General features: G+C 41.1%; 39 protein-coding genes and 3 pseudogenes (1 of these 42 running past the window's edge). 37 read left to right on the forward strand and 5 right to left on the reverse strand.

The genetic code is table 11. The features are described 5' to 3' along the window. Positions 1-424: 424 nt before the first annotated feature. The 23 genes and pseudogenes from MUB35_RS24770 to MUB35_RS24885 all read left to right on the forward strand — a co-directional run bounded on the left by MUB35_RS24770 (position 425) and on the right by MUB35_RS24885 (position 38,946). Positions 425-6,421 carry a SpaA isopeptide-forming pilin-related protein gene (locus MUB35_RS24770; protein ID WP_244806997.1) on the forward strand — a complete coding sequence of 1,999 codons (5,997 nt, stop codon included), beginning with the start codon at positions 425-427 and terminating at the stop codon, positions 6,419-6,421. 105 nt (positions 6,422-6,526) lie between these two features. Next, positions 6,527-6,685: a hypothetical protein gene (locus MUB35_RS24775; protein ID WP_167338125.1), complete on the forward strand. Its 159-nt coding sequence runs from the start codon at positions 6,527-6,529 to the stop codon at positions 6,683-6,685. Positions 6,686-6,963: 278 nt separating this feature from the next. After that, positions 6,964-7,164 (forward strand): annotated as a pseudogene (locus MUB35_RS30925) (replication initiator protein A); the annotation flags it as partial. A gap of 282 nt (positions 7,165-7,446) precedes the next feature. Next, the gene (locus MUB35_RS24785) at positions 7,447-7,824 is read left to right on the forward strand and encodes a DUF6017 domain-containing protein (protein WP_244807027.1); all 378 of its coding nucleotides are present in this window, start codon (positions 7,447-7,449) and stop codon (positions 7,822-7,824) included. Between the two features lie 20 nt (positions 7,825-7,844). Further along, positions 7,845-8,363, forward strand: coding sequence for a PcfB family protein (locus MUB35_RS24790; RefSeq protein ID WP_187002769.1), 519 nt, complete (start codon positions 7,845-7,847; stop codon positions 8,361-8,363). Then, entirely contained in the window at positions 8,360-10,255 is a 1,896-nt protein-coding gene (locus tag MUB35_RS24795; RefSeq protein WP_209293313.1) for a VirD4-like conjugal transfer protein, CD1115 family, read from the forward strand. The genes MUB35_RS24790 and MUB35_RS24795 overlap by 4 nt, the downstream gene beginning before the upstream one ends. Before the next feature lie 140 nt (positions 10,256-10,395). Then, positions 10,396-10,524, forward strand: a pseudogene (locus MUB35_RS24800) (Maff2 family mobile element protein); the annotation flags it as partial. A gap of 722 nt (positions 10,525-11,246) precedes the next feature. Beyond that, positions 11,247-13,133: a group II intron reverse transcriptase/maturase gene (gene ltrA / locus MUB35_RS24805; protein WP_244806998.1), complete on the forward strand. Its 1,887-nt coding sequence runs from the start codon at positions 11,247-11,249 to the stop codon at positions 13,131-13,133. A 149-nt stretch (positions 13,134-13,282) separates the two neighbouring features. Next, positions 13,283-13,381, forward strand: a pseudogene (locus MUB35_RS24810) (Maff2 family mobile element protein); the annotation flags it as partial. 23 nt (positions 13,382-13,404) lie between these two features. Continuing rightward, the gene (locus tag MUB35_RS24815) at positions 13,405-14,274 is read left to right on the forward strand and encodes a VirB6/TrbL-like conjugal transfer protein, CD1112 family (protein WP_244806999.1); all 870 of its coding nucleotides are present in this window, start codon (positions 13,405-13,407) and stop codon (positions 14,272-14,274) included. Between the two features lie 17 nt (positions 14,275-14,291). Then, positions 14,292-14,666: a PrgI family protein gene (locus tag MUB35_RS24820; RefSeq protein WP_244807001.1), complete on the forward strand. Its 375-nt coding sequence runs from the start codon at positions 14,292-14,294 to the stop codon at positions 14,664-14,666. Continuing rightward, complete coding sequence (locus MUB35_RS24825) at positions 14,644-17,466, forward strand: VirB4-like conjugal transfer ATPase, CD1110 family (protein WP_055056583.1); 2,823 nt, start codon at positions 14,644-14,646, stop codon at positions 17,464-17,466. Before MUB35_RS24820 ends, MUB35_RS24825 begins: the two co-directional genes overlap by 23 nt. Positions 17,467-17,561: 95 nt before the next feature. Continuing rightward, entirely contained in the window at positions 17,562-17,873 is a 312-nt protein-coding gene (locus MUB35_RS24830) for a hypothetical protein (protein WP_055056584.1), read from the forward strand. 29 nt (positions 17,874-17,902) lie between these two features. After that, positions 17,903-20,371 carry a C40 family peptidase gene (locus MUB35_RS24835; RefSeq protein WP_244807002.1) on the forward strand — a complete coding sequence of 823 codons (2,469 nt, stop codon included), beginning with the start codon at positions 17,903-17,905 and terminating at the stop codon, positions 20,369-20,371. A gap of 16 nt (positions 20,372-20,387) precedes the next feature. Further along, on the forward strand, positions 20,388-20,717 hold the full coding sequence (locus MUB35_RS24840; protein WP_117456759.1) for a DUF4315 family protein: 330 nt from the start codon (positions 20,388-20,390) through the stop codon (positions 20,715-20,717). Next, a complete protein-coding gene (locus MUB35_RS24845; protein WP_244807003.1) occupies positions 20,707-21,390 on the forward strand; it encodes a CD1107 family mobile element protein in 684 nt (227 codons plus the stop codon). Before MUB35_RS24840 ends, MUB35_RS24845 begins: the two co-directional genes overlap by 11 nt. A gap of 83 nt (positions 21,391-21,473) precedes the next feature. Continuing rightward, on the forward strand, positions 21,474-23,570 hold the full coding sequence (locus tag MUB35_RS24850; RefSeq protein ID WP_117456761.1) for a DNA topoisomerase 3: 2,097 nt from the start codon (positions 21,474-21,476) through the stop codon (positions 23,568-23,570). 19 nt (positions 23,571-23,589) lie between these two features. Then, positions 23,590-31,758, forward strand: a complete 8,169-nt coding sequence (locus tag MUB35_RS31085; protein WP_331477636.1) for a DEAD/DEAH box helicase family protein — start codon at positions 23,590-23,592, stop codon at positions 31,756-31,758. Between the two features lie 54 nt (positions 31,759-31,812). After that, a complete protein-coding gene (locus tag MUB35_RS24865) occupies positions 31,813-37,152 on the forward strand; it encodes a DUF3849 domain-containing protein (RefSeq protein WP_244807004.1) in 5,340 nt (1,779 codons plus the stop codon). Next, entirely contained in the window at positions 37,149-37,400 is a 252-nt protein-coding gene (locus MUB35_RS24870; RefSeq protein ID WP_055056601.1) for a transposon-transfer assisting family protein, read from the forward strand. Before MUB35_RS24865 ends, MUB35_RS24870 begins: the two co-directional genes overlap by 4 nt. Further along, positions 37,397-38,308 (forward strand): YodL domain-containing protein, encoded by a 912-nt coding sequence (locus tag MUB35_RS24875; RefSeq protein ID WP_187002775.1) that lies wholly within the window; start codon positions 37,397-37,399, stop codon positions 38,306-38,308. The genes MUB35_RS24870 and MUB35_RS24875 overlap by 4 nt, the downstream gene beginning before the upstream one ends. A 136-nt stretch (positions 38,309-38,444) precedes the next feature. Further along, positions 38,445-38,651, forward strand: a complete 207-nt coding sequence (locus MUB35_RS24880) for a hypothetical protein (RefSeq protein WP_244807005.1) — start codon at positions 38,445-38,447, stop codon at positions 38,649-38,651. Next, the gene (locus MUB35_RS24885) at positions 38,641-38,946 is read left to right on the forward strand and encodes a hypothetical protein (RefSeq protein ID WP_244807006.1); all 306 of its coding nucleotides are present in this window, start codon (positions 38,641-38,643) and stop codon (positions 38,944-38,946) included. Before MUB35_RS24880 ends, MUB35_RS24885 begins: the two co-directional genes overlap by 11 nt. 82 nt (positions 38,947-39,028) lie before the next feature. On the opposite strand, the gene MUB35_RS24890 is transcribed toward MUB35_RS24885, so the two are convergent. Both MUB35_RS24890 and MUB35_RS24895 read right to left on the reverse strand, forming a co-directional pair. Continuing rightward, positions 39,029-40,678 carry a relaxase/mobilization nuclease domain-containing protein gene (locus tag MUB35_RS24890; protein ID WP_244807007.1) on the reverse strand — a complete coding sequence of 550 codons (1,650 nt, stop codon included), beginning with the start codon at positions 40,676-40,678 and terminating at the stop codon, positions 39,029-39,031. After that, positions 40,665-41,042, reverse strand: a complete 378-nt coding sequence (locus MUB35_RS24895) for a DUF6290 family protein (RefSeq protein WP_055214074.1) — start codon at positions 41,040-41,042, stop codon at positions 40,665-40,667. The genes MUB35_RS24890 and MUB35_RS24895 overlap by 14 nt, the downstream gene beginning before the upstream one ends. Positions 41,043-41,416: 374 nt before the next feature. Between MUB35_RS24895 and MUB35_RS24900 the strand changes: the two genes are divergently transcribed. The 7 genes from MUB35_RS24900 (at position 41,417) to MUB35_RS24930 (ending at position 49,025) form a co-directional block, all read left to right on the forward strand. After that, the gene (locus MUB35_RS24900; protein ID WP_118486049.1) at positions 41,417-41,689 is read left to right on the forward strand and encodes a DUF6870 family protein; all 273 of its coding nucleotides are present in this window, start codon (positions 41,417-41,419) and stop codon (positions 41,687-41,689) included. A 138-nt stretch (positions 41,690-41,827) separates the two neighbouring features. Continuing rightward, positions 41,828-43,474 (forward strand): recombinase family protein, encoded by a 1,647-nt coding sequence (locus MUB35_RS24905; RefSeq protein ID WP_244807008.1) that lies wholly within the window; start codon positions 41,828-41,830, stop codon positions 43,472-43,474. Positions 43,475-43,506: 32 nt separating this feature from the next. After that, positions 43,507-44,988, forward strand: coding sequence for a recombinase family protein (locus MUB35_RS24910; RefSeq protein ID WP_244807009.1), 1,482 nt, complete (start codon positions 43,507-43,509; stop codon positions 44,986-44,988). After that, entirely contained in the window at positions 44,972-46,657 is a 1,686-nt protein-coding gene (locus MUB35_RS24915) for a recombinase family protein (RefSeq protein WP_244807010.1), read from the forward strand. Before MUB35_RS24910 ends, MUB35_RS24915 begins: the two co-directional genes overlap by 17 nt. Positions 46,658-46,663: 6 nt before the next feature. Beyond that, the gene (locus MUB35_RS24920) at positions 46,664-48,268 is read left to right on the forward strand and encodes a recombinase family protein (protein WP_118486053.1); all 1,605 of its coding nucleotides are present in this window, start codon (positions 46,664-46,666) and stop codon (positions 48,266-48,268) included. Beyond that, complete coding sequence (locus tag MUB35_RS24925) at positions 48,268-48,597, forward strand: DUF6050 family protein (RefSeq protein ID WP_118486054.1); 330 nt, start codon at positions 48,268-48,270, stop codon at positions 48,595-48,597. The genes MUB35_RS24920 and MUB35_RS24925 overlap by 1 nt, the downstream gene beginning before the upstream one ends. Further along, positions 48,594-49,025, forward strand: coding sequence for a helix-turn-helix domain-containing protein (locus MUB35_RS24930; RefSeq protein ID WP_119201017.1), 432 nt, complete (start codon positions 48,594-48,596; stop codon positions 49,023-49,025). Before MUB35_RS24925 ends, MUB35_RS24930 begins: the two co-directional genes overlap by 4 nt. Positions 49,026-49,120: 95 nt before the next feature. On the opposite strand, the gene MUB35_RS24935 is transcribed toward MUB35_RS24930, so the two are convergent. Next, positions 49,121-49,357, reverse strand: a complete 237-nt coding sequence (locus MUB35_RS24935) for a helix-turn-helix domain-containing protein (protein WP_154252986.1) — start codon at positions 49,355-49,357, stop codon at positions 49,121-49,123. Between the two features lie 164 nt (positions 49,358-49,521). On the opposite strand from MUB35_RS24935, the gene MUB35_RS24940 reads away from it, so the two are divergent. Next, the gene (locus MUB35_RS24940) at positions 49,522-50,016 is read left to right on the forward strand and encodes a hypothetical protein (protein ID WP_118486057.1); all 495 of its coding nucleotides are present in this window, start codon (positions 49,522-49,524) and stop codon (positions 50,014-50,016) included. A gap of 83 nt (positions 50,017-50,099) precedes the next feature. Continuing rightward, positions 50,100-50,477, forward strand: a complete 378-nt coding sequence (gene gloA2 / locus MUB35_RS24945) for an SMU1112c/YaeR family gloxylase I-like metalloprotein (RefSeq protein ID WP_118486058.1) — start codon at positions 50,100-50,102, stop codon at positions 50,475-50,477. Between the two features lie 68 nt (positions 50,478-50,545). Here the strand turns inward: gloA2 and MUB35_RS24950 are convergent, their stop codons facing one another. Beyond that, positions 50,546-51,166, reverse strand: coding sequence for a helix-turn-helix domain-containing protein (locus MUB35_RS24950; protein ID WP_244807011.1), 621 nt, complete (start codon positions 51,164-51,166; stop codon positions 50,546-50,548). 267 nt (positions 51,167-51,433) lie between these two features. Here MUB35_RS24950 and MUB35_RS24955 point away from each other — a divergent pair, with 267 nt between their 5' ends. The 3 genes from MUB35_RS24955 to MUB35_RS24965 all read left to right on the forward strand — a co-directional run bounded on the left by MUB35_RS24955 (position 51,434) and on the right by MUB35_RS24965 (position 54,712). Beyond that, on the forward strand, positions 51,434-52,369 hold the full coding sequence (locus MUB35_RS24955; protein WP_154252989.1) for a ParM/StbA family protein: 936 nt from the start codon (positions 51,434-51,436) through the stop codon (positions 52,367-52,369). A 17-nt stretch (positions 52,370-52,386) separates the two neighbouring features. Then, on the forward strand, positions 52,387-52,740 hold the full coding sequence (locus MUB35_RS24960; RefSeq protein WP_244807012.1) for a hypothetical protein: 354 nt from the start codon (positions 52,387-52,389) through the stop codon (positions 52,738-52,740). A 148-nt stretch (positions 52,741-52,888) separates the two neighbouring features. Beyond that, positions 52,889-54,712, forward strand: coding sequence for a PIN domain-containing protein (locus tag MUB35_RS24965; RefSeq protein WP_187002784.1), 1,824 nt, complete (start codon positions 52,889-52,891; stop codon positions 54,710-54,712). Positions 54,713-54,807: 95 nt separating this feature from the next. Here MUB35_RS24965 and MUB35_RS24970 read toward each other — a convergent pair whose 3' ends face one another. Beyond that, entirely contained in the window at positions 54,808-55,161 is a 354-nt protein-coding gene (locus tag MUB35_RS24970) for a helix-turn-helix domain-containing protein (RefSeq protein ID WP_118486063.1), read from the reverse strand. Positions 55,162-55,328: 167 nt separating this feature from the next. Here MUB35_RS24970 and MUB35_RS24975 point away from each other — a divergent pair, with 167 nt between their 5' ends. Together MUB35_RS24975 and MUB35_RS24980 are read left to right on the forward strand one after the other, a co-directional pair. Continuing rightward, positions 55,329-56,369, forward strand: coding sequence for an AAA family ATPase (locus MUB35_RS24975; RefSeq protein WP_187002785.1), 1,041 nt, complete (start codon positions 55,329-55,331; stop codon positions 56,367-56,369). Beyond that, on the forward strand, positions 56,302-57,671 hold the 5' portion of the coding sequence (locus MUB35_RS24980) for a recombinase family protein (protein ID WP_187002786.1). It continues 508 nt past the right edge of the window; only the first 1,370 of its 1,878 coding nucleotides appear in the window; the start codon lies at positions 56,302-56,304; its stop codon lies off the right edge, out of view. Before MUB35_RS24975 ends, MUB35_RS24980 begins: the two co-directional genes overlap by 68 nt.

The following is a 57,671-nucleotide window of genomic DNA, read 5'->3' on the forward strand; positions in this document are numbered from 1 at the left end:
GTGCAATCAAACTTAATCCTGCCTAAGACTATTGTAAGGCAAAAAGAGAAGTGAAAAAAGTAGTGGAGTCAGTATCCTATTTTCATTATAGGCTGAGATAAGCTTTCATGATTCGTTGATAACTGAATAAAAGGTCAGGAGAGGATGAAAGCTCAGCTACGCATTTTGCGGCCAGTGGAAGTTCTCTTCTGATCGGAAATGCTCAATCCTTATTTTTGTTATGCCCGGTTCGCCGGGCGATGACAGTAGACCATGCGTCGGAGCTTTTGCTTTTGCAGGTTCCGGCGTATGACTGTGCTGTCATCAGTAATGATTTTGGCACAAATAATTTAAAATGGGGTGATGCCTATGATTTGATTGTATCAGACAGGTGAAAGCCTGTAAACCGGTAACAGAAAAAATAAAGCAAAGTGAGGTATTGAGAATGAAAGGGACATTGAAAAGAGTAATGTCTGGCGTATTATCTGTTATTACGATTGCAAGTGCTGTGGCACAGCCAATAACTGCTTATGCAGCAGAACCGGAAAAGGCAGCATCGTCTTTTGAAGCACAGTATCCGGAGCTGGAAACAGTGAAAGATAAACTGGCTGAGGATGAGATTTTAATTGCCAATGATTACAGCATTGATTATGGTTCTGATTTTGACATTAAGGTGGATTTTTCCGGTATTGAAGGAATCAATGATGCCAAAGTGAAAGTAGAGCTGTATGAAGCGAAGAATGAAGCAGGAGATGATTTTGACACATACCAGGCAGATACCTATAAAGCAGTTTATAAGGTAGAACCGGTCAGTGGAAATCCTTCTTATCGTATCAGCCGAAATGTAACCGTAAAAGAGCCGGAAACGGAACAGCTGACAGAACCAAATACTTCTGAAAATACCGTCGGTGAAGGAAATGCTGGCGAGACAGAAGATTCTGGTAATGCGGAAGAAGATGCCGATGCAGAAGGGCAGACGGAAATAGTAACAGATCTGGCAGAAGAGGAGGAAGTCACAACAGATGAAGAGTCTGGATTAACTGTTTCTGAAGTAATGGATCAGGCAGAGGATAGTGGTATTGACCTTTATTCAATGGAAGAAGGGGAAGTGGTTACTTTTATGGCAAGGGAAGCATCAAGCCGAAGCACCAAGAAAGTAACAGTAACCAGAGGAAACTGCTATCATTATTCTGATTATGGGTATGGAAGTTATCTGACGTATCAGTACACCGTGAAGTTCGGAAATGTTTCCGCAACCGCTTATTGTATCCAGCCGGAGAAATCCAGTCCTGGAACCGGAACATACGATATTACAAAGCTGAGTGACGGTAAGAAACTGGCTAAGGTTTGCTATTATGGAACGAAGGCGGCAGGTGATGAAGGATTCTTTACAGAAGAGAACGGTTATGGCAATTTAAGTGCAGGTGCCAGATTTATTCTGGTTCATCTTGCTGCATCTTATGCAAATGGTGGAGATTCCGCTTTTTCCGGAGCAAGCAGCAAAGCAAAAACACTTGCTATGAAACTGTATAACTACTGTATTTCACAGCCGGAGATCCCGGATGTCGATATGAGTTTTTCGGATGCAAATGTAACTGCTTATGTAGATGGCAGCAGCCAGAGAACAAAGGAGATTACATTTAAGGCAGACAAACTACAGAGTATCACGATGAAACTTCCAAGTGGCGTGAAGCTTCATAATGTAACAACCGGAAAGACAAGTAAAGCCGGGGAAGCCGTAGAGATCAGTGGTGGAACGAAGTTTTATTTATCAGCACCATTGACACAGGTGCAGGATGTTGCAGGAAGCTGGTCAGCTACGATGAAAGGAAGCGTAACCAAAGACTATTCTGCTTATAAGATCAGCACAGGGTCAGGTTCACAGGACTTAGCACTGGTATTTGGTGAAGGTGTGGATGATGAGAAATATGTGGACTTTAAAGTAACCTGGGTACAGTATGCAAGCGTTAAGGTGATTAAGAAAGATGCCAAAGCGAATGCGAAGCTGTCCGGGGCGGTGTTTGGCTTATACAGCGATGCAAACTGTACGAAGCTGATCACAAAGTTACCGGCAACAGATGCAAATGGTGAAGCGTCTGTGCAGATCGTTAAGACACAGGATACCATATATCTAAAAGAGATTACAGCTCCAAGCGGATACCGTATCAATGCAACTGCTTACAATGTGAAACTGGAAGTCAGCAAGACTACAACCGTTACAGTTTCAGATGAAGAACAGCTGGGACAGCTTACCGTTTATAAAGAAGGTGAGGTACTGGTTGGTGCAGATGTGACAGAGAACGGTACAACATTTAAGTATGAGAAACGCAGACAGAAAGGTGCGGTTTACGATGTGTATGCCGGAGCAGATATTAAAACTGCCTACGGTACAAAAGTTTACAGTAAGGGAGATCTGGTAAAAGAGAATCTGACAACAGATACAAATGGTGCCATCGTTCTTAAAAATCTGCATCTTGGTACATATGTTGTAAAGGAAAAGCAGGCTCCGACAGGATTTTATAATGCCGGAGAGGAGAAGAAGGTAACTCTTTCTTATGCCGGACAAAATGTGGATGTTGTTTTTTCTGAGACAACTTTTACGAACGACAGACAGAAAGCAGAAGTGATTGTTACAAAACAGGATAAAGATACAGAAAATCCTCTGGATGGAGGAATCTTTGGACTTTATTCTGCAAGTGATATTACCAATGCAGATGGTGCAGTTGTTGTGAAGAAAGGTACGCTGATCCAGAAAGCGACAACAGGAGCAGACGGTACAGCAAAGTTTACAGCAGACCTGCCACTTGGATTTTCTTATGATGTGAAGGAAGTGCAGGCTCCGGAAGGTTATGTGAGAAATACAGAAGATGTTTATACGTTTGCTTTCTCATATACAAATGATAAAGAGGCAAAACAGACATTTAAGCATACATTCAAAAATGAACGTGTGACAGCTAAGATTTCTCTGCAGAAGCAGGATAAGGAAACCAAAAAGGCAGTTCCACAGGGCGATGCCACTTTGGAAAAAGCAGTGTACGGACTTTATGCCCGTGCGGATATTGTGCATCCGGACGGTGCGACTGGTGTGGTCTATAAAGCAGGAGAACAGGTTGCCACTCTTACGACAGATAAGAATGGACAGGCTTCTGTGGATGGATTATATCTTGGCAATTACTATGTAAAAGAGATCACTCCTCCAACCGGTTATCTGGCAGATGAGGAAGAACATGATCTGGTCTGCAATTACGAGGGTGACCTTGTAGCAGAAGTAAAACGTGATTGTCTGTCTCTGGAGCAGGTGATGAAACAGCCATTCCAGATCATTAAAGCAGCGAACAACGGAAAGACCGATGCAGACTTACTGAAAGGGGCAGGATTTACCGCTTATCTGGTATCTTCCCTGAAAGTAAATGAAGATGGCAGCTATGATTTTGATTCTGCCAAACCAGTAGTAATCGGAGAAAACAGTGCAACGGAAATTTTTACAGACGAGAAAGGTTATGCCTGCAGTATTGCAATTCCTTATGGAACATATATTGTCCGTGAGACAACAACTCCGCATAACTATACTCCGGTAGATGATTTCATTGTACAGATTACAGAGAACCATCCAAGCACTCCGCAGGTGTGGAGAGTGATGCTGGATAAAGAATTTGAAGCGAAGCTGAAAATCATCAAACAGGATGACGAGACAAAGAAAGCAGTGCTTCAGAAGAATACAGAGTTCAAGATTTTCAACATGGACACTGAGAAATATGTGGAGCAGGTAACGACTTATCCGACTACAGTAAAACATAAATCCTATTTTACAGATGAGCAGGGATATTTGATCCTTCCGCAGAATCTTAAAATCGGGCATTACCGCATTGAGGAAGTAAACGCACCTTATGGATATACTCTGAATGAGAATTACTATGAGGTGAATGTAGATTCCAACACTGCATATCAGATGGACGGAACTTCTGGCGATGTCATTATTGAGATCGCTTATGAAAACCATCCGGTCAAAGGGGAACTGAACATTGTAAAGCAGGGTGAAGTTCTGAATGGATTTAAGGATGATTTCACTTACCAGAAAGAAAATCTGGAAGGTGCAGTTTTTGAAGTATATGCAGCTGAGGACATTTACACAGCAGATTTCCAGAAAGATGACCAGGGCAGCCGTATTCTGGAATATGCTTCTGGAGCATTAGTGGGAACGGTTACGACCGATAAAGACGGAAAGGCTCAGATTGCTGACCTTCCGCTTGGAACGTATAAGGTTGTCGAAAAGACAGCACCAGAGGGATTTGTGTTAAACGAAGAGGCACAGACTGTTACTTTCTCTTACAAAGACCAGAAAACACCAGTGATCGAGCAGACAGCAGCTTTTGAGAATGACCGTCAGAAAGTAGAGGTATCCGTGGTAAAACAGGATGCTGAGAATGAGACGGTTGTAGCAGGTGCAGAATTTGGACTTTATGCAAAGGAAGATATTCTTGCTCATGGAGAAGTAGCTGTGAAAGCAGACACTCTGCTTGGAAAAGCAGTCAGCAATGAAGATGGAAAGGCAGTATTTGAACTGGATCTTCCATTCGGAAGCTACTATATCAAAGAGCTTGCGGCTCCTGCCGGTTATGTATCTTCATTTGAGACATTGGAAGTAACTGCGAAATATCAGGGACAGGATGTGAAAGGGGTAAAACTGGAATCTATATTTAAGAACCAGCCAACAAAAGTAACATTCAAGAAGTCAGATATTACTACAGGAGTAGAACTTTCTGGTGCCACTCTTACAGTGCTTGATAAAGATGGAAATGTGGTAGATACATGGAAATCTGTAAAAGGGGAAGAACATCTGATTGAACGACTGACTGCAGGGGAGACTTATACACTTCGTGAAGAAATGGCTCCTTATGGTTATCTGATGGCAGAAGAAATCACATTTACTGTGGAGGATACTGCAGAAATTCAGAAGGTGGAAATGAAAGATGACGTACCGACTGGAACACTGATCATCAATAAAAAAGGTGAGTTCCTGGACAAAGTATCTGTACTGGATTCCGTTGGTGGCTGGATTAAGCACCTGTTTGAATATTTCTCTGGTTCCTTGAAAGAGGTTATTTTTGAAGTTTATGCCTTAGAGGATATTAAAGCGGCTGATGGTGAGAGTGAGGATTATTATAAAAAGGATGCACTGGTAGCAACCATTACAACGGATGAGACTGGTGTGGCAAAACTGACTGATCTTCCTCTTGGCAAATACTATGTCAAAGAGAAAGAGACAGCAAACGGTTATGTTCTTGATGGAGAAACCCGTGAGGTTGACCTGACTTACCGTGATCAGAATACTGCGGAAGTTACTTACTCTGCGGACTGGCAGAACAAACGTCAGAAGGCAGAAGTGAAAGTGCTGAAAAAAGCGAAAGATTCTGACCGTGTACTGGAAGGAGCCGTATTTGCTCTGTGCAATAAGGATGATATTGTCAATGCAAAAGGTGATGTAATCCTGAAAGCGGATACGGTGATTGAGGAACAGGCTACAGATAAAGATGGAAAACTGACTTTTACTGCGGATCTTCCTCTTGGTCATACCTACTATGTGAAGGAAACTTCACCAGCACAGGGATTTGCGACCACAGATCAGGTACAGGAGTTTACTTTTGAGTATGGTGGGGCTGAAAAAGAGACTCTTTCCTATGAGTTTACTTTTGAAGATGAGGCAACAACCGTAGAATTTACCAAGACATCTCTGACGGATGGAAAAGAGATTGAGGGAGCAAAACTGAAAGTGACCGATGAAAGTGGAAATACCGTGGATGAATGGACTTCCGGAAAAGAGCCACATATCATTAAAGAACTGACAGTTGGTAAGAAGTATACCATGACAGAGACACTTCCAGCGGATGGCTATGTTACAGCAGAGAGCATTACCTTTACGGTTGAAGATACCAGTGAGGTACAGAAGGTGGAAATGAAGGATGATGTGACAAAAGTGCAGATTTCCAAGACTGATATTTCTGGTAAGGAACTGCCAGGAGCAAAACTGACAATCCTTGATAAAGATGGAAAGACAGTAGAGAGCTGGACATCTGAGGAAAAACCACACTATATTGAAATGCTTCCGATTGGAGAATATACACTTCGGGAAGAGACTGCACCGGATGGATACCTGGTAGCAGAAGATGTGAAGTTTACAGTAAAAGATACAGGAGAGATTCAGAAAGTAGTGATGAAGGACGAAGTGAAGCCGACGGAAACACCAACAGAGACTCCAGAGGAAACACCAGAAACACCAGAAACAACATCAACACCAGAAACAAAAGATACTGAGACAACAAAGACATCTACTTCACCGAAGACAGGAGATAACACACCGATCCTTTTCTGGATCCTGCTTGCAGGAGTTGGAATGGCAGGAGTCGGAGGTACTGTGATTCTCCGCAAAAAGAAGAAAAAATAAGAGATCCTAAGATTTCTTAAAGAGGAAGAGGGCATTTATGGACAAGTGTTTCATAGATGCCCTTTTTGCCAATACTGATAAAAAAGTGAAGGGAGAAGAAATGGGATGAAAACAGTATTGATCGTTGCAGGGATTATCGTATTCCTGGTATATGGGTTTGTTTTATACTGCTGCATAAGAGTTGGAAAGGAATCCGATGAACAGTATAACAAGCTGAGAGAAGGAAAGGAGCAGGAAGATGACAGAAGTAGGGTATGCAAGTGATAAGCCTTCGGACTGTGCGTATTGTTACTTCTTTAGTGCAGGGAGAAAGAAATGCAAAAGGAAAGAATGTTTTTATCGTATTTCTTCTCCGCCACTTCGCAGGAAGGTAACTCACTGGGAGCCATGTGAAGGCTGTCCTTATGGAAAACATACTCCCTGTCTGGGTTACTGCATTGTGAAGGCTATGAAAGAAGTGAAGGAACATCGGAACACAGGATAATACATATGAATTTCCGTATCATTACGGTGAAGAAGCGGAGTCCTATTCTTTTTACCGTGTGCCTAAAGTCCTTTTTACCAATACGCAGTTTAAGAGCCTTTCCTGTGAAGCGAAATTGCTTTATGGACTTTTGCTTGACCGTATGCAGCTATCTATAAAGAACCGGTGGCTGGATGAAGAGGGAAAGGTATATATCTATTTTTCCCAGGAGCAGATCTCCGGCATGATGGGATGTGGCTTGAAAAAGGTAGGGAATCTGTTAGCAGAGCTTGACAGTCGGAAAGGAATTGGATTGATTACGAGGATACGGCAGGGGTTAGGAAGACCGGATAGGATTTATGTACGCAAATGTACGCAACAGGATATGTATAAAAGGAATATCCAGACACGTCAAAATGACATTTCTGGAAATGCCAAAATGACAGGTACGGATATGTCAGAAATGCCGGGTAATGATACTGAGGATAATAAGACTGAAATAAGTGACACTGATAGGAGTGATACTGAGTATCTTTCTTTCTATTCTGAAGAGAGTGAAGAAATGCACAGGAAACGAATGGAAAGAGAGGTATACCACCAGATGATCTTGACTAACATTGGGTATGAATATCTGGTTGATGTGTATAACCGGGATATGCTGAACGAGATTGTGGAACTGATTGTGGATACTGTCTGTTCCGAACAGGAAATGATACGGATAGGTGGGGACAGAAAGCCAAAGGATGTGGTTAAAAGTCAGTTTTTGAAACTAAATTCTGAACACATCCGGTTTGTCCTGAAATGCTTGAAGGAGAACACCAGTAAGGTAATCAATATCCGGCAGTATTTACTGACAGTTTTATATAACGCACCACTTACGATCAGCAATTATTATTCCGCACTGGTACAGCACGATATGTATGGTGACAGTGAAGAATAAGGAAAGGAGGAGTGAGATAAGTGCAGGATGAAGTAAATGAAAAAACCGTATCGCTTTGTATCCGATGTGGGAAGGTTACTGCGAATCTGTTAAAGGCAGCAATGAAAAAAGCTCTTACTAAGATGGAACAGGAGAAACAAAAGCTGCAGGGGCAGAAACAGCCTAAGCAGGATAAAGAGGATAAAACCTATAAGGGAAAGCAGAGTATGGATAAGCTGATGAAGCAGAATGTACAGCTTTCCAATATTGAGATCACGGATGGAAATATCAAATCGTTTGAGCGTGTAGCCAAAAAGTACAGCATTGATTTCAGCCTGAAAAAAGATGTGAACGCTGATCCGCCAAGATATTATGTGTTCTTTAAAGCCAGAGATGCAGATGTAATGACTGCGGCTTTTAAAGAATATACAGGACAATCGCTGAACAAGGATAAAAAGCCATCTGTAAGGAAAAAGCTTCAGCAGGCGATTTCCAAGTCGCTTAAAAAGCACAGAGAACTGGAGAAAACAAAAGGAAAGGAGAAAGAGCCGTCATTATGAGCAGATTACAGAAGTTGCTTGGTGTAGGAAAAGGATACTTGGAGAGATTACCGCCGGTGGATGTACATAAGCTGCTTCGGATCATTCTGCTGAATCTTCCGTATATCATGATTTTTTATGTGGGAAATAAGCTGGCATGGTTGTATCAATACTGTGCAGGTAATTCCATGATAGAAAGACTGATGGTGCTGATCTTGAATTTCCAGCTGGCATTTAGCAGGATTCTTCCAAGTATGCATAAAAATGAATTGCTGGTTGGGTTGACCGGAGCCGTGGGAGTGAAGCTCATGGTTTATCTAAAAGGGAAAAATGCCAAAAAGTTCCGGCAGGGAGTGGAGTATGGTTCGGCTAGATGGGGGACAGCAAAAGACATTGCACCCTTTATCGACCCAATATTTGAGAACAATATTCTCCTTACCATGACCGAACGGCTGACTATGAACGGCAGACCCAAGAATCCGAAATTTGCAAGGAACAAGAACGTGATTGTAATTGGCGGATCTGGTTCCGGAAAGACCCGGTTTTATGTAAAACCAAATCTGATGCAGATGGGAAAATATATCAGTTATGTGGTCACGGACCCCAAGGGAACGATCATCATTGAGTGCGGAAAGATGCTGGTACGGCATGGATATAAAGTGAAAGTATTGAATACGATCAATTTTTCCAAGAGTATGCATTATAACCCGTTCCACTATATCCATTCAGAAAAAGATATTCTGAAACTGGTGAATACTATCATGGTAAACACCAAAGGGGAAGGGGAGAAGTCCAGTGAGGATTTCTGGACGAAGGCAGAAAGGCTTCTGTACTGTGCATTGATTGGCTATATCTGGTATGAAGCACCGGAGGAGGAACAGAACTTTGCAACGCTGCTTGAATTTATCAACGCATCGGAAACAAGGGAAGATGATGAGACATTTAAAAATGCAGTAGATATGCTGTTTGAGGAACTGGAGAAAGAAGAACCGGAACACTTTGCAGTACGTCAGTATAAGAAATATAAATTAGCCGCCGGCAAAACAGCGAAGTCGATTCTGATTAGCTGTGGAGCCAGACTTGCTCCATTTGATATTGCGGAGCTTCGTGAGATCATGAGCTATGATGAAATGGAACTGGATATGGTAGGAGATCAGAGGACAGCATTGTTTATCATTATTTCAGATACCGATGATACGTTTAACTTTGTTGTGGCAATGATGTACAGCCAGTTATTTAACCTGTTATGTGACAGGGCAGACGATGTACACCATGGACGATTACCATATCATGTCAGAATATTAGCTGATGAATTTGCAAATATCGGACAAATCCCGAAATTTGACAAGCTGATCGCAACTATTCGTAGCCGTGAGATTTCAGCATCCATTATCCTCCAGTCGCAGTCACAGCTCAAGACCATCTATAAAGATGCTGCTGAAACTATTTTAGGTAACTGCGATACGATGTTGTTCCTTGGCGGCAAGGAAAGTTCTACATTAAAGGAGATTTCCGAGACACTGGGAAAGGAAACGATTGATTTATACAACACTTCTGATACCCGTGGACAGAGCCGTTCTTATGGGATGAATTATCAGAAAACAGGAAAGGAATTGATGAGCCGGGACGAGCTTGCGGTCATGGATGGCAGTAAATGTATCCTGCAGCTTCGAGGTGTCAGACCGTTTTTCAGTGACAAGTTTGATATTACCAAGCATAAACGATACAAGGAATTGTCGGACTATGATAAGAAAAATGAATTTGATGTGGAGGCGTATATGCGGCATCGGATGGAAGTGAAGCTGACAAGGACACAGGAGTTTGACCTGTATGCCTTTTCAGAGGAAAGTCTGGCAGAAGAATTAAATACAGAAAACAAGGAAGCAGGGCATGTGAAAGATTTGGACACATAGCTCTTTTTCTTTGCCCTTATAGGGAGGTGATGGATTTGAGAGATCATGAAAGGCCGCCCATAAGGGCAGAGCCGGAAGAGACTTCTTAAAACATAGATAGAAACTGATAAAAAGCAATGATTTGAAAGGAGACAACGACTATGGCGTTTTTTAATCAGGCAATTAATATTTTACAGACTCTTGTAGTAGCGATCGGAGCTGGTCTTGCAGTATGGGGTGTTATCAACCTGCTGGAAGGTTACGGAAACGATAATCGTGCGACACGTTCGTAAGTGAAAAGCTTACGCACAAAGTCGAAGGGCAATTGTAGCCCGAAACTTTGGAGAACTGATATTCCGATGGGTGAAATGAGGGGGTAACGTCCCGAAGCGCCACCCTGATACTCCGAATGGCGGGGAGCATGCAACGGCTCTCTCCAAAAGTTTATAGAGCTCGGTGAAGTCGGCAGAGAGCAACCGTAAGACTGGTTTTCAGACCAGACACGAAAGCTGTCCAGAGATGGATGGTGTTGCCTATATGCCGGGGGTCGGATATCCATGGTGAGAATGTATGAAAATACTGACGAAATTCTGAATGTACGAGTCTAAACGTTGATGCTGTCGAAAGGCAGTACACCTTTCATGGTGGTATCTGTGGGCGAGTAAAATTGGTTGTTATGAAAGTCCATGCATCGTTACAGGCGGTGCGGTTATGCATGACCAGATACAGGCTTAGAGGAAGAACCTAAAGATATCCAATGATAGGAATATCGGAACGTGGAAAGCTGGGAACACGGAGGCGGTTGCAAGCCAGTGATGTGGTGGATGGGAATACCTTCGCGAGAGGGCAATAACCATTCTTTATTCCAGTGAGAGTAGTGGCACAGTACCTGTGAAGCCGTGAATAAGTAAGCGGTGGAGGGATAGCCACAAGTCGAATTCAGCAATGAAAATGAAAACACAACAAACACAGCTTCGAGTATGACAAAGAAAATCCAAACCGAAGGGAGAGGATGCCTGTGTTGACTTCGGGGCAGCAAGAAAGGAAAAGTAAACAGAGAAAAATCCGCAACTCAGAGTATTACGACATGGAGGGTACTTTTGACAGGCTGTATGCAGAAAGTAAGAAAGATAAAACATTCAACCATCTGATGGAAATCATCGAGAGTGAAGAAAATATCAAGCTTGCATACAGAACGATAAAGAAGAATACAGGAAGTGATACTTCGGGAGTGGATAAAAGGACGATAGCCGACCTTGCAAAGTTAAGCGAGGAAGAATACGTCCGTCTCATACGGAAACAATTCAGTAATTATCATCCACGACCCGTAAGGCGAGTGGAGATACCAAAGCCCAATGGAAAGACCAGACCTCTGGGAATTCCAACTATCGTGGATCGGATCGTACAGCAATGTATTTTGCAGGTCATGGAGCCGATATGTGAAGCAAAATTCAGTGAGAACTCCAACGGGTTCCGCCCGAACCGTTCCGCTGAGACTGCTATTGCGCAATGCATGAGGCTGATACAGGTACAGCATCTGTACCATGTGGTTGACCTCGATATTAAAGGCTTCTTTGATAATATCAGCCATACAAAGCTGATTCGTCAGATATGGGCATTGGGAATCCGGGACAAAAAGCTGTTATGCATTATAAAAGAGATGCTGAAAGCACCTGTTGTTCTGCCAAATGGGAAGAAAACATATCCCGCACGGGGTACCCCGCAAGGAGGTATTTTGTCGCCATTGCTTGCAAACATCGTATTGAATGAACTGGATTGGTGGATTGCCTCACAATGGGAGCAGATGCCAACAAAGACAAAATTCAAAACAAGGAGCAATGCGCAGGGAACAGAGATTAAGAGCCACGCCTACAGGGCTCTGCGTCGGAGCAGACTAAAAGAGATGCATGCAGTTCGGTACGCAGATGATTTTAAAATTTTCTGCGCAACACATGAGGATGCTGTCAGAGCATACAAGGCAACAGAGTTATGGCTAAAGGACAGGCTGGAGCTGGAAATCAGCCCTGACAAATCCAAAGTAGTTAATCTCAAAAGACAGTATTCTGATTTTCTCGGGTTCAAACTGAAAGTCCGTAAAAAGGGTAAGAAATATGTAGTTCGGTCTCATATGAGCGATAAAGCATACAAAAAGGCTCATGAAAAAGTCTCGGAAGAAGTAAAGAAACTGGCTCATTCGTCAGATGATAATGCTCAGTTCATGCAGCTTCAGAAATACAACTCTGTAGTTGCCGGACTTCATGAATACTATTGTATTTCTACAGAAGTATCTCATGACTTCAGCAGACTTGCCTTCAGTATCAACAAACAGCTCAGAAACAGACTGAAAGGCGACTTATCCAAAAAGGGACAGCTCAGAAATGGGTTCATTAAAGAAAAGTATGGAGCAAGCAGACAGATGAGGTTCCTTCATGGACGTCCGGTGGTCCCACTGGGATATGTCCAGTCAAAGAATGCCCAGCATAAAAGGAAATCCATCAATAAATATACGGTCAAAGGTCGGGAACAGATTCATAAGAATCTTGCAATCGACACAGCGACAATGTTATGGCTGATGAGAAATCCTGTAAAGGGCAGAACCATTGAATATGCGGATAACCGTATTTCTTTGTATGCGGCACAGTATGGTAAATGTGCAGTGACAGGAATTCCGATGGATTCCCACGATATTCATTGCCACCATAAAGTGCCGGTTAGCAATGGCGGTTCGGATGAATACGCAAATCTTATTCTTGTCAGCAAAGCGGTTCATATCCTTATCCATGCTTCTTCAGAACCTACGATTGAGAAGTACCTGAAATCCTTAAATCTTGACAATAAACAAATAGAAAAGCTTAACAAACTTCGTTCTATGGCAGAAATGCCACCTATTATTCTTTGAATTTAATGCTGTAACGAAGTGTGTAAGTTGTGTTTAAAAGCCCTGGACGGCTGAATTCGATGGAGCGCCGTGTGCGGTGAAAGTCGCATGCACGGTGTGGAGCGGGGGAAAATCCGGAGATAACTTCAAAGGATTACCTATCGCTATCGGGTGCGAAATCCCAGGGGATTAAGCAGCTGATGGCGGGAGGCGGTGTTGTTTTGATCGGCACCCAGCTTGTACCGTTACTTTCCGGTTTGTTTAGCTGAGAAACTTAGGAGGGAGATGACTCATGGATCGGATATTTGAAGCGATTGAAGAATGGATGAGGAATCTTCTGACAGGCATGGTAAGTTCCAACCTGACAACAATGTATACCGATGTCAATGAAAAGACCGGTCAGATTGCTGCTCAGGTTGGGCAGACACCGCAGGGCTGGAATGGGAACATTTTCAGCATGATACAAAATCTTTCCGATTCGGTCATTGTACCGATTGCCGGTATGATTATTACCTTTGTGCTTTGTTATGAGCTGATTTCCATGTTAACAGAGAAGAACAATATGCATGACATTGATACATGGATGTTCTTTAAATATTTTTTCAAGATGTGGGTGGCAGTCTGGATCGTCAGCCATACATTTACGATTACCATGGCGGTATTTGATGTCGGGCAGTCAGTAGTGAGCCGGGCCGCTGGTGTCATCAGTTCCGATACAGCGATCAATATAGATACGATGATTACCGCGATGGAAACGGCAATGGAATCTATGGAAATCGGTGAACTTGTCATACTGGCACTGGAAACGATGCTTGTGAGCCTGTGTATGAAGGTTATCTCAGTCTTTATTACAGTGATTTTGTATGGGCGTATGATTGAAATCTATCTCTATTCGTCCGTTGGAGCTATTCCATTTGCAACCATGTCTAACCGGGAATGGGGGCAGATTGGAAACAACTATCTTCGTGGATTGTTTGCACTGGCATTTCAGGGATTCTTTATGATGGTCTGCGTAGGAATTTACGCAGTCTTAGTAGCGAATATCCAGATGTCCGATAACATACATTCTGCATTGTTCGGCGTGATGGCATACACGGTGATCCTTTGTTTCAGTTTGATGAAAACAGGAAACTTTGCCCGTAGTATCTTCAACGCTCACTAAGAAAGGGGGAATTGGCAATGGCATTTGTATCAGTACCTAAAGACTTAACCAAGGTCAAAAATAAGATCATCTTCAACCTGACCAAACGGCAGCTGATCTGTTTTGGGATTGCGGCGGCAGTGGGAGTACCATTTTATTTCCTTACCAGAGGGATCATCGGTTACAGTAATGCAGCGACAGGGATGTGCCTTTTGATGCTTCCGGCATTTTTATTTGCCATGTATGAAAAGGATGGACTTCCGTTAGAAAAGGTTTTGAAAAATATGATCACCGTGAAATTTATCCGTCCTCCGGTACGGAAGTATCAGATGGAAAATCTGTATGAGAAGAAATTTATCATGGTCAGAAAAAAGAAGGGAGGACAGAAGAGTGTTAAAAAGAAAAAACGATAGACAGCCACCGCAGAGATTGGAAGAAGAACGTTATCCAAATGATTACTGGCTGGATGAAGAGGATGGTGGAGAAGATATTCCAGAACCGGCGGACAGCAGTAAGCCGGTAAGCGGCAGACTGCACAGTGAGCCAATGGTAACAGGCTATGAAGCATTGGAAAGACAGAGAGGGGTACGCCGACCAAACAGAAAGCTGACCCGCAGGGAAAAGAAGGCTTTGAAAAGGGCACAGAAATATGAAGCGAAACTTCATAAAGAGCATGAAAAAGCAGATAAGAAAAATGCGAAAAAAGAAGCGAAGCTTGCGGCAAAAGCAGAGAAACAGGCAATGCGTGAAGCAAAGAAAAGTGCAAAGAAGAAAAAGAGCAGTTCAGCTACAGCACCGCCGAGACAGCAGACAGAAGGGAAGAAGGTTTCGGGAGGAAAAGGTAGTACCACAGAAAAGAAAGTGGCAAATGCTGCCAAAGATAAACGGATTACAGCACAGCAGTCCATTCCTTATCATGAGATGGGGAGAGATGGTATCTGCAGGGTGCAGGATAAATTTTATTCCAAGACCATCCGTTTTTATGACATCAACTACCAGTTAGCTCAGAATGAGGATAAAAATGCGATCTTTGAAAACTGGTGTGACTTCTTAAATTATTTTGACAGCACGATTCATTTTCAGCTTTCCTTTATCAATCAGCACAGCAACATGGCGGAGTATGAAAAGGTTATCCATATCAATCCGCAGGAGGATGAGTTTGATGATCTGCGTATGGAGTTTGCACAGATGCTTAATAATCAGCTGGCGAAAGGAAATAATGGTCTGATGCGTACCAAGTATATTACGTTTGGTATTGAAGCAGAGAATATCCGGGAAGCACGACCGAAGCTGGAACGTATCGAGTCGGATATTATGAATAACTTCAAGATCCTTGGTGTAACGGCGTATCCGTTGAATGGAGCCGAAAGGCTGCAGATCATGTACGAGACATTCAATCAGGATAGTAAAGTCCCTTTCCATTTTTCTTATGATGAGGTACTTCGGACAGGTCTTAGCACAAAGGATTATATCGCACCGACCAGCTTCGTATTTAAGAATGGAAAAGACTTTCAGATGGGTGGAACGATAGGAGCCGTTTCTTATCTTCAGATTCTTGCACCAGAGCTTACGGACAAGATGCTGGCAGAGTTTTTGGAGATGGACAGTAACCTTATGGTGAATTTCCATATCCAGTCCATTGACCAGATGAAAGCGATCAAGCTGGTAAAGAGCAAGGTGACCGATATTAACCGGATGAAGATTGAGGAGCAGAAAAAGGCAGTCCGTGCCGGATATGACATGGACATTATCCCATCAGACTTAAATACATATGGTGGAGAAGCCAAGAGACTTCTGGAAGATTTACAGTCCAGGAATGAGAGGATGTTCCTTGTAACGGCACTGTTTTTAAATACGGCAGAGACAAAGCAGGAGCTTGAAAATGTCGTATTCCAGACTGCCGGTATTGCACAGAAATATAACTGTGCATTGAAGCGTCTGGATTATCAGCAGGAGCAGGGGCTTATGAGCTGCCTGCCGCTTGCTATGAATCTTGTGCCGATCAAAAGGGCACTTACCACAACATCTACGGCAATCTTTGTTCCATTTACCACACAGGAATTGTTTATGGGCGGGGAATCCATTTACTATGGTTTAAATGCCCTGTCCAATAACCTGATCATGGCAGACAGAAAGAAACTGAAAAACCCGAATGGTTTGATTTTGGGTACACCGGGTGCCGGTAAGTCATTTGCGGCAAAGCGTGAGATCACCAACGCATTTATCGTGACAAAAGATGACATTATCGTGTGCGATCCAGAAGGAGAGTATTATCCGTTGTTCCGGGCATTTCATGGACAGGTTATCCGCATTTCACCGACCAGCCATGATTATATCAATCCGATGGACATCAATCTGGATTACGCAGATGATGATGACCCACTTTCCTTAAAGTCTGACTTTATCCTGTCTCTTTGTGAGCTGGTAGTTGGTGGGAAGAATGGATTGGAGCCGGTAGAAAAAACAGTTATTGACCGTTGTGTACGTCTGGTGTATCAGGACTTTCTTTCTGACCCAGTACCGGAAAAGATGCCGATCTTAGAGGATTTATATAATCTTCTCCGTGAGCAGAAGGAGCAGGAGGCACAGCGTCTTGCGACTGCATTGGAAATCTACGTTAACGGTTCTCTGAAAGTATTCAACCACAGAACCAACGTGGAACTGAATAACCGCATGGTATGTTTCGACATCAAAGACTTAGGAAAACAGCTGAAAAAACTTGGTATGCTGATCGTACAGGATCAGGTATGGAACAGAGTAACGATTAACCGTTCAGCGAATAAGAGTACCAGATATTATATTGATGAATTTCATCTGCTTTTAAAAGAAGAGCAGACAGCTTCGTACAGCGTGGAGATCTGGAAGCGATTCCGTAAATGGGGCGGTATTCCGACGGGTATCACACAGAATGTAAAAGACCTGCTTGCCAGCCGTGAGATAGAAAATATCTTTGAAAATTCTGACTTTATCCTGATGTTAAACCAGGCATCCGGTGACAGGCAGATTCTTGCAAAGCAGCTGAACATTTCACCACATCAGCTTTCTTATGTTACCAACAGTGGAGAAGGTGAGGGACTGGTCTTTTATGGCAGTACCATTATCCCGTTTAAGGATAAATTTGATAATTCTCTGATGCTGTATGCGTTGATGACTTCTAAGCCAGATGAGGTAGAGAAGCGTAAAAAACTTGGTATCGGAGAAAGAGATGATTAAAAAATATAAAAAACAAAATAGAACAAAAGCAGGGGATGAGCCGGAAAGGATTTCCGGCCTTTTTTCTGCCCAAAAATGAAATGGAGGATTACTACATGAGAGATTATACGAATTTTGAGAGATGCAATGGAGAACCTTGCTGTGTATTTGCAGAGAGGATCTGTGCAGACAATTATAAAGAACTTTTAGAAAAAGGAAAGGACAGTAACGGGGAGGAGGTGTTTGGCGAGATGTTAGATGATCTGCTGTATTTAGCGGAACTGATTGACTTTATGGGGATTACTTCCTGTCTGGCTGCAAGAGGAACATTGAGTGAAAGGCTTACAGATAAGCTGACAGATTCCATTGCAGGACTGGCAGATGAGGTACTGGAAAAATGGGAGAACTATCAGGATAAAGCAGAATAACAGGTAAACAGTAAAGGGGATGGTGAGATTTGCAGGAGCATGAGTATAAGGCGAGAGATAAAACCGTCCAGAAGATGAGCCGTGATGGTCTTAGAGAAGAGAATCTTCGGAATAAAGAAGAAAAAAGGATCACTGGACGGGACATGGATACAGAGGTTTCCCGTAGTGAAAAAAAGGATGAACTGGATTTCAGTAAGAGAAGGCGTGAGCATAGCAATGAAAAAAGGGAAACAGAACATCCGGAGAAGAGTTCCCCAAAAGCCAGATATAGTAGAGAAACTGTACTGGATGAGAAGTCAGAACAAGATATAGATGGAGAACTGGATGGGGAACAAGTAGCCGATGAAAGCACAGCTGCAACGAAATCCGCATTTCGCAGTGAGAGCATCCGTGGACAGCCAAGGGGAGAACGGGCTTATCTGGAAACGGTTGCAGACAGCCGGGATCTCCGTAAGAAAAAGATGGTCAGAGATTATGCGTCAAAAGAAAGACGGAAGGAAAAGGAGGCGTCCGAAGAAAGCAAGACGGCAAAGAGAGAAGCTGCCCGGTACAGGGAAACTTCAGAAGTGGCAGAAGAGTCTCTGGATGGATTTTCGGAGGAGATCAAAGGCAAATCGAAGCGGGAACGTGTGCTGAAAGAACAGCGGAAAAAGAGTTCCAGATTATCGTTTGGCGATGAAAGTGATGGCATGGTACATGGAGCCGGTATCGGTATCCGAAGTTCTGCATCTGCCGTGAAAGATGCTGCGGCTACGGCGGCTCATTGGAAAACCCATGAGGCAGAAGATGATAATGCTGCGGTAGAAGGGGCACACCGGGCAGAGCTTGCAGGAGAAAACCTTGCAAGAAAATCCATTTATACAAGGGAACGCTTAAAGCAAAGGAGGGAACAGTCAAAAAGACTGAAAGAAAGCGTTCTTGATGAAGCAGAAAAAAGCAGGCTGATGTTTGAATCTGTTTATGGAAATGAAGCAAAAAATATGGTGAAGAAGGAAGCGGAGCAGAAAAGAAAATCTGCATTGCAAAAGCTGTTCCAGAAGAAACGTTATCAGAAACAGTATCAGGCAGCAAAGCAGAGTAAAAAGGCAAAGGATGCAGCGATCACTTCAGCACAGAAATTTACAGAGAAAGCAAAAGATGCAGTCAAAATGATTGTGGCACAAAATCGTGGGATTTTTGCTACAGTTGCTATTTTTGGATTGATCTTTGTCTTGATTGCAGCAAGTTTTACCAGCTGCAGTGCATCCCTGCAGGGAGCTTCGTCTGCCATTATTTCCACCAGTTATTCCAGTACAGATGAGGACATTTATGCCGCTGAAAATGCATACCGGGCATTAGAAGAAGCCTTAAATACGCAGATCAATCAGATGGAATCCACGCATCCGGATTACGATGCATACCGGTACCAGATTGATGAGATCGGTCATAATCCATATCAGCTGATCTCTTATCTGACAGTTAAATACGGTGGTTTTACTTATGATGAAGTAGCAGAGGAGATAGAGTCCATTTTCCGCCAGCAGTATGGGATTACGACAGATTCTACCAGGGAGACAGTTACCGAAACAAAGACAGTCCGGGTAGGAGAATCACTGGGACAGGTTGTCACCAGTGGGTATTGTAACTGCTCCATCTGCTGTGGGCAGTGGAGTGGAGGACCGACAGCCAGCGGTGCGATGCCGACAGCTAATCATACGATCGCAGTAGATGCATCGAATCCTTTTGTACCGATGGGAACCCATGTCATTATGAATGGTGTGGAATATGTAGTAGAAGATACCGGAGCTTTTGCAAGATATGGTGTTCAGTTTGATGTTTATTATGATAATCATGCAGCAGCTTCCGCACATGGGCACCAGACATGGGAGGCATACATAGCAGACAGCAATGGAAGCCAGGAAGTGCAGGTTACGACAACGAAAGAAGTAAACCGTCTGGATGTGACGATGACAAACCGCAATCTGGATACCGTATTGAGAAGCCGCATGACGGAAGAAGAACAGGAAAGATACGATGCATATAACAAATATTATGGAAATCGTGATTACCTGTTTGACTTAAACAGCATACCCACCGGAAGCGGAGGCTTTGGTTATACCATACCGGCAGATGCTTTATCTGATCCACAGTTTGCAAAGATGATCCGGGAAGCAGAGAAATATCTGGGAGTTCCTTATGTCTGGGGTGGTTATTCCCCAAGTGGATTTGATTGTTCCGGATTTGTAAGCTGGGTTATCAATAATTGTGGAAATGGATGGAATATTGGAAGATGTACTGCTGACGGACTTCGTTCTCACTGTTCGCAGGTATCTCCATCGGAAGCAAAACCGGGAGACTTGATCTTCTTCCAGGGCACTTATAACACAAGTGGAGCGAGTCATGTTGGAATTTATGTTGGCAATAACATGATGATTCATTGTGGTAAGCCAGTGCAATACACAAGTATTGCAAGTGCCTACTGGCAGGAACATTTTATGGCATTTGGTCGTCTGCATTAGAGGAGGTGACAGGCAGATGAACATGAAATTAAAAAAGATTCTGGATGATATTCAGAAGACAGAGGATAAGATCGCAGAGCTGCAGGAACATCTGAAACGGCAGAATACATTAAAACAACAGATGGAAGATGTGGAGATCATCAAATCTTTCCGTTCTATGAAACTGGACAGCCGGGAGTTACTGGTACTGCTTGACGGGATTCAGAAAGGAACCGTTACGATTCAGATGAATGAGGACGGCGGTATCACAGTGGAGGATACCAAGGAGACACCCCAAAAAGAAAGCGATAACAGACCACCTGTGGGGCAGGTGGCAGAAAGAGAGGTTTTAGACGATGAGGAATAAAGTGGTAAAGAAACTTCTGATAATTGCTATGGCGGTAACAATGATTTCGGGAACGTCCATTGCTACTGTTTATGCAAATGCAAATCCACCGGCAGAAGATACAACGACAGCGGTGGTGGAAGAGACAACAACAGAAAAGAATAAAGATACGGAGAAAGCAGAGGATACGGGAAGAGTTACCGGAGAGAGTAATAATTCTGCTTTTTCTACACCGGGAAATGCCCAGCTTGTAGATGATAAGGAAAATGATGATACAAAACAGTTCCTTACTATCCAGACGAAAAAGGGGAATACTTTTTACATGGTCATTGACCGTTCCAGTAATACAGAGAACGTATATATGATGTCTCTGGTTGATGAGAACGATCTGGCAGAATTTCTGGATGAAACAGAAAAAGACAAGGAAACTGAAGAATCAACCGTAGTGATTCCGGAAACCACACCGGAGACTACACCAGCAGCAGAGGAGGAAACCAAAGTGAAGAAAGAAGAGAAAAGCGGAATGAATGTGAAAGGTCTTGCAGCTATCGTAGTTGCAGCAATCTTAGGCTTTGCAGGAATCGCAGTCTATAAGAAACATGGACGCAGTAAGGACGAAGATTATGTAAGTGAACAGCTTGAATTTTCAGACGGTCCGTATGTAAATGAAGAGGACGATGAAAAAGAAGAATAAGCGTTTTTAAAAGATGGAAACAGTAATAAGGACAGGGGCAGCCAGAAATCTTGGCTGCCTTTTTTGGTAGAAAGGAAAGGATTATGTCTAAATTTTTAGTGATCGCAGAGAAGCCAAGTGTAGCACAAAGTTATGCGAAAAATCTGTCCGCTTATAAGAGGGAGGACGGTTATCTGGAGGGAGAAAGCTGTATTGTCAGCTGGTGCTTAGGACATCTGGCAGAATACGCACAGCCAGAGGAATATGACCCGAAATATGAAAAATGGCAGTTTGATGATCTGCCAATCCTTCCAGAAGCATGGAAGCTGAAAGTTTCCAAGGATAAAAAGAAGCAGTTTGAAGTCATAAAAACTCTGATGAATCGAAGTGATGTGGAGTATCTGGTCAATGGCTGTGATGCAGGAAGAGAAGGAGAACTGATCTTTCAAAGGGTGTATGTGCTTGCCGGATGCAGGAAACCAGTGAAACGTCTGTGGATCAGCTCGATGGAAGATGCCGCCATTCAGAAAGGTTTTCAGACAATGAAAAGTGAGGAAGAATATAAGAATCTCTGTATGGCTGCGGTGTGCAGGGCACAGGCTGACTGGCTGATTGGAATGAATGGAACCAGAGCATACACCACGAGATATTTTAAACGATTGGTTGTGGGCAGGGTACAGACCCCAACCCTTGCCATGCTTGCAGAACGGCAGGAGAGGATCGAGCATTTTCAAAAAGAAGCGTTTTATAAGGTAGCACTGACAGATGGAAAACTTACAGTAGTTTCCGAGAACATTGCAAATGAAGAAGCTGCGGAGCTGCTTGCAGCGTTATGTAATGGTTCGACCGCTGTGGTCACACAGATGAAGAAAGAACGTAAGAAATCATTTCCACCGAAACTTTATGATCTGACAAGCCTGCAGAGAGAGGCCAACCGTTACTTTGGATATACAGCGAAACGTACACTGGATATGCTACAGGAATTATATGAAGAAAAGCTGGTTACTTATCCAAGAACAGACAGTCAGTTTGTAACGGAGGATATGAAAGATTCGGTAGAGGAACTGGTAGAAAAAATGCCAGTATTACTTTCGTTTGTAGATTATGGACAGTTGGGGCATGGCATAAAAAGGGTAATCAACAATGCAAAGGTATCTGATCACCATGCGATTCTTCCGACAAAAGAAGTCGTGGAGAAAGGAATTGCTGATTTACCGGCAGATAAAAAGAATCTGATGATGCTGATCTGTCAGCAGCTGGTACAGGCAACTGGAGAAGAATATCTGTATGAGCAGACAGATATTACGGTAAAGTGCCAGGAACATGATTTTAAAGCCAGAGGGAAGATTCCAGTACAGATGGGATTTAAGGAAGTAGAAAAGGCATTTAAACAGCTGTGTGTCAAAGCGGAACCAGTGGAGGAAAAGGAAAAAGAGACTTCGATTCCTGCTGGGTATGAAGAAGGAATGAGGCTTTTTCCAGTAAAAGCAGAGAAAACCACACATTATACCTCTCCGCCGAAACCATTCAATGAAGATACGCTCCTTGCTGCAATGGAAACAGCCGGTAATAAGGAGTTTGATTCTGAAACAGAAAAGAAAGGGCTGGGGACTCCGGCAACAAGGGCAAGTATCATTGAAAAATTGGTTTCTTCCGGTTATGCACAGAGAAAGGGTAAGCAGATATTGCCAAGTACCGAGGGAAAGGAATTGGTAAAGGTCATGCCAGAGTATCTGAAATCAGCAGTAATGACAGCGGAATGGGAGAACCAGCTGTTGATGATGGAAAAGGGACAGATTACAGATACTCAGTTTATGGGAGAGATTACTTCTCTTGTCCGTAAGATTTTAGAGGTATGCAGGGAGATACCGGAAGAGGAACGCAGGAGATTCCAGACTGCAAGGGAAGTGATCGGCAAATGTCCGGTCTGTGGTTGTGATGTTTTCGAGGGCAAACAGAATTTTTACTGCTCAAACCGTCAGTGTGATTTTGCCCTTTGGAAAGAAAACCGTTTCTTGGGAAGCATGGAGAAAAATCTGGATAAAAAGATGGCAAGAGAACTTCTTGATAAGGCTTGTACCCATGTAAAAGGTCTGTATTCTAAAAAGAAAGATATGAAATTTGATGCAGATCTGTTACTCACACTGGAGGATGGCAAGCCGAGATTCCATCTGGAATTCCCAAAGAAGAAAAAGAAATAAGACAAGGAGGTAAAGCGATATGTCTAAATTACAGGACATCCGGGATCTGGCACAGGAACATGCTGTATCAGTGAGCGGTTCCCCCAGAGACTGGATGGATTATATGGACACAGCATCAAGGTTATATCGTTATTCTTTTTCAGACCAGCTTCTGATCCATGCACAGCATCCGGAAGCAACGGCCTGTGCATCACTGGAATTATGGAATGAAAAGATGTTCCGATGGGTGAACCGTGGTGCAAGGGGAATCGCCCTGCTTGATGAAACAGGGCAGCATACCAGACTCCGTTATGTGTTTGATATTTCGGATACCCACATGGTAGCCGGGGGCAGAAGCCCGTATCTTTGGCAGATGCAGGAACACCAGAGAGAAGAGATCCTCACCCATCTGGCAGAGGTCTATGCTCTGGAAGAAAAGGATACAGCAACTTTGCAGGATGCATTGATGGCAGTCGCAAGGGAAATGGTCAGTGATAATCTGGAGGAATACCTAGACGGATTGGAATATGCTGTAGAAGGTACTTATCTGGAAGATCTGGATGAGGTGACGATTCGCAGTGATTTCCGTCAGTTGGCAACAGACAGTGTTTACTATCTGCTTTCCAGGCGATGCGGGCTTGATCCGATGGAACTTCTGGAAGAAGAGGACTTCATGCATATCACAGATTATAACCGTCTGTCAGTTCTCACCTTTCTTGGAAATACGGTAAGCCAGCTCAGTGAGAGTATTCTGATTGATATTGGAAAGACCGTACATAAAATTTCTCTGGAAGAAGCGAGAAAAGAGGTTGAAAATTCCAATGAAAGGAATTATAATAACTTTACCACGTTAATGTGTGAAACTAAAAAACGGGATGCAGAAACGAAAAAACAAGAAAATATTGAAAATGAAGGAGGAACCGATTATGGAACTGACATATCATCGCAAGGGAGATTACCTGTTTCCGAATCTGACCGTCGAAGAGGAAGAAGTGACGATCGGGAAATACGGGATGCTGCGGAGGACATTTCTGAAGGAACACAAGAACAGCCTTTATCAGAGCCTGTTCCTGACCGGGAAGCTGAACAGCCATCTGGAACAGATCGAGAAAGCAGCACAGGAGAGAATGGACAGCCAGATGGAGAAATTACTGGAGAAGAATCCGGCACCGGACAAGGAAGCAGATCCGATGGCATGGACAGCACACATGAACGCACTGATGGCAACAGCGGAAGAGAGCATCTTGACGGAATTGGTATACAGTTAGTCGAAGATACAAGAGAAGATGGATTGAGTAAAGCAGAGGAAGAGATCGCCTCTGCTTTATCTTTGCCCGAATATCCAACTGCAGATGAACAAAGGCGGAACATCGAGGAAAGGGCAGCTGCCCTTTATGCAGGAGAAATCCCGATTCCAGAGGAAGTTGTTGATGAAATCTTACGGACAGGAGGAAACCGGAAAGCCAGCCAGCTCCGGATCATCTATAATTTCATGAGCGAACAGACACCGGAGGAATATACGGAGTTTGTAAAGCGTGAATACCGTAAAGGTGGAAAAGGCTTTCAGATTGATGGAAAGGAATATTCAGTCTGGTTTGATGAAACCGGGATGCAGATCGCAGTGGGGCATACGGTTACAGACCATATCTTAGATAAGGCATTTTTATCATGGGAAGATGTCAGCGGACGTATCCATCAGCTTTTAGACCAGGGTGAATATGCACCACAGTCTGTATTGGATGCGGCAAGAAGTAATGCAGTAAAAGAACACGCCCAGGCTCTTGCCTATATGAAAGGGGATATGGCAGAAGGAGTAGCCGAGATTGTTTTTGACGAAGAGGACTTACCACATCTTCGCAGTATCTATCCGGAGATCACAGATTATCTGGAAGAAAAATTGGAAGATTCCCAGTGGCTTTCGGAACTAAATGAAAGACTGGATGCACTGGCAGAAGCCTATGAGGAAAATCATTCCATTATGCGTTTCCATCATTATAATCCTGTAAATATCTCAAAGCAGTTTCAGAAGTTTGCGGATGAGATCATCCCTTATCAGGCAAGGGATGGGTTTGCCAGGAAAGAACATCCGATGTTCATTACACAGGATGAGATTGATGCTTATCTTGCAGGAGGTGGAGCGTATTCACAGGGCAGGCTTAGGACGTATTCCTTTTATCTGCTGCATGAGGATGAAAGAGCGAGGACAGGTTTTATCAAGGAACAGTATGGGATTGGTGGAAGCAGTCATGCACTGTCTGGTGCCGATGATTCACATGCAAACTATGATGGAAAAGGATTGTTTCTTGCAAGAGGTGCTTATGGGAATCCATATACGTCAATTTTATTATCTTGGAATAAAGTTGCAAACAGAGTAGCTTATCTGATCAAGAATGACCAGTTCCTGCAGGCAGAAGATTATGCTCGTATGCCGGAATATGAACGGGAACAGATGGCGAACAAGGTACTCCGCTTTTATGACCGTCTTCCGGAAGAGATGGACAGACCATTTACGGAGGACTTCTTCTGGGAAAAACCAGGAAAAGAAATGGAGGCAGTATTAGAGAATCCAGAGCAGACAGAGGAACTGTTACAGAAGATGGATGCAGCATTGGCAGCTCTTCCATTGGATTTTGAAGCGTATGGGACAAACTATCAGCAGAAAACAGAACTTCTTTCAGAACTCCACCAGTATGTAGAAGGAACCTATACGATATTCCCGACACCGGAAGTAAAACCGTCTTTTGCGGAACCATCCGGGCACCAGATGACCATGTTTGATTTCTTAGATACGAAGGCAGTGACAGAACCGACCGTAGTAGATATGTCAGATGTAGAGGAAATAGAAGAGGAAGAAGTTACTGCTGAAGAATCTATTTCAGAGAGTCAGGAGCAGGAAATAATAGAAACTTCTGAGGGACAGGAACAAAAAGAACCAGAAGAAGAGGTAACAGCTAAAACAGCAGAAGAATTGGCGGAGTCCTGGGATGAAGGTGTTTTTGCGTATCAGGGGTATCATTTTGAAGCAGTAGGGGTATTGCCGGAAGGAATAGAAGGAAAAGATCTGGTTGCACAGACCCGTTCCAATACAGAACTGCATTTATCAACCTACCATACAGAAGATTTCCCAAAGTATTCGTATGATGATTTTTATGCAGTCAGCAATGCACCGACTGCCGATGTATTCCGGTGTCTGGAAACCGGACGCAATTATATTCCCGGAGAAAATGAACTGTTTGGATATGAGGGAGAATTCCAGCCATATTTAAAACCGGAAGTAGAAAAGATTGTAACAGAACCGCATAATTTTCGGATTCAGGATAATGACCTTGGGGCAGGCGGTCCGAAGGCAAAGTATAAGGCAAATATGGAAGCCATCCATTTGTTACAGACTTTGGAGAAAGAAGAACGTCTGGCAACACCCGAAGAACAGGAAATCTTATCCCGTTATGTTGGCTGGGGCGGTATCCCACAGGCATTTGAGGAAAATAACAGCAGCTGGGCGAATGAGTATCTGGAGTTAAAGAATACCTTATCACCAGAAGAATACAGTGCAGCAAGGGCATCGACCTTAAATGCTTTTTATACGTCCCCAACCGTGATCCGAAGTATGTATGAAGCACTGGAAAATATGGGACTGAAACAGGGAAATATTTTGGAACCGTCCTGTGGTGTCGGTAACTTTATGGGAATGATCCCTGAGAGTATGAGCAAAGCCAATATGTATGGTGTGGAACTTGACCCGGTTACGGGCAGGATCGCAAAACAGCTTTACCAGAAAAATAAGATTGCCGTGCAGGGATTTGAGGAAACCAGTTATCCAGACAGCTTTTTCGACTGTGTGATAGGTAATGTTCCATTTGGAGCGTATCAGGTCAGTGACCGAAGATATGACCGGCATCATTTTATGATCCATGATTATTTTATTGCAAAATCCCTTGATCTGATCCGTCCCGGCGGTGTAATGGCTGTGGTAACTTCAAGTGGAACGATGGATAAGCAGAATCCGGCAGTGAGACAGTATATCGCAAACCGGGCAGAACTGCTTGGAGCCATCCGATTACCGAATAATGCGTTCCAGAGAAATGCTAATACCAGTGTTGTTTCTGATATTCTGTTTTTCCAGAAAAGGGACAGGGCATCCATTGAGGAACCGGAATGGTTAAATTTAAAGGAAACACCGGAAGGCTATTCAGTCAATGCTTATTTTGCAGAGCATCCGGAAATGGTGCTTGGTGAGTTTACTACAGAAAGTACCCAGTATGGAAAGCAGGAAGTGACCGTAAAACCAAAAGAAGGAATTACCTTAGAAGAACAATTAAAAGAAGCTGTCCAGAATATCCATGGTACGATCACGGAACTGGAACTTTCGGATACAGAGCTGGAGGAGGATGTTGTCTCTATCCCGGCAGACCCGGAGGTAAAGAATTTTAGTTTTACTGTGGTAGATGATGAAGTTTATTACCGGGAAAACTCTGTGATGAACCGCATGGAGCTTCCGGCAATGACAGCGGAACGTGTCAAAGGGATGGTGAAGATTCGTGATATTACGAATGAACTGATCCAGTGCCAGATGGAAGAGGGAAGCGATGAACAGATCACAAAGCTGCAGGAAAAACTTAATGAAGAATACGATACCTTTACAGCAAAATATGGTCTTCTCAGCAGCAATGCCAATAAGCGGGCATTTAGTCAGGACAGCAGCTATTGTCTTTTGACTTCTCTGGAATTTCTGGATGATAAGGGAGAACTGAAACGGAAGGCAGATATTTTTACCAAGAGAACGATACGCCGGGCAGAAACGGTAACTTCTGTAGATACTGCCAGTGAAGCACTTGCGGTTTCCATTGGTGAGAGGGCAGGCGTTGACCTTTCCTATATGGCACAGCTTTCCGGGAAAACAGAAGAGGAGCTTACCGAAGAACTGGCAGGGGTAATCTTTAAGAACCCGATTAGTGAAAAATGGGAGCCATCGGACGAATATCTTTCTGGAAATGTGAGGGAAAAACTGCAGATCGCCAAACAATTTGCTGGGAATCATCCAGAATATATGGTCAACGTGCAGTATTTAGAGCAGGTACAGCCAAAAGACCTGGATGCGTCAGAGATTGAGGCAAGACTTGGAGCAACCTGGATTTCAGAGAACTATATCACACAGTTCATGGCAGAGACATTCCATACACCAAGATATTATATAGGGAGCAAGGTTAAAGTCCAGTATGCCGAAGTGACCGGACAATGGAATGTTATGGGAAAGAATGTGGACAGCTACGGAAATGCCCTTGTCACTTCCACTTATGGAACACAGAGAGCCAATGCCTACCGTCTTTTAGAAGATGCCTTAAACCTTAGAGATACCAAGATTTATGACACGGTACAGGATGCCGAGGGGGAACACCGGGAATTAAACCGGAAGGAAACAATGCTGGCACAGCAGAAGCAGGAGCTGATCAAAGAGGAATTTAAAGAGTGGATATTTAAAGACCTGCACCGACGGGAAGATCTCTGTAAGATTTATAATGAACGATTTAACAGCATCCGTCCACGGGAATATGATGGAAGCCATATTCAGTTTGTCGGCATGAACCCGGAGATCACCCTGATGCCGCACCAGAAAAACGCAGTGGCTCATGTGCTGTATGGAAATAACACCCTTCTGGCTCATTGCGTAGGAGCAGGGAAGACGTTCCAGATGATCGCAGCCGGTATGGAATCAAAACGGCTGGGACTCTCACAGAAGAATCTTTATGTTGTGCCAAACCATCTGACCGAGCAGTGGGGCAGTGATTTCCTACGTCTCTATCCGGGAGCAAATATCCTGGTGGCAACAAAGAAGGACTTTGAGCCGGCAAACCGAAAACGTTTCTGTTCCCGTATTGCGACAGGAGATTATGATGCCGTGATCATTGGACATACACAGTTTGAGAAAATCCCCCTTTCAAGGGAACGGCAGATTGCCATGCTGGAAGATCAGATCGCAGATATTACGTTTTCCATTGAAGAAGCGGCACATCAGGCAGGACAGAATTATACCATCAAGCAGTTGGAAAAAACAAAGAAGAGTCTGCAGGCGAGGATGAAGAAACTCAATGACCAGACCAGAAAGGATGATGTAGTAACTTTTGAGCAGTTGGGCGTAGACCGGCTGTTTGTGGATGAAAGTCATAGTTTTAAGAACCTTTTTTTGTATACAAAAATGCGGAATGTGGCGGGTATCTCACAGACGGATGCACAGAAAAGTTCGGATATGTTTATGAAATGTCGGTACATGGATGAACTGACCGGCGGCAGAGGGATCACCTTTGCTACAGGTACTCCCGTATCGAACAGTATGACGGAGCTTTACACTATCATGCGTTATCTCCAGTATGACACACTCATGCGTATGGGTATGGGACACTTTGATTCCTGGGCGGCAACGTTCGGGGAGACAGTAACCGCAATCGAATTATCACCGGAAGGAACGGGCTATCGTGCGAAAACACGATTTGCCCGTTTTTTCAATCTTCCGGAGCTGATCTCTATTTTTAAGGAAGCTGCGGATATTCAGACTTCGGATATGCTGAATCTTCCTGTACCGGAAGCAGAGTTTATCAATGAGGTCTTGAAGCCAAGTGAAGAACAGCAGGAAATGGTCAGTGCTTTTTCAGAACGTGCCGAAAGTGTAAGAGGCGGTCTTGTGAATCCGACAGAGGATAACATGCTCAAGATCACCAACGACGGAAGAAAATGTGCATTGGATCAGAGGCTATTAAATGAACTTCTCCCGGATGCCGAAAAAAGCAAGGTCAATACTTGTGTGGAAAATGCTTTTCAGGTATGGGACGAGGGAAAAGCAGACCGGACAACTCAGCTGATCTTCTGTGACTTGTCTACTCCAAAAGGGGATGGGACTTTCAATGTATATGATGATGTCCGGAACAAACTGGCTGCCAGAGGAATCCCGAAAGAAGAGATTGCGTTTATCCATGAATACAACACGGAGGCAAAGAAAGCGGAACTGTTTGCAAAGGTACGGGCCGGGCATGTGAGAATCCTTATGGGTTCCACTCCAAAACTTGGTGCTGGTACCAATGTACAGGACAGGCTCATTGCCCTCCATCACCTTGACTGTCCGTGGAAGCCGTCTGATCTGGAACAGCAGGAAGGACGTATTTTAAGACAGGGAAACCAGAATGACAAAGTAAAGATATTCCGGTATGTGACGGAGAACACTTTTGATGCGTATATGTGGCAGATTTTGGAGAATAAGCAGAAGTTCATCAGTCAGATCATGACCAGTAAATCACCAGTCAGGGCATGTGAAGATGTGGATGATACCGCACTGTCCTATGCAGAGATCAAGGCACTTGCCACAGGCAATCCGTACATTAAAGAAAAAATGGATCTGGATGTGCAGGTGAGTAAGCTGAAACTCTTAAAGGCAAACCACACCAGTCAGATTTACCGTCTGGAATCCGATATTGCAAAGAATTTCCCGGTACAGATCAGTGCATTGAAAGAACGGATTGCCGGGATGCAGATAGATTCCCAGGTAGTAAAAAGCGTGGATTTACAGGATAATGACACATTTGCCATGACGGTAGGAAATGTCCTTTATGAAGATAAGAAAGAAGCAGGCGAAGCGTTGATCGCTGCCTGTGCAGGGCTAAAAACCGTTAGCACCGGCGGAAAGGTCGGGGAATATCATGGGTTTACGTTATCTGCTTCCTACAATATGTTCTCCAATGCATTTGAACTGACGGTCAAAGGAAAATGTTCTTATAAGCTGGAAATCGGAAAAGACCCGGTAGGAAATATGCAGCGTATCCATAACACCCTTTCTTCCATTGACAGGAAGCTGACGGAAAGTGAGCAGAAATTGGAAACCGTACAACAGCAGCTTGCTACTGCACAGGAAGAGGTAAAGAAACCATTCCCGAAAGAAGCAGAGCTGAATGAAAAGATGGAACGGTTATCCGAGTTAAATGCATTGCTGAACATGGATGAAAAGGGTAATGAGACGATTATGGCAGATGAGGATATTGGCAGAGAAGGAAGCAGCACAGATAGCAGGGATACTGCAGAAGAAAAAGAACTTCCGGAAACAGCAGACAGAATCCATAAGCCATCTATTCTGGAACGCTTAAAGCAGGAGAAGGCACAGCAGAATACAGCGGAACAGCCACTTGTACAGAAAGCTGCAAAGAAAAAACACGAACAGGAGTTATAAAAGATTTCCCGTCAGAGTTTTCTCTGGCGGGGACATAAAATGGAGGGTTTGTTTATGGCAAATAATATAGAAAAACAGTTAAAAGAAATATCGGAACGTCTGGAGCAGGGAGTAAAAGAAATCTTTACTTCGGAGAGATATACCGAATATCTGAATACCATGTCCAAGTTCCACAATTACAGTTTTAATAATACGCTGCTGATCACCATGCAGAAACCGGAAGCAACACTGGTGGCAGGGTATCAGGCATGGCAGAAGAAATTTAACCGTCATGTAAAACGTGGGGAAAAAGGAATCCAGATTATTGCACCGACACCAGTAAGAGAAAAACAGGAGATTGAAAGGATTGACCCGGATACACAGGAACCAATCATTGGTGAAGATGGACAACCAGAAACAGAGATTGTGGAAATGATTATCCCAAGATTTCGGGTAGCGACAGTATTTGATGTCAGCCAGACAGAAGGAGAACCGATCGCAGAACTGGAGGTGCCGGAGCTTACCGGGAGTGTACAGTTTTATGACACATTTATGGAAGCATTGCAGAACATTTCTCCTGTGCCAATCCGCATGATGGAAATAGAAGGGGAAGCAAAAGGCTATTATCATCAGACAGAAAAGTATATTGCAATTCAGGAAGATATGAGTAATGTCCAGACCATGAAAACAGGAGTCCATGAGGTGAGCCACGCATTGTTGCATGACCGGGAGGTAATGGATGCGGAAGGAATTTTAAAAGACCGGACAACAAAAGAAGTAGAAGCAGAAAGTATTGCTTACATAGTCTGCAACCATTTTGGTCTGGATACTTCAGAATATTCGTTTACCTATATCGCCAGCTGGTGCGAGAGCAGGGATATGAAGGCGTTGAAAGCATCTATGGATACCATCCGAAAAACATCTTCAGAAGTTATTGAGAATATCGAGACACAGATGCACGAGTTGGAAATGGAAAGACCAATCCGGGATACCTTCCATAAGGAAGATTTGATCCTGCATCTTTCGGGCAGCATGGGTTCCGAGTTTATTTATGATCTGATCGAAAATATGAGCAGGGAACAGTTAGAACAGAATGTGGAAGAATACGTCAGCCTTCTGGAAAGTGGTGAGATAGAGGAGAATGAGAAACCTCTGGAAAGTTTTCTGGAAGAAAAAGGTGCTGCCGTCACACCACTGTATGACAGCAGTAGGCACGGAGAGAACTATCCGATTGATTTTTATGATGTGGAGTATGATGCTGACACAGGAGTTACTTCTTTTTCTGACCTTTCTCCGAAAGAGCAGGCAGAGATGATCGTGCAAAAAGCAGAGTTTCCGAGACATATTTTTTCAGAAGAAGAAAAGGCATTTGTAAGTGAATATGCAGAAACCTTTCCCGGACAGGTGGAGAGACTGAATGACCTGGTATGGGACATGAGAGAATCTTATGATGAAGCCGGTTCAAAACTGGTGTATGAAGTGATCCAGGCAGCAAGGGCGAACTTTCCAGTGAAGGAACCAGAAATTGAAGAAGAAACAACAATGCAGTATGCCCACCGTCTGATTGAAACGGCAGAAGCTGCCAATACGGGAAACTTCACAGATTCCCAGAGAAATCTTATTGTGAATTTTGCATATAAGATGGATGACAAAGACGAAGTGCTTGGACTGGTGAACCGTATGATGACTGCAATCCGCAGACCGGGAAGTGAATATACGAGAAGCCTTATGAATGAAACACAGGCACAGATTGACAATTTTCCAGATGGCATGATCGGTTTTACAGAAATGCACGAAGCAGGAATCCGACTGGAACACATGTATCCTCTTGAAAAAAACAGGGCAGTAGAATTGTATCGTGAGGGTGCGGAAGTTTTTCTTTTACATGGAAATCCAGACAATCCAGAGCAGGCAGGACAGATTCTTGCAGAAACAGAAAATGCAATCCTGGGACATGACGGTATTTTTGGTATTACGGAAGCAGAATGGAAAGTACATAAAGAAAGAGAAGCAGCTGCCGCCAGACAGGAAAAACTGGAACAGGACAGTGCGGAAAAGATTGATGAGACACTTCTTCTGCATGGAGAAAGCAGAAGGTTTGCCATTTATCAGATGGATAGTGGAGATGAGCATACTTATCAGTTTATGGGAATAGAATCCGCAAAGAGTCTGGGCTATACCATTGACGGAAAGGATTACCGGATGGTTTATGCAGCACCGTGGATGCCAACGATCACGTTAGACAATATATTTGAACGCTTTAACATTGACCGACCGGAAGATTTCCGTGGTCATTCCTTATCGGTAAGTGATGTGATCGTGATAAACAGGGGTGCAGAGATTACAGCCTATTATGTAGATTCTTTTGGATTTCAGGAACTTCCAGAGTTTGTCCAGCAGAGAATGAACATGCTGGAACATAATTCCGTCAGGGCATATCCGCCAGTTTATAAAGGAACATTGGAACAGGCAATGGGAGAACGGGATGTGGATGCTTATCTGGATTCCAGAAAGTTAAACCTGGACTGTAAGAAAGCAATCGAAGAAGCCATCCGGGAGAATTTTGACGGGCTGCACTTAAAGCAGGATGCGGCAAAAGAAGTCGTGGAACGCTTCGGGGAAGAACGTATGAATTTTGTTATGGCAAATACCATCCGTGAACTTTCCCATGATGGAAGATTTTCCAGACAGAACAAAGACTGGGCGGAGCATATCGAAGTCCCGGAAAATGTCAGCCGGGGCAGAAATCTGAACCTGGATTATGTGATCGAAAGCCACCCGGCAGTTTTAGATGGGTTTATTGACATGGCAAGAGCTGAGATCCGGATGCAGAGGATAGAACAGGCGATAGGAGAAAATGAAGTGACGATCACGGCAGAGACAAGAGGATATGAAGCAGAAGGACATAATGGGACATGGCATACGGTTGATGAAAAGGAATATGCGGGGGAGAAGTTTTTCTTAATGGAACATGATGAATTTGGCGCCAACGTGGCGGGCATTATCGTAGCAGAAAATGGACAGCTTGTAGCGGAGGACTTATGGAATGGGTTTGATGCAGGAGCGTTAGAAGCTGTATCGGAATATTTGCAGGAAAATGGAACAACACTTTATGACTTGTCAGAATTCCCGAAAGATTCTGTTGTAACCCTGCGGAGTGGACAGACACTTACAATCAAAGAAATACAGGCAGTACAGAAAGACACCTGGGAAGAAACGATGGCAGGAAAAAATGAATCTGGAACGGATGTCCGGTTTAATTTCCATGCAGTCAGTGAGGTGCAGCTGCCAGAAGGCATAAAGTTGAAAATGCCAGAGATTCATTACGTTGATAATTTTTATGTGATGGAAGATGTAAATGCAGAGGGTTTAGTAAAAGTAAACCGGTATAAATCACTGGATGAAGCGATGCATAAATATTTACGCCTGCCAAATCATCAGGAAAAAGTGCTTGGTATCCAGAATACGGAAACAATGCAGGAAAGCATGGATTTTATCCGATGTGAAAACGGAATAGATCAGCTGACCCATGCATATAAACAGATCGGAGGGTGGCTGAATCCGGAAATATATGAAGCGGTAAATATAATGGAAAATATGCTGGACTGGAATGAGGTACAGATTGCATATCAGATTGGAAAACAATACTTTACAATCCAGACTGCAGAAGATGGCTATGATTATACATTTTACAATGAAGATTATCAGGAGGATGATGGAGGAATCTATGACAATCCGACAATTTATGTAGATGAAGCTGCCAGTGATATTTTGGAAGATAAAGGGTACTCATTGGAAGACGCAAAAGTAGTGGATTATGAAGAATTGATGGCAGATGTGGAAGAAGTTCAGGAAGAACAGATGCAGCGGATACAATTAGAAAAAAACTGCCCGGCAAGTATTTTTGAAGGATTTCACAGGGAAAAAGCACTGCAAACCTATGAAGGAATCGCAATGCAGTTTACCGAGAGCAAAGGGTATCTGAGCATACAGGCAACAGAAGAAGGATATTCCTTTATTTTTTATGACTCTGATTTGCATGAAATCCAGAGTGGTGATTACGATAATCCAGACGCATCCATTCAGAAAGCTACTTATGAAATCCTGAAAAGTGAAAGAATGGATGATATGGAATGTGTTAAAGTGGACTATAAAGAATTTGAGGCAATGACCATCCAACATTCAAAGGATTTACTACAGGCAGGTGAGCTTCGTGCGACTTCTGAGATTGGAAGAGATGAAGTAGCATTAAATGGTCTTAGCAGGGCAGAAGTGGAACAGGGTGTCTTGTATCATGCACAGGGTATTCTGGAAGAAATGGGATTAGAAAACGAAGTAGAGCTACTTGCAGCAAGGGTGCATGGTTCCAGAAGTAGAGAGGAACTTTACAGAGATGATTCTGACCTTGATGTGGTGCTTTCTTATCGTGGCAATATCCGGGAGGACAGTTTCTTCAATGAATTAAATGCTCATGGTATAGCAATGGCAGGTATTAAGGTGGACATCAATCCTATTGCTGAAGAAAGAATCACTTTGGCAGAATATATGAAGGAAGCAGATGCTTACCTTGATCAGCAGGAAATCAAAAAGCTGGCGGCTGATTTAGATAATTTCAGCTATGAATATGACTCTTACGAATATAAAGATACCGTTGAGAATAGGGAAGAACAGGTGGAGAAAATTACAGAGGACATTTTGAATAAGAAAACAGAGTGTTTAAAGGACTGGCTCGTTGAAGTATCGGAAGAATCTGATATAGACAGTGATGTGATAACTGCCCGGTCATTACTTTCCCGTCTGGAAAATGCAGAAACCCTTTCTATCTTTACCAGACAGCCTGAGCAGGAACAGCCAGAAGCTACGATCAGTTTCTATGTAGCAGAGTGCATGGAGTTCCCGGTCATGGGTGAGTACCATAATAATCTTACTCTGGAAGAAGCGATTAAGATTTATGAAAGTATTCCGGCAGATCGACTACATGGAGGCAAAGGGATTGGTTTTGACCTGCAGGACGGGGATAAGGATTATTCCGGGGAATATGAACTGATGTGTTGGGATAGAGTGGACAGGGAACTGATAGATATGATTCCTCATTATAAGGAAAGCCCATTGGTACAGAAAGCAATTAACGATATGGAAAAGTATCTGAATGAGAAACATGGAAAAGTGCAGGAAGCAGAACAGACCGTGGAAGTGAAACAGGAAGTTTCAGAAACACCAGTCAAGAAAGAATCCGTATCAGTAGAACCGAACCGGGAACAAAACAAAGAGCCTGCAAAGGGTGAAAAAGGGGAACTGAAAAAATCTGTGCTGCAGTCGTTAAAAGAGTTTCAGGCAAGGGCAAAAGCACAGGAGCAGAAAAATAAAGAAGCAGAAAAACCTAAAGCACATAAGAAGGGGGATGTAGAATTATGATGGATCTGGCAATGAACTTTGATACAGACGAATGTTTAGTAACGGCAATGTTTGATAAAGGAAACAGAAATGACACGATGGAAGCCATCGACAATATCATTCCATTTCTGAAAGGGGATGCGGATATGATCGGGCTGGTCTGCAATACCATAAGAAAGTTGTTCTGCATGAGTGACGAAGGCTATGAGATTTTTCTTATGGATCTGGAAGATTATAAAGCGGAACTGGAAGAGGAGGACGAGGAATGAGTACAAGTCAGTGTGCAGTATATCAGGTAAAAGAAACACCAGAGTACCGGGATGTTCGTTTCCGTTCCTATGAAAAGCTGAGAAGCGAAGGAAAGAGCGTCAGCATTGAGAACTATCAGCAGGTGTACATTGGAAGAATCCAGCCGGGGGAAACTCCGGCGGATATAAAAATACGCCTGCAGAAACAACGACCGAAGAACTTCAAAGGTCATTCCATCGGATGCAGCGATGTTCTGGTTATCACAGATGAGGGAAAAACCACAGCTTACTATATTAATAAAGACGGATTCATCATTGTTCCAGAATTTCTCACAATCAAAAATTCCTCTGATACCAGACTTTCCATTGATACAACGGGATATGAAATCGAAGGAAAGAAAGGTACATGGCTTGCTCAGGATTATATTTTGATGAATGAGAAAAAATGGTTTCTGATGGAACATGAAGAGTATGGGACAAGAGCCGCCTATGTGATTCTCAGTGAAGATGGGGCAGTAGTTATGAATGACTGTTACAATGGCTTTGACGAAGAAGCAAGACGGAACATCCAGAACTTTATGCAACAGCAGATAGCAAAAGAACAGGAACAGCAAAGGCAACAGCAGATGCAACCGAATCAGACACAGCAGTTACCAGAGCAGCAGAAAAAGAAACCAGAGCTGGCAAACTGGCAGAAGGTCATGGACAACGGAGAGTATCTTCGTAGTGCAGAGATGGCAGAAGAAGCCAACTACAATATGATTGATGGACTGATGAACAATACTCCAAAGAAAAAAAATAAAAATGCTCCCCGGAGATCTGTGCTGAAACGGCTTCGTAAACATCAGCAAAAGATAGCCAATCAAGGCAAAGGACAGCCGCAGCAACAAAGAGCAGTGGAAGAGGAGATGGAGAGGAAGAAGAAGTAATTTTCAACGAAAGTGGTCTTGCTACTTATGTGGCGGGGCCATTTTTGTTGAAAAAAAGAAACGAGGGATTGTATAATAGGTGTATGAATTTTGAGAAGTTTAAATATACAAGCTTTAAATGGGAGATATAAATATTATGACAGAAAATGAAGTAATAAATAAGATATACGGATATTTAAAAAATCAAAATGAGCATATTATAATGGAAAATATGACAAATGAGTCAGTTAGTCTTTTTTGGGAAAATATATCTGTATTATATAAAGCGGGAGTTCTTCAAAATAATAAAGCGGTAAAGAGATTTTGCGATAAATTACGAATTAGAACTGGCTATGACAGTTGATGTTATTTACTTAACGAATATAGTTGAAGGACATATACGAAAAATAGAAGGATTTGATCCATGGAAATTAGAAAATTATTGTGGCATATTTTGTATTAATCCCTTTAGTGTTAGGACAAAAGATAAAAAGGATATAGAGGTATATGAAAAATTGTTAAATATACTTCCGAATGATACAATTTTATTTGAAAAAGAACACGATCAAGCGAATCAAAGAGGAAAAGAAATGAATATATCGGTTGATCCAATATTTATGCAAGAATATATTTCGGAGCATTACCCTAAATTGATTTGAGAAGAGTGCTTGCGAATTAGTTATGGGTAGAGAGAAGAATAAAAAAATACTACCCATAACTAATGAAGCTTATATAAAAAATTCACAAATTAGGTTCTTTCTTTTGGAATTGTTCCTGCTCGTGACTCTTCCCAAGGATTATATCAATATTAGCGGAAACGCTATGAAGCTCCCGTTCATAATCCCGGTGGTTAGAAAAATTTTCCCGTTGTGTATCTCGCAATTCAATAAGCCGGTCTTTTTCAGCATAGAGGGCTTTCATAGAAGGAATCTTATTTCTGGCAGATTTTTCTTTCAGTGTTCGGAGAGCTGTATCATAAAGGGAAAGCTCTGCCCGGTGTTCTTCGTAAAATTTATCCTTATTGCGGCTCTTACGATAGTCGGCATATACGTTTTTGTATGCAAGGTACTGTCCGGTAAAATGTATTTGCTCATTCACATCTTTAAGCTGTTGTTCTGTATCCTTTAAAGATTTTCTGGCGGCACTGGTCTGATTGGATGCCTGGTCAAGTGCCGTATGGAAATCTTCAAGAGAGTTATATCCATGTTCCTGAATATAGGCAACCGTCTGAGCCATCTGTTTCAGATTGGAGAGTTTGACTTTTTGAGCATAGGCTTCACTCTGCTGTGCTTTGATACAGGTCTGTAAATCTATCACAAGTCGGAGATCTGATTTTATGAAAATGAACGGTACAGGAATATCGGAAGAATCAGGAGAAAGTGCTGTCTGCAAATCTTTCACAGTGTTTGGAACTTGTGGTTCTTCAATTTTCATTTTCCTATCAGAGAGTGATTTTACATTTTCCTTAAATGTCTGTAATAGAAAATCCTCTTCATATCGTGTTCCGAGATTTCGTCCAGTGATATATTTTTTTCTGCCTGGATGAAGATAGCTGTACCGGTTTCTGCTGATCTTGAAGATGATATGATATTTTTTATCGAGGATTTGTGCAAACTCTTCTGGTGACTTGGCGGTGCTTGCAGCATCATCAATAGCATCCCGGAGAAACTGTTTCTCTGTTTGATAGCGAGTCTCTTTTGGTGTGATACCATCTTCAAGCATTTTCTGGTTGAGCTTGTCAAGTTTTTCCTGTCCACGACGCTGTGCCCAGTATTCTTTTTCCGTGATTTTTCTTTCAGCAGGAGAGAGCAAGTCAACTTGATGCAGGCCCTCTTTCTGACACATGTCCATAATATCTTGTTTTAAGTGAGTAAGGTAGGCTGTGCTTAGGTGGTGTTTATATCCGGCTTTTGATTCACAGTCAAATTCCATATAGGGTTCTTGGGGTACGTCATATTTCCGAAGGCTGTTGATCACAATATGCACATGGATATTGCCGCTTTCGTTATGACCGTCTGTATGTGTGCAGACTAAAGCCTGATGACCGGGAAAGTTCTTCTTTGCAAAAGTCAGTCCAAGCTGTTGTGCCCGTTCACCAGTCAGTCCACATTCCTCTCTGTCTTTTGGGTCAAAGCTGATAATGTAATGATGAGACTTGATCTCATTGAAATTTTTATTTTTATGGTAATAGCTGTTTAGTTCCTGACATTCAGATGCAAAGGTAAATGGATCACAGTTCAGACCATCTAGGTAATATTCATCTCGTAATATCATATGCCCCTCATCATCGAGGATTGGCTTTTGGGTGTATTCATTATGCTGGAAGATGAGATACCGTTCGGATTCTCTATAGTCAGCATTTTTGCTTGCGATATGTTTAATCACTGCCACGGAAATCACCTGCCATTCTCATCACTTCATATTTCATCTCATAAATATCCCGGAGAGATTTTTTAATTTCTGTTCTCATTTCTGAGGAGATAATTCCACCTTGATTAAAATATCGGGCAATCTGATTGAGGTTGCTTCCTATCTTACCCAATTCACCAATCAGCTTTTTTATTTCTTTGACATCTGCAACAACCTCAAATTTAGTATTGACCTGTCCCTCCATAATTTGTTTTCGCATGTACTCGGAAATAGACATGTCTGCCTGTTCTGCCGTATTTTCTATAATAGAAAATTCAGTGTCAGTCAGGCGGATTGTTACCCGGTGTTCCCGTTTCATATCAGATTCTTTTTGTGGTCTTGTCATTGGATGCTCCTTTCTGTACATTGGTTCCGCATAGGAGAGAGAAAATTTTACAGCTTGCTGTGAAAGCAAGTGATGAAGAATCATCACGCTGTGACCATGGCAATGGGAACCAATACGCATATCTTTGATTGCGGTCGAGGGTATGGGGAAACGAAATCCCCATCAAGTTGCAAGGCAGAAAAAATCCCGGAGGGGTTTTTGTCTGACATTGCGAAACTTGCTCTAAGAGAGAATACTTTCCCCTAATCATGCGTGGGAGACACCAAAAAGACAGATGAAAATACAAAAAAATAAAAAAATTTAAAATTTATATGACCTTTTGCCCTCTGCCGCCTGTGATTAATGGAAAAAGAGAAATCGTAGGAGGTAAAGAAATGGACAACAGAAAAATGCCGACGATAGAAGAATTGCAGGAAATGGCAGCAGTTGACATCCGCAATGTAGATAAAAGCACCTTGGTTGATCTGGATGATGTGGAGATTCATACAGAGCTTCCGCTGGAAGAAAGAATTGCTGATTATATCAGACAGGTAAAGAATCCTTATTGTCATATATCAAATGGAATGATTGTAAAGATTAGCTTTGCTGGACAGGATACCTTGGAAGCGTGTTTGAGCAGATGTATCTCTCCAGAAAAAAAGTTTTAAAAATTTGAAAAAAGGTGTGGCAAGAGACCAGAAGTTATGTTAACATGGATGTGGGTCAAAATTTAAAGAGCATCTAAAGAGCCATGAATTTCTTGGTTTACAGCTACAAAGCGAGTAAATTAGGAGGTTGATGGCTTTATGTATTTAAAAAGTCAAAATTCATTTTTAGCAGCGTTATATATGAGACTTTCCAAAGATGATGGAGATAAAGTGGAAAGCGATAGTATACGCAATCAAAGAAGTTTGCTTCGTGACTTCGTAAAGCAACATAGTGACATTACACTGGTCAAAGAATATGTTGACGATGGATTCAGTGGTACAAATTTTGAGCGTCCAGATTTTCAGAGAATGTTGGAGGATGCAAGAAATCATAAGATTAACTGTATCATCGTCAAGGATTTATCCCGATTAGGTCGAAACTATATTGAGACAGGAAGGTATCTTGAAAAGATTTTTCCGGTTTTGGGTATTCGGTTTATAGCAGTGAATGATCACTATGATAGTGCTGATACGACAAACGATTCAGATCAAATCATAGTTCCCTTCAAAAATTTAGTGAATGATGCATATTGCAGGGACATCTCAATTAAAATCCGAAGTCAGTTAGATATAAAAAGAAAAAAAGGTCAGTTTATAGGAAACTATGCAGGCTATGGATATTTTAAAGATCCGAAAGATAAAAACCATCTGGTAATTGATGAATATGCAGCAGAAATTGTACGGATGATTTTTAACATGAAGATTGATGGGTATAGTGCAAAGAATATTGCAGCACGATTAAATGAAATGGGAGTGCTGATACCAGCCGAGTATAAGAGAGCCTGTGGCTTTAATTACAGTTCAGGTTTTATGGCAGGGAAAAAACCAAAATGGGACGTATCATCGGTTTTAAGAATTTTAAAGAATGAACTGTATACAGGAACCATGGTGCAGGGCAAAACCAGAAAAATTAATTACAAGGTGAATGTCCGACAGAAGATAGAGCCAGAGAACTGGATTCGAGTGGAAGGTACACATGAACCGATTGTCTCAAAGGAAATCTTTGAATGTGTGCAGAAACTGATGGAACTTGATACAAGGACTTCTCCAGAAGAAGAAAGTATTTATGAATTTTCTGGTCTTCTTCGATGTGGAGACTGTGGACAGAATTTGGTACGACGGACAACGACTAAAAAAGGAAAGAAATATTTTTACTATCATTGTTCAACCTATAAACGGAAAGAGGGATGCAGTTCTCATAATATCAGTGATATAAAATTGCGAAAAGCAGTGTTGGAGGCAATCCGAAGTCAGGTTGCATTGATTGTAAAAGCTGATGAGATTATCGCACAGATAGAAAATCTTCCACAGCAGCAGTTTGGCGTGAAGATACTGGATACACAGATGAAAACTCTTCATAAGGAAATCCAGAAATATGAAGAACTGAAAGCTAATCTATATCAGGATATGGTGGACAAGATTATTTCCAGAGAGGAATACCGAGAGCTGAAACAGAACTTTTCTAAAAAGATAGAGAATGCAAAAGTATCTATGAAAGGATTGGAAGAGAAGAAAAAAAGAATGCTGTCGAATGAGATGCGTACACAGCAATGGGTAACTGAGTTTAAACAATATAGAAACATAAAATCTTTGGATAGAAAAACCGTAGTAATGTTGATTGACAGGATTATTGTGTATAGCACTGACAGAATAGAAATTCATTTTAATTATGAAGATGAAATCACGGAGTTTGTTAAGTATGCGTTTGCAAATGGTGATCTGCTGAGAAAGGTAGGAGAGTTATGAGATGCGTAAGTTATACCCGGACGGTTTCCTGTATGGAGAATGGTGAGATTCCAAAAGATATTATCGGTCAGCAGAATCAGAGAATACAGGACTACATAAAGAAAAGAGGATGGACACTCGGAAAAAAATATTCAGACCGTAAAAAGGATGTATATGAAGAAACAGCATATCTTCAAATGAAAATGGACGCAATCGCAAGAGAATTTGATTGCGTAGTTCTGGATTCAATGTTTCGATGTGGAAGAAATTCCAATGTAGCAGCAGAGATGTTCAGGAGCATGTTTGTTCCGGCAGGTGTGTATTTTGCCGTAGTGGAGGATGATTTTTGCTCCTGTGATGTGAGTGAAGAGGAAACATATAAATATCTGGATGAGAAAGCAGCGGCTTACAGAAATAAATTCACAACAGATCAGGTAAGAAAATATAACGAAAGTAAAATTTATCCGAAGTATGGGTTCAAATATAAAGAAGGAAAGATGGAGTTGGAAATTGATCCGGAAGCAGCTAAACATGTCAGAAGAATCTTTGAGCTGATTTGTGAGGGACATAGCTGTAATGAGACAGCAAAGATAATGACAGCAGACGGAATTGAATGTTCTGGGAATTATGTAAATAAACTTTGGGGCAGACCTATCAAGGATGAAAATGCACCATGGAAAATGGCACAGGTAAAGAGAATTATTTATAACCGCCAGTACATAGGAGAGTGGGAACGGACGATTGATGGAAAAAAGAAAATGTTTAGTTGTCCAGTCCTTATTGATAAGGAGACTTTTGAAAAAGCCCATTCAAAATTATCTGTGAGGAAATATAGTGATCATGTCAGAGGGAAAACGCCACTTAATCCATTTTCAAACAGGATTTTTGATAAAGATTCTGGGATAGCATTGAAACTGTATCCACATCAGAGATTAAAGATTCGGATTTTCCGGTTGAGTTATCCAAAACCAAAAGAGATTGTATACGAAAGAGGGCATATTCCCTTTGATGAGGTTTATGAGAAAGTTCATAAGATAATTGAGAATGAAAAACGGCAGGCAGAAAGGATTGTCGGGATGATCGGTAGCTTTGACTGGGAATACGAAAAAGAAATCCGTATTCTGAAAATAAAGGCAGAAGCAAAATTGATATTTCAAAAAATGCTTTTGATTGAATCCAGAAATCTTCCTTTGTATAACAGCATGATAGCCGGAAAAATTTCAGAAGATGAATATGCAATGCAAAGAGAAGTCAATATAGAAGAATTTGAAGAGTGCGATGAAAAACTTCAGGATTATCTGGAACAGATTAAGGAAATCGAAAAATGTTTCAGTAAAGATAATCTTTGGATAAAGACTTTTTCAGAAATGATAGTTCCAGAAGAAATCACGAGAAAGCATGTGAAAGCGTGGATAGAACGGATTGAGTGCGTCAGATATGAAGAGGTAGAAGTACAGTTTAAATATCAGGATTGGAAAGAAAGATTACCACAGAAATGGTTTGAGGGGGATTTTGAAGATGGCACGAAAGAGTAGGAGAGCAAATGTTGTTCAGGAGAAAAAAGAAGAATTACAGGTTTTCGCATCAATAATAACGCAAAAACAGCTTGCAACAGCTGCGTATGCCAGACTTTCTGTTGAAAAGGAAAATGATGAAAGTATCCAGACTCAGATTGAGTTATTGCATCAGTATATCCAGGATCATGAAGAATATAAGCTGGTAGACACTTATGTAGATGATGGTTACACAGGAACAGATTTTGACAGACCAGAATTTATACGATTGATGGATGATGTCCGGACGGGAAAGATACAGGCTATCATCGTAAAGGATTTATCAAGGTTTGGAAGAAATTTTATAGAAACTGGATACTATATAGAAACCATTTTTCCGTGTTTGAATGTCCGGCTTATTTCTATCAATGATGAATTCGACAGCAGCAGGGCAGAAGATAGAAACAGCATGGTGATGCCGATAAAAAACATGATAAACGAAATGTATGCAAAGGATGCGTCAAAAAAGAGAGTGCTGTCTTTTGAAATGCACAGCCAACGTGGTGATATGAAAATCGCAAAAAGCATTTATGGATATTATGTTGATAAAGAAAAAAATCAGTTGAAGGTAAATCTAGAAACTGCTCCAATCGTGCAGGCAATCTTTCGCTGGTATCAGATGGGAAAGGGAACAGGTGATATTGTAAAGAGATTAAAAATGTTGGATATTATGACTCCATTTGCATATAAAGCAACACACGAAATTGAAATGGAGATTCCAGAAACAGACCGCTGGACTGGGGACAGAATCAAGACTATTTTATTAAATCAATCATATATTGGCTCTACTGTATATGGAAAAAGGAAAGCTGCAAAGTACCGGAATATGCCAGAGCATCATACCGACCCAAGTGAGTGGATTATCCATGAAAATACACATGAGGCTATTGTAGCAGAAACAGATTTTGAGGAAGTGCAGGAACGCTGGGAAAAGCGAAGTGATTTTATGAAGGAAAGTTTCAGACGTGGACGTAGCAGATGGGCAGGTGTGGAAGATAGTTTTCCTCAAAAAGTAAAATGTATGGAGTGCGGAACGACGATGACATATATGCGTTATACAAACTTTGGACAGTCTCAGGGAGTACGAAAGGGCTTCTATTATTGCAAAGAGTATGATGGTAAGCCGGGATATTGCAGACAGAAAGTTCATGAGGATTTACTGAAGATAACAGTCATGGATCAGATTCATCATATGATTAAGGTTATGTGTGATAAGAAAGAAGTTCTGGAAAAAATGAAGGAAGGAACTTGTGAAAAAGGTGAACTGGTTTCGTTAAGAGTGAAGATTCAGAATATGCAGTACCGACTTATGAAAGCGGAGGAGACAAGTGCAACGCTGTATGAAAACTTTGCCACAGGATTATTGGATGAGCAGGAGTATCTAGCATTAAAAGAGCATTATGTGCAGGAAAAAGAAAAACTTACAGAAGGCATCAATCAGGCACAGGTCAGAAAACGTATGGTTGAGAAAAGTATAGAAGAATTTCTGGAAGTTGAAAAGAATCTGGAACAATATCTGGATGATCGTTCATTCAATCAAAAGTTGATAGACGAGCTGGTAGATAAAATTTTTGTAAGTTCTAAAGGAATGATTGAAGTAAGGATGAAATGCTCAGATGTATTTCAAAAGGTAATGGAGATAATGGAGTGATGAATAATGGATATAATAGCATTTTATTTACGATTGTCGTTAGCAGATGGAGATCTTGGAAAAAACAATAAGGATGAAAGTAATAGTATAGAGAATCAGAGACTTCTTTTACAAAGTTTCGTAGAGTCTATGGATGAGCTGGATGGAGAAATTAAAGAATATATAGATGATGGTTACAGTGGGACAAATTTTAACCGTCCGGCATTTCAGGAGATGATAGAGGATGCGAAAAAGGGAAAGATAGATGTTCTGTTGGTGAAGGATTTATCCAGGCTTGGTAGAGATTACATTGGAGTTGGAGATTATCTGGAACAGATATTTCCAATCATGGGTGTCCGGGTAATTGCAATCAATTCACAGTATGACAGCAACAATTATGTTGGAAAAACAATGGGACTCGAAATGAGTATCACTAATCTGGTCAATACACTTTACAGCAGAGATCTTTCTAAGAAATATAAAAGTTGTATCCAGACAAAATGGAAACAGGGTGTATCTACTGGAGGAAGGATTCCATTTGGATATAAAAAAGCAGAGGACAGACAGTGGGAGATTGACGAGGAACCTGCAAAGATTGTGCGGATGGTCTTTGAATTGGCGATGAAAGACTATAATACAGCGATGATTGCTAATGAATTGAATGAAAGAGGAATACCTACTCCAGGAAAGTTTAGGGTTCAGAGAAATGAGAAAATAGCATGGAACAGAAAAGTAACAGAAGAAGAATGGCTCTGGGATACGAGAATTGTATGGATGGTACTTAGAAATTATGCGTATACAGGTGCCTTAGTTCAGGGAAAGACATCCCGTATTCGGGTAGGTGGTTCAGAAACACGAAGGACGAAAAAACATCAGCAGTTTATTACAGAGAATCATCACAAAGGAATCGTAACACATGAAGAATTTGAGTTGGCACAGCTTGTGATTGGAAACCAGAAACAAAAAGGGTTTGCCAGAGATGCAGGGTTTTCTTTGAAGGGAAAAGTAAAGTGCGGAAACTGCGGATTAAAAATGATGTATAACTATGGAGCAATGCCAGTGGTGTATTGTGGGCATACAGCAGCAGTTGGAAGTATGTCAACCTGTGATAAAACCAGATATTCAGCAGCCAAAATAGAAAGAATCGTGCTTGTAGCCTTACGAAAGCAACTGGAGATATTTCAAAGTATGGCAAAGATACTGGAAGAGGGTGAAGAAAAAAACAAAACAAATTTACCAGCAATGCAAAGAAATATGGAACAGGAATTAGAAAAATTGAAGGCGGAACGTATACGGCAGTACGAAGCATATGCTGAAGGTGTGGTGAATCAGGAGACTTATCTGAAGAATAAAAAAGATCTAAATGAAAAGATAGAAATAATACAGGATAAATATGAACAGATACAAGAAGTTACCAGTGTGGAAGATGACTTAATGAAAGATATAAGAACCGTAGAGAAAAATGCAGAAGAAGTAAATATTTTGAAAAAGATGACCAGACACATAGCTGAAACATTTGTAGAGGAAATCACGATTTATGATTCTGAGAAGATAGAGATAAGGTTTGTATTTGATGATTTGCTTATTGGAATGGCAGATAGGATCAAGAAGAAAACGGAGGACATCGCATAATGAAAAGTTTTATTACAAAAGGTATTTTACCGCTGTTGTTACTTGGAACAATTACCTGGCTTGGACAGTACATATTTATAGTAGATGGTTCGATTGACTGGTTCCGGTTTATGTTGGTATATGGTGTTCCAATAGGGATACCATATATGTTCATTATTATTCCGTCAAGATGGGATTTATCTGGAACAGTTGGCATGGCAGCTATGAGTGTGATTATCGGAGCTGTATTTGGTTTCATTGTTGCAATCGGGATTGCAGTACGAGCAGTCTGGTATGTAATTACATTTCCAGTGAGTGTTTTAATACGAAAGGGGCGAAGTAAAATATGAGTACAGGCGAGAACATTAAAAGAATCCGGAACATAAGAGGAATAACGCAGAAAGAACTTGGAATAGCAGTAGGGATTGGAGAAGAAAGTGCAGGACCGAGAATGGCACAGTACGAAACTGGAAAGCGTACTCCAAAAGAAAAAATGCTGAATAAAATAGCAGAAGTGTTAGAAGCTGATCCAAGAAATATTGCTATTCCGATTGGTTACAAGGAAGAAGATATGATATACAGGCTTCTTGTACTGGAAGATTATTTTCCAGAAATGAAGTTGGAGAGAAACTCTAAGACAGGAGATGTTGTAATCAACTTTCACAATAAAAAACTCAATGATTTTCTGTTTGCATGGGGAGTGATACGGGGAAAACGAGCAAGGGGGCTTATATCTGATGAGGAATATTTAAACTGGAAATATCAAATACAGATTTAAAGACAATAAAACCGCAGGCCAGAGAGCTTGCGGTTTTATTATGTTATGGTTATACAGAAATACCGTCATAGAAAAGATGCTATGCTATGACGGTATTATGAATCATTTTCTTTTTTAAACGAAAATACATCATTAGGTGTACAGTGAAGAATATCACATAATTTTTCAATAGTGAGAACAGTGACATTTTGATTTTTACGAAGCTGATCGAGAGTGTGTTTGTCGATGCCCCGGTTGATGAGAGTATATTGAGAAATGCCACATTCCTTCATAGTTTTCCATAACGGACTATAATCAATCACGGTATCCCCGCCTTTCCTATGTTTTGGCATAAAATACCATTAATTCTAATTATAATTGTCGAATAAAATAAAAAATATGGTGGACATATTCACCATAAAGGATATAATCTTAACAAGGCGTAATGTAAAATAAAGGGAAATATAGTAGAATATTGTAAGAGAAGGATGAAGGGTGTATGGGAGGAACTGTATAAGTGAATATTGAAAAATTTTATTATGATGAGCAGGAGAAAATGATTGAAGAAATGAAAAGAGAAATGGAAGAACACGATCAGTCATTATCTCCAGAAGAACGGGAAAAAGAACGCAAAAAGTCATTGCAGGAAGCACGGGCAATCATGGAAAATGCAGAGCAAAAGAAAAGAGAACATTACCAGATTGTCAATGCTGCAAAATATCAGAGATTTGTTTATTTATCGGAACAGGCTATGCAGTTTTCAAAAATCTCCGGATGCAATATAAAAGTTCAGACATTTCCAGATATGTCGGCACTTATAAAACTGCAGACAGGATGTATTTGGCTTCTCAGTGACGGAGAAACAGCACTTGAAGATAAGGAAACTATGCAGTGCTTACTTAATGAAGCTGACTGGGTTTATATAGGAAACTCTGATCGGGACGGAAAGAATATGCTTGAACTGGAATTTAGGTTTGAACTGGCAGAAAAGCTGAAGAAAGCAACTATTTAGGAAAGACTGTTTTCAGTTCACTTTTGCTGTGGTAAAATATTTATGAAGTTCATATCAGTGAAAAGAAAACGGAGGACGGAAAGATGTTCGATACCATTCACCATATAGCAATTATAGGAAGTGATTACGAAAGATCAAAACACTTTTATGTAGATCTGCTGGGGTTTCAGATAATCAGGGAAAATTACCGGGCAGAGCGTGACGATTATAAGATTGATCTGGCATGTGGGCAGCAGGAAATAGAATTGTTCATTATAAAGAACGCTCCAGCTCGTGTAAATTATCCGGAGGCTCTTGGATTAAGACATCTGGCGTTTAAAGTGAAGAGTGTGGACGATACCGTAAAAGAATTGAATGAGAAAGGAATTGAAACAGAACCAGTACGATTTGATGATTATACTGGAAAGAAAATGACCTTTTTCCATGATCCAGATGGACTTCCGTTGGAAATTCATGAGTAAAGAGAAATGTGTAAACGAAAAGAAAGAGACAGGTGCAAATAAACATCTGTCTCTTTTTGTACTCACTTTTATTTATCTGAATGACGTAAACAGTTCTTTGTAAATGTGGCTGCTTTGAGCATTTTTTCTTTTTCTTCTTCTGAGCAGTCAGAGGATAATTCAAGCCACATCTGATCGGCAGAAGAAAGAGAAAGAACAGATTTCTTAGAGTCAGTGGATATGGGATTATCGGAATGAATACTTGAATTATTATCTAATAGTCTGTTCTGGATTTCTGCTAAAGCCTTTTCCTGTTGTTGAATATCCATGTCTTTTATATCTTCTACGGAAAGATAATACATTCTTAAAATAGAGTTTATATATTTATTTTTGAAATGTAGAAAAAGAGTATCATCGGATAATGATGGGTCTGATTCTTTTGTAGTAGTGATTTCTAAATCTGCCTGACTTTCCATTTTAAAGAGTATGGAAAGTAAGTCTGATACGGATTCGATGTCAAAATCCATAAAGATATTTACACTAATCTCAAGTGCAACGGCAATTTTCGATAGCTGTTCGTACTTGGGATTTCGTTCATTGGCTTCATACTTGCGGAGAGTGCTGAAACTGATGTCTGCTTCCTGTGCAAGTTGTTCCTGTGTCATATTACGAGCCAGCCGAAAATATTTGATTTTTTCTCCTGTATTCATAGGCAAAGTCCTCCAATGAAAGAAGTATACCATATTTTCAGAAGAAAGTGCTACAAAAGTTTCAGAAAAATATTGACAGACACAAATGTAACACTTATAATAACGATAGATACAAAAGTAACACTTAACTGACAGGACAGACACAAAAGTACAAGTAAAATTACACCTAGCTGTCACCAAAATAAAAGAAAAAATGGTTCAAAAATTCGTCAGTTAAAGTTAAGTGACACATAGGTACATCATTAATGAAGAAAGGGTAGAGTAGATATGGCAGAGATTATTTTTGGAATTGATCATGGAAATGGAAATATGAAGGGAAGCAATGTGGATTTTCCATGTGGATTGGTTAGATATACTTCTGAACCTGGAAGATTTATGAATGAGGACATTCTTGAATATCAGGGAACATTTTATACATTGTCAGAAACCAGGATGCCTTTTAAGGCGGATAAAACAGTGGATGAAGATTATTTTATTCTCACATTATTTGCATTAGCATTAGAAGCCAAGAGCAGGGGAATTACTTTATCTGGAAAGGATATTGTACTTGGAATTGGACTTCCGCCGGCAGATTTCGGACAGCAGGCTCCTGGATTCAAGAGATATTTTATGGAACATTCCAAGCATGGTATCTCCTTTAAGTTTAACGGAAAATCGGTTAACTGTTATCTGAAAGATACATTTGTGAGTCCTCAAAATTTTGCAGCGGTTATGTGCTATAAAGCAAGTCTGTTCAAACAGTACCGGACAGTTAACTGCATTGACATTGGAGATGGAACCGTAGACTTGCTGGTGATCCGAAAAGGACAGCCAGATTTATCAGTCAGAGTCAGTGATCGTTCCGGTATGGCGATTCTCCGTTCGGAAATTTCCAATGTAATTCAGCAGAATTTTGGTATTCATCTGGAATCTTCTGATGTAGAACAGGTGTTAATGCAGGAGGCGACCATTTTGGATGAAGAAGTAATCAGAGAAATTCAGAAAATGGCAGAGGACTGGATGCAAAGAATTACAAATAAACTTCATGCGTATGTACCGGATTTCCGAACCAATCCAGCAGTATTTCTTGGTGGAGGAAGCCTGTTATTGAAACCACAGATTGAGAAATCGCCGGATTTTAAATACATAGAGTTTATTGAGGATGTCAGAGCAAATGCAATCGGATATGAGAAGTTGACAGCAATGCGTCTCCAGAAAAGATAAGGGGGGGGGGTGCAGATGTGGGACAGATACGAGTAGTATTGATATTCAATGAAGATAATGAACGGCAAAAAGAAATAGGGGAATACCTAAAATCTCAGAAAAGATGTAAAACTGCATGGATTACAGAATTAGTATATGCCTGGCTACATAAAGAAAATAAAGGTGTTTCTTCCTATAATAATGTAAATGTCAGTGTAGAAGAATTAAAACGGCAGCTACTGGAGGATAAAGAGTTCATGCAACAACTTAAAGTGGGTATGAATATGGAAGGGGAATCAGAAAAGGAACAGGGAGAAGTGAAGAATGATGGAATGGATATGGATGAGGAAATGATGATGGCAGGGCTGTCGATGTTTGAGAATGATTTTTAGAAAATCATATATAACATAATAAGCAGGAGCGTTTATAGAAAATAGCAGCATTATGTATAGAAGATATACAGTGTTGCTATTTTGTGTTAATATAAAAATAGAACTTTGTGGCAGAAATATAAACGATTACATGAGTAGGAGAAGATATATGATAAAATTTCCGTTGTATGTTACGCTAGATACAAATATTTTTGATTCTAATAAATTGGATTTTAGCAAGGACAGTACATTGAGTTTACTTATCAATTATGTTGAGACGGGAAAAATAAAGATTGTATTGAGCAATATTGTTGTCAAAGAAGTTGAAAAACATATTGTAAGGGCAAGTGAAGATATATGTTCCGCATTTCGAGGATTAAGGAAAGAGGTGCTGAAAATAGTATCTAAGGGTCTCTTAGAGCAAATTGGGGTAAAAACGGATTTGTTGTTGCTTGATAAGGAGAAATATCAAGAGAAGAGTTTAGATGTGTGGAGAAAATTTTTGGAGAATTTAAACCCTGAAATACTAGATTTGTCATTGATAGATTTGAATGATATAGTTGATGATTATTTTGATATTAAACCGCCATTTGAATCTGGAGAGAAAAAAAGAAAGGAATTTCCAGATGCGTTTATTGCAAATCAGATTCGTAAAAGATTTGGTAAGGATGAGGTAATTGCGATTGTATGCAACGATAATGGATTAAAAAAAGCTTGTGGTAATTCCCAAAATCACATTTTTTATAAAACATTAGGTGAATTATATAATGCAATAAATATTCAGGAGACAGAATATAAGAATATTCTTCAAGAAATTAATTGCCTGATTGCAAATTACATTCCTGAAATTCAAAATATGTTAAAAAATGAGGACTGTGTTGAAGTTCATGGGTTGTCATATGATAAAGATGGTATAGAAAGTGGATTTGATTATAGCGATATTGAGGTTGTATCTGTTAAAAACATAAGCTGTCGTGTAAGAACTATTGATGAAATTACAGATGAAATAGCATGGGCTACATTATTGGGTACGGTAGATATGGAAGTGGCATGTTCTTATGAAGATTATGGTAATGCAATATGGGATTCTGAAAATAAAGCATATTTTTATTTGGAAACTAGAACAAATCTTGAGAAACATACAGCAAGATTTGCATTGAGAATTGAATTAAATCGTAAAGAAAACAGTATAAGAATTATTCCATTTAAAATAATCTTAAATGGAGATACGTTGTGTGATAGGTTTGAAATAACCGAAAATAATGATGAAATGGATCTAATAAATCAAGAAAGAGAAGATGTAGGACTATGTTCATTAGATTGCTATGCTGATTATTTAGATGAAGATTTGATAGAATCATCATTTATGAATGATATTGTGGAAAAATTTGAAAAAATAAACAAGCTATACGAAGAGTATGAGGAAATAGCGATAGTATATGATGAACTTCTATCAGTTATTAAGGACGCAGAATCATCAGAGGTTATAAAAAAATTATCGTTTGCTCTAAAAGATGTTGAAGGATTTCCAACTCCGCATAATGTAAATGATATAGATTCTGAAGAAAAAGATGAGATTGTTTTATGGGTGGATCAATCGTATGAAAGATTGTGTAAACTTAGTGAACAGAAAAGCTTACCAGATAACTTTATATATGGGGATACAATAGAAATACATAACGGACTAGAAACATATCAATTAAATATTGGTGAGTTTTCTGGAATGGCAACAGCTGGAGATCAAGAAGATATTGATTTATCAATAGAAGATCATGAGGGAAATATTATAGCCAAAGGACGAGTGAGTCTTACAGTAGGATATATTGAATTTGATGAAGAGGGTAATGCTGGTAATGGGTTAGCGGATAGCATAGAATATTATCACAGTGACATTGTAAATGGACTGGAAACCATTGCAGAATCTATTCAAAAAGATATAGCAAATGAATGGAGCATTGCTAAAAAGTTCGAGGTTATGATTGCAGAAGAATAAATTATACAAAATAAAGGTACTTTAAGAACGCAAGGAAGCAAGAACGCAATGCGATATGACAAGAGTGCAGAGATACAATAATCTCTGCACTCTTGTTATTTTCCAGGCTTATAATTACGCAGTGCCGCCTTGGTTGATTTTATTATTTCCAGCAGGAAATCTTTTTCCTGTTTGGAACAGTCACTTGTCAATTCCTTAATATCAGCATCAAATTGTGAAATGAGTACCGGCGTATTGTCATAGAGCAGCTGATCTACGGTGGTGTCAAGGATTTGTGCAATACTGAGTAAAGTAGAAAGGCTCAGCTTGGTATGTCCATTTTCTATGGTACTGATATAGGTCGGTGTAACGTCAATCATATTTGAAAGGGTTTCTTGGGTCATCTTTTTTGCCAGACGAGCAGAACGGATTCGCTTTCCGATTGCAATATAATCAATATCTACTTCCAAAGTGTCACCTCCCAAACTTTAACTGAATGTTGATGTTTTGCGGAAACTTTAACTGATAATTGATATTTCTTATTGTATTCCCAAATAAGTTATATTATAATTAAGTATAACTAGAAGTTTAAAAGAAAAGTATATTAATACTAGAAAAATGGGCGGGTTAGATAAATTTGAAATGGGATAATTCATTCAGCGGAATTGAATATTATTCCAATGTGAAATCTTCAAGTGTTGAATGGATATGGTATCCATACATTCCTTGTGGGAAGATTACAATATTGCAGGGAGATCCGGGGGAAGGAAAGTCAACCTTGATTCTTCATATAGCTGCAATATTGACTAAAGGTGCTACTTTGCCAGATGGAAATAAGATACAGAATCCGATGACAGTGATTTACCAATGTTCTGAGGACAGCAAGGGTGATACGATAAAGCCAAGACTGGAAAGAGCTGGTGCTGATTGTCGTAAAGTAGCATTTATTAAAGACGATGATGGGGATTTGACACTGGATGATGAGCGTATAGAACTTGCAGTAAAAATGACTGGTGCAAGGCTACTGGTGCTGGATCCGATACAGGCTTTTATAGGAAAGAATGGGAATATGCAGAGTGCTGTCAGAATGAGAGAAACGATGACAAAGCTGGCAAACATTGCATCAGAATATGCCTGTGCGATTGTTTTAGTTGGACACATGAACAAAACCAATGGGGGAAAGAACATATACAGGGGACTTGGAAGTATAGATATAGCGGCAGCTGCAAGAAGTGTGTTGTTGGTTGCCAGGGATAAGGATGAGCCTTCAAAACGATATATGCTTCCAATTAAATCAAGTCTTGCTCCAGAAGGGGAACCAATAGCTTTTGAACTGGATCGAGATAAAGGATTTTCGTGGATTGGTAAATGTGAGATAGATATAAATGAGTTGGCAGCAGGACAGAAATCTTCTGCCAAGAAAGATATGGCGGTCAATTATTTGCATACGATTCTGGCGGAGAATGATGTAGCGAGCGTAAAAATCTTTGAAGAGATGAGCCGGTATGGATTCTCAAAAAGAACTGTACAAAATGCAAAGAAAGAAGCAGGAATCCAGGCATATAAAAAGGGAAATGCATGGTATTGGCACATGGAGAGGGGTGCAGCAGATGACGGAACAGGAGAGATATGCTGTAAGCCAGGAAGAACGGAAAGAGAAGATTCGTGCCAGATATAAAGGTGTAGATCGTAGCGAATTGGAGTTTATTCCGGCAAAGCAAAAAGAGAAGCTATTTGAAGATACAGGAACGAAGCGAGTTTGTGCCTATTGCCGTGTTTCTACTGATGATGTTAACCAGACTTCATCCTATGAGTTACAGAAAAATCATTATGAGGACATGATTAAGGAACATCAGGGGTGGGAATTAGTCGGGATTTATGCTGATGAAGGAATATCTGGAACGTCCTTGCAGCATAGGGATGAATTTAACCAGATGATAGAGGACTGTAAGGCAGGGAAAATAGACCTGATTGTTACAAAAAGTGTTTCCAGATTCGCCAGAAATATTGTGGACTGCATTGCAAAGGTTCGTGAACTGGCAAATATGCGGCCGCAGGTGGGAGTATTTTTTGAAACAGAACATATTTATACATTGGATAATACCAGTGAAATGATGCTGGCGGTCTTATCGGCAGCTGCACAGGAAGAATCTCATACGAAGAGTGAGATTATGAACATTTCCATAGAGCAGCGTTTTTCCAGAGGAATCTTTCTTACACCTAAATTGTTAGGATATGATATTGGTGAAGATGGAAATCTGGTGATTAATGAGGAAGAAGCGGAAACAGTGCGTTTATGCTATTATTTGTTTCTTAATGGATTTCCGACAGCAGAAATTGCAGACATACTGACACAACTAAAGAGAAAGACAAAACCGGGAAATATCAAGTGGTCAAGTAGCAGCATAGTGAGTTTACTGAGAAATGAACGATATTGTGGAGATGTACTTTCCAGAAAAACATTTACACCAAATTATCTTGACCATAAGGCAAAGAAAAATCGTCATGATCGTAACCAGTATAGACAATCAGACCACCATGAAGCTATTGTTGACAGGGATATTTACAATGCGGCACAGAAGATGCTGACTGCAGCCAGATATGCTAAGAAGGGATTTCCGTTTCCAAATTTAAAAGTGGTGGATGAAGGAGCGTTAAAGGGATTTGTTTCTGTCAACCGGTCATGGACAGGATTTACTGGGGAAGATTATGAAAAAGCAAGTCAGAGTGCCTATTCTGATCAGACAGATATAAATGATACTGAAAAAGAAGAAAGAAAAGACAGCGGCTTCGATTTATCGGGATATGAGATTGTCCGGGCACAGTTCTTTTCTACCAGATTGAATCCGGCAATGACAATTTCAGAAGGAAAGGTTACGTTTAATACTGCCTGTCTGAAAAAATTTGAAAATGTGGAATATGTTGAAATACTATTCAATTCCGTTGAAAAGTGTATTGCTGTAAGACCATGTGATAAAGA

Origin of the sequence: Blautia sp. NSJ-175 (assembly GCF_022867815.1) — a bacterium.
GTDB classification, from domain to species: Bacteria; Bacillota; Clostridia; order Lachnospirales; family Lachnospiraceae; genus Blautia; species Blautia celeris.

Coding starts and splice junctions, on each gene's coding strand:
- MUB35_RS24770 (WP_244806997.1), top strand. CDS start 425: ATGAAAGGGACATTGAAAAGAGTAATGTCTGGCGTATTATCTGTTATT.
- MUB35_RS24775 (WP_167338125.1), top strand. CDS start 6,527: ATGAAAACAGTATTGATCGTTGCAGGGATTATCGTATTCCTGGTATAT.
- MUB35_RS24785 (WP_244807027.1), top strand. CDS start 7,447: ATGCACAGGAAACGAATGGAAAGAGAGGTATACCACCAGATGATCTTG.
- MUB35_RS24795 (WP_209293313.1), top strand. CDS start 8,360: ATGAGCAGATTACAGAAGTTGCTTGGTGTAGGAAAAGGATACTTGGAG.
- ltrA (WP_244806998.1), top strand. CDS start 11,247: ATGCCTGTGTTGACTTCGGGGCAGCAAGAAAGGAAAAGTAAACAGAGA.
- MUB35_RS24815 (WP_244806999.1), top strand. CDS start 13,405: ATGGATCGGATATTTGAAGCGATTGAAGAATGGATGAGGAATCTTCTG.
- MUB35_RS24820 (WP_244807001.1), top strand. CDS start 14,292: ATGGCATTTGTATCAGTACCTAAAGACTTAACCAAGGTCAAAAATAAG.
- MUB35_RS24830 (WP_055056584.1), top strand. CDS start 17,562: ATGAGAGATTATACGAATTTTGAGAGATGCAATGGAGAACCTTGCTGT.
- MUB35_RS24840 (WP_117456759.1), top strand. CDS start 20,388: ATGAACATGAAATTAAAAAAGATTCTGGATGATATTCAGAAGACAGAG.
- MUB35_RS24845 (WP_244807003.1), top strand. CDS start 20,707: ATGAGGAATAAAGTGGTAAAGAAACTTCTGATAATTGCTATGGCGGTA.
- MUB35_RS24850 (WP_117456761.1), top strand. CDS start 21,474: ATGTCTAAATTTTTAGTGATCGCAGAGAAGCCAAGTGTAGCACAAAGT.
- MUB35_RS31085 (WP_331477636.1), top strand. CDS start 23,590: ATGTCTAAATTACAGGACATCCGGGATCTGGCACAGGAACATGCTGTA.
- MUB35_RS24865 (WP_244807004.1), top strand. CDS start 31,813: ATGGCAAATAATATAGAAAAACAGTTAAAAGAAATATCGGAACGTCTG.
- MUB35_RS24870 (WP_055056601.1), top strand. CDS start 37,149: ATGATGGATCTGGCAATGAACTTTGATACAGACGAATGTTTAGTAACG.
- MUB35_RS24875 (WP_187002775.1), top strand. CDS start 37,397: ATGAGTACAAGTCAGTGTGCAGTATATCAGGTAAAAGAAACACCAGAG.
- MUB35_RS24880 (WP_244807005.1), top strand. CDS start 38,445: ATGACAGAAAATGAAGTAATAAATAAGATATACGGATATTTAAAAAAT.
- MUB35_RS24885 (WP_244807006.1), top strand. CDS start 38,641: ATGACAGTTGATGTTATTTACTTAACGAATATAGTTGAAGGACATATA.
- MUB35_RS24895 (WP_055214074.1), bottom strand. CDS start 41,042: ATGACAAGACCACAAAAAGAATCTGATATGAAACGGGAACACCGGGTA.
- MUB35_RS24900 (WP_118486049.1), top strand. CDS start 41,417: ATGGACAACAGAAAAATGCCGACGATAGAAGAATTGCAGGAAATGGCA.
- MUB35_RS24905 (WP_244807008.1), top strand. CDS start 41,828: ATGTATTTAAAAAGTCAAAATTCATTTTTAGCAGCGTTATATATGAGA.
- MUB35_RS24910 (WP_244807009.1), top strand. CDS start 43,507: ATGGAGAATGGTGAGATTCCAAAAGATATTATCGGTCAGCAGAATCAG.
- MUB35_RS24915 (WP_244807010.1), top strand. CDS start 44,972: ATGGCACGAAAGAGTAGGAGAGCAAATGTTGTTCAGGAGAAAAAAGAA.
- MUB35_RS24920 (WP_118486053.1), top strand. CDS start 46,664: ATGGATATAATAGCATTTTATTTACGATTGTCGTTAGCAGATGGAGAT.
- MUB35_RS24925 (WP_118486054.1), top strand. CDS start 48,268: ATGAAAAGTTTTATTACAAAAGGTATTTTACCGCTGTTGTTACTTGGA.
- MUB35_RS24930 (WP_119201017.1), top strand. CDS start 48,594: ATGAGTACAGGCGAGAACATTAAAAGAATCCGGAACATAAGAGGAATA.
- MUB35_RS24935 (WP_154252986.1), bottom strand. CDS start 49,357: ATGCCAAAACATAGGAAAGGCGGGGATACCGTGATTGATTATAGTCCG.
- gloA2 (WP_118486058.1), top strand. CDS start 50,100: ATGTTCGATACCATTCACCATATAGCAATTATAGGAAGTGATTACGAA.
- MUB35_RS24950 (WP_244807011.1), bottom strand. CDS start 51,166: ATGAATACAGGAGAAAAAATCAAATATTTTCGGCTGGCTCGTAATATG.
- MUB35_RS24955 (WP_154252989.1), top strand. CDS start 51,434: ATGGCAGAGATTATTTTTGGAATTGATCATGGAAATGGAAATATGAAG.
- MUB35_RS24965 (WP_187002784.1), top strand. CDS start 52,889: ATGATAAAATTTCCGTTGTATGTTACGCTAGATACAAATATTTTTGAT.